This window comes from Mesorhizobium sp. P2_F5, from assembly GCF_056403715.1.
Map to the genome: position 1 here is coordinate 111,812 of NZ_JBFUEY010000010.1, position 52,863 is coordinate 164,674.

Here is a 52,863-nt window from a genome sequence, read left to right on the forward strand (position 1 = left end):
TGCCGTGCTTCAGGACATACATGGCCATCAGGTCGGGGCGAGTTCCGCGTCGGGCACGGTGATGTCGGGGCATTGCCCCTCATTATAGGCATCGCCGGCGATCCGCGTTTCCACGGTTTTCGCTATTGCCTGCAGGTCGACGTCCTTGCCGCCGACCTTTTCGATGGCGCCGACAACAAGGTCTGGCGCGATCCAGTCCGGCTTGTGGCCGAGATTGTGGACCCAGATCAGCTCGGCACCGGGGATGTCCCTGACAAGCCCGACGGAGTGGATCGAGGCATAGACCACCTTGTCGTGGTCGCCCGAGATGACGATCGTCGGCGTCTTGATGTCACGGTAATGCGGCGCGGCCTTGAGTGCGTAGTCGTAGAGGCCGGCGACGTCGACGGCGTTGGCGCGGAAGGCAGCGGGACGCAGCACAAGCGGGATCGAGGCATTGCCGACATAGAAGTCCGGCACCTTGTTGGGGGAAAACACGCAGGCCGTGGCGCTGTTCATCTGCAGCGTGCCGGCAGGATAGGTCAAAGTCTCCGAGAACAGCCAGCCAATGATGGGGGTGGCGGTCAGCTTGTAGTACCAGGCTGTCGCGCCGCCCGGCCAGGGGTGGCTGACCGGCGACAGGAAGACCAGCCCGAGCGTCTTGTCGGGGTGCTCGCGGCCAAAGGCGGCGGTGATCACGCCACCGAAGGAATGGCCGACCATGACCGCCTTGTGAATGCCGAGGCGGTCCATCAGCCTGGCGATGGTGTTGGCCTGCGCCGACGGGCTCTCATTGTTGCCGGGGCCGCGTTCCGACCAGCCGAAGCCCGGCCGGTCCAGGAAGACCATCTCGGCACGGCCTTCGAGCAAAGGCCTGATCGGCAGCATCTGATCCCTGAGGTTGGCGCTGGCGCCATGGATGAAGACGATCGGCGGCAGCTCCGCATTTTGCGGCGCCGGCACGTGGACATAGTGGATGCGGGCACCGTCGATGTCGGCAAATTCGCCGGCCGGCGGGTTGCGCCATTCGATCAGCCATGCGCCGGCGCGGGTGACACCGGCAAGGGCAAAGACGAGCGCGAGGAGGAAGGCACAGGCGGCGTAAATGAGGTTCATGGGGAGAGGTACGGGGGTGGAGGGGGATAAGTTCTAGGCAGTAGGCAGTAGGCAGTAGGCAGTAGGCAGTAGGCAGTAGGCAGTAGGCAGTAGGCAGTAGGCAGTAGGCATGGGTTTCAACCGCCACCCTACAGCCTAAGCCCTATTCCCTACTGCCTAATCAAATTCCTTCGCCGGCAAGCTCTTCCGAGAGCGTCGCGACCTGGTCCTGGGCGCTGCGCATCATCGGATAGATGGCCAGCACCTTCTGCCAGGCTTCGAGCGCCGATTGCTTGTGGCCGGTGGCGGCCATGATCTGGGCCAGGCCGGAAAGCGCGCCGAAATGGCGCGGTTCCAGCTGCAGCGTTTGGTCGATGTCGGACATCGACTTCCCGAAATTCTTCATCATGTAGTGGACGGTGGCGCGCCGGTTCCAGCCTTCGGCATATTTTGGCTGCAGGATCACGACCTGGTCGAGGAAGTCGAGGGCGACGTCGAACTTCTGGTCATCCATCGCCTTTTGCGACCATTGCATCATCAGGTCGATCGAGGCGCTTCCGGACTGGAACCATTCGCCCCAGATGCGCCCGGCGATGCGCTCGGCCGCCTTTTCGTTGCGTTCGCGCTTCAGGTCGGCAAACAGCTGATCGAGCCGGGCTTCCTTGGTCACGGCAACCGGCGGCTTTGCCGGCGGATCGTCCGCCCACGCCGGGGCGGCGCCGAACAGGAAAAGAGTCGCGAAAAATGCAAAAAGAATCCGCATCGCCGGAATCTAACCCCGGACGGCGGATCGTCAAACTGAAATTAGCGTGACAGTGCCTGATCTCAGGCAATTAACATCATATGGACGGAGGCAGCGTGCCTCCGGCCGAAAACTCAGCCCTGGCGCGCCTTGTAGCGCGGAGCGGTCTTGTTGATGATGTAGACGCGGCCCTTGCGGCGAACCAGCTGGTTGTCGCGATGACGCGCCTTCAGCGCCTTGAGCGAATTCTTGATCTTCATGGTCTTGCCCGTCGGTCTGGGCCCTGTTCGGGCCGAATTATTAAGGCGCGCCTGGAAAGCGCGCCTTTGAACTTGCGGTGGCTCATAAACGAGGAGCCTTGCCCGTGTCAACCGCAAGCGTGCTGGATAGAGGCTGAGAACGGCTTTGGCCATCAAATATCCGCCATCTCCGCTCCCCGCCATTGCGCCGCCGAAGGCGGGCTGGAATGGTGCGGCGCCTGCAAGCTGATTTGGAGACGTCCATGCGCCTGTTGTTTCTGTCCGCCTGCCTTGCCGTTCTGGCCGCGGGCTCCACCGCGCAGGCGCAGGAGTGCGACCGCAATGACGACAGCCAGCAGATGATGAATATCTGCGCCGGCGAGGACTATCAGGCGGCCGATGCCAAGCTCAACCAGGCCTACAAGGATCTGGTCGGCCGCAACGACGACAAGGGCAGGAAGCTGCTGCAGGTCGCGCAGCGCGCCTGGATCGCCTTCCGCGACGCCGAATGCGCCTATACGACGACAGACAGCGAAGGTGGCTCCATCCATCCGATGGAGGTTTCGCTATGCCTGACCGAACTGACGGACCAGCGCATCAAACAGCTCACCGCGGGGGCCAACTGCCAGGAAGGCGATGCGAGCTGCGCCAGCCCCGACGAGGACGGGGATCTGAACGACGAGCTGCAATAGAAGAATTTAGCCGCGGCGGCTGATGCGCGTGAAATGGCCCATCTTGCGGCCCGGACGGGCCTCGGCCTTGCCATAGAGATGAAGCATCAGATCGGGCTCGGCGAGCAAGGCAGGCACGCGCAGGACGTCGTCGCCGATCAAATTTTCCATGACGCAGTTGGAATGCCGCCCCGGGTTGCCCAGCGGCAGGCCGGCAATGGCGCGGATATGCTGTTCGAACTGTGAAATGATGCAGGCGGCTTCCGTCCAGTGACCGGAATTGTGCACGCGCGGCGCAATTTCGTTGGCCAGCAGCGTGCCGTCGGCAAGGGCGAAGAACTCGACGCCGATGACGCCGACATAATCGAGGGCCGACAGGATTTTCGCTGCCGCCGCCTGTGCCGCCGCCGCCGTCTCTAGCCTGATCGCAGCCGGCAGGGTCGAGGTATGCAGGATGCCGTCGCGGTGGATATTCTCGGCCGGATCGTAGGCGGCGACCGCGCCGTCCAGCCCGCGTGCGGCGATCACCGAGATCTCGCGCTCGAAGGCGACGAAGGATTCCAGGATCAGCACATTGCCCATGGCCTCGCAGGTGCCGGCAAAGCCGCCCGTCTCCATGTTGCGGAAGACGCGCTGGCCCTTGCCGTCATAACCCATGCGGCGGGTCTTCAAGATGCCGCTGCCCGAGAACTCTCTCAGCGCTGCCGTCAGCTCGTCGTCATTGTCGACGGTGCGGAAATCGGCGGTCTTGATGCCGATGCCATTGAGGAACTGCTTCTCCGCGACCCTGTCCTGCGCCACTTCCAGCGCACGCGGCGGCGGATAGACCGGGACCTTGGCGGCAAGCGCGCTGGCGGCGGCCACCGGCACATTCTCGAATTCGTAGGTGACGACGGCGCTGACTGCTGCCAGTTCGGCAAGGGCGGTTGCATCGTCATAGGCAGCGGTGATCTGACGGTTGGCGACCTGAGCTGCCGGGCAGTCCGCCTGCGGTTCAAGGATCACGGTGCGGTAGCCGAGGCGGGCCGCGGCAATAGCCAGCATGCGGCCGAGCTGGCCGCCGCCGATGATGCCGATGGTCGATCCCGCTGGCAGGCTCACGGCGCGTCCGTCGGCTCGGCGGCGACCTTGGCGGTCTGGGCGGCGCGCCAGGCATCCAGCCGTGCGGCGAGCCGTTCGTCGTTGAGCGCCAGCACTGCGGCGGCGAGAAGGGCTGCATTGGCCGCACCGGCCTTGCCGATGGCCAGCGTGCCGACCGGAATGCCGGCCGGCATCTGGACGATGGAGAGCAGCGAATCCTGGCCGGACAGCGCCTTCGATTCGACCGGCACGCCGAACACCGGCAGCGGTGTCATCGCCGCTGTCATGCCGGGCAGGTGGGCCGCACCGCCGGCGCCGGCGATGATCACCTTGTAGCCGGCAGCCTTGGCGCCCTTGGCGAAGTCATAGAGCCGGTCGGGGGTGCGGTGGGCGGAGATGATCAGCCGCTTGTGCGGGACGCCCAGCGCCTCCAGCGTTTCGGCGGCGTGGCGCATCGTCGCCCAGTCGGACTGGCTGCCCATGATGATGGCGACGTCGGCGCGGTGGTCGGTCAAGCGCATGCTCCCGGCGGCAAAGGCGCGCCTTAGCGGAATTCGGGCCAGGCCGCAAGGATAGGCGGACGCCGGCAAGGCCAGCAGCCGCAAGCAACTCACACTGCAGCCTTGCGGAAGCGGGCGACGAAATCGTCGAGTTCGGGTCGCTCCATGTCGGAGATCGCCCAATAGGAGAAGGCGCCGTCGCTCCAGTGCACCATGGAGAAGCCGCCCGAGGAAACGTCCTTCGGCTCGGTGACACGGCCACCTTGCTGTGGTTCGGCGACCAGCGTGATCAGATGCTCGCGGTGGCGGTAGACCAGTGCGGGCACGGGACGGCCGGAGACCACCTCGACCCGGCCACCGATCAGCGCGAAGCCGTCCGGCGCAAGATCGGGCGCCGGCGGCGACACGCCGATGCGGGCGTCGAGCCATGGTTTTACCGTGTGGCGGTCGGACGAGACGATATCGATCGGACTGGCGGCAAGCAGGCTGCGGCGATGGTCGCCGGCGATCTCGGCAGCAATGCTGTCGGAGGCGCTGTTGAACATCACCCATTGCGTGGCGCCGCTGGCCAGCACTGCGGTCATGACGATCGATGCCGCCATCGCGCGCCAGTCGAACGAGCCGAACCGGCGCGCCCTTGGCGATGGCCTTGCCTGGGACGGCCGCGTATCGGCCGCTCGCCGCTGTCCTGCGCCGGCACCAGCGATCAATCCCGGCAGCGCCGATGGCGCACCCCGCTGCGGCTCCAGGTCCTGCGCCGCCTGTTGTGCCGATGCCGTTCCAATCGCCGCGATGCGGGCCCGAAAGTCATCGCTGACATCGGGACGCGGCAGGCGGCCGACCGCGCCCTGCAAGGCAAGGATGCGGGCATGCTCGGCAGCAAGCGCCGGATCGGCGGCAATTCGCCGCTCCACGGCAAGCGCGGCCGCGGCATCGAGTTCACCATCAACCAGAGCGTGGATCATCAGCCTGATGCCTTCGGGATCGTTGGGCAGTCCGTCGTCATGCACGGTCATGGCGCTCTCCCCAGTTCGGACGCTAGCAGGCCACGCGCCCGCGCCAGCCGTGACATCACCGTACCGATCGGCACACTGAGCATCACCGATATGTCACGGTAGCTGAGGCCGTTAATGTCGCGCAGCACCAGCGTTTCGCGGAACGGCTGCGGCAGCGCGGCGATCGCGGCTTCCAGTGCCGCCGTGTCGGCCTTGGCGATCAGGCTCGCCTCCGGGCCGTTCTCATCGGGCAAGCTAGTGCCGTGTGCAGCGGCCATCTCGTCGAGATCGCCGAGGTCGCCGACGGCCATCATGCCGCGCGGCCGGTTGCGTGACATCCAGGTGTAGGCGGTGTTGCGCACGATGGTCAGCAGCCAGGCGCGCGGGTTGCCGCCAGCATAGCCGGCAATTCCGGCATGCGCCTTGATGCAGGCATCCTGCACGACATCCTCGGCATCGGCGGCATTGCCGGTCAGCCAGCGGGCCAGCGCCAGCGCGTCGCCGAGATGCGGCAGCACCACTTCGTTGAAGCGTTCGGCCACCTCGCTCAAAGCAGCACCATGATCGGACACTCCAGGACGAACAGGCCGGGCGCTCTCAGCCAGCGCCGGTCTCGCCCTGCTTGTGCGGGCGAACCCCGCAGAAACAGGCAAAGCCGCCTGCAGTAGAGAAAGTGAATTCATCTGCGTCACCGGTGTCAAGCGCCATGGAAAGGGGACTGGTGACGCACATGGGATCCAGCGCATGACGACGGCTGACGCCGAGCCATGGTCGCTGTTCCCAATAATGATGCGGCATATCCGTCTCCTCAACGCCAGCGATGGCGTATGCCGAGAAGACCTGTCGCGGCCGTGGTTTATTCCCGCAGCGTGCAAATCCGGCTGTTCACAGTCGCGTGATCAGCCGATTGCGTCAGCTTTGTTCGGCCTCGTCGGCGCTCAATCCGGCCAGCGCAGGGCGCCGGACGAATCCTTTCGTGGCTGTTTCATCGCATCCGCGGGCCGGTCGGCCGCGGTCAGCACGGCGCGCAGGCGCTCGGCGACGATCTCGGCCTCGCCGGGGTGCAGGTTGCATGGGTCGAGGAAGAAATGGCCGCGCTCGACCTCGTGGTTGCGCACGATGATCGGCGGCGAGCCGGCCGCCAATGCCGAGGCGAGGCCGGAGGCAGAGAAGCGGCTCTCGGGCGAGACGAAGATCTGCAGTCGGTCAAGCGGATTGGTGGTGGGGTCGGGAATGATGTGGGCGGCAATGCCTGGTATCCCCTGCAGCGTTTCCTTCCACAGATTAAGCGCCGCTTCCTCGCGCCGGCGGATGCCGGCATGGTCGCGCTTTTCCCAGGCTTCGAGCGCCGCCATGGTGCCGGCGATGCTTTCCTTGCCGACCTTCATGGCGCGGGCGACGCCGCGGTTCTGCAGATAGGCGGCGCGGACAAGATCCTTGCGTCCCGTAACAATGCCGCTGGTCGGCCCCGAGAGGAATTTGTGGCCGCTGTAGACGACAATGTCGGCGCCGCGCGCCAGGAAGCTGCGCAGATCATATTCGGAAGCCGCGTCGACGATCACCGGAACGCCCCTGGCGTGGCAGATCTCGCAGAATTCCTCGAGGGAAAGCATGCCGTACTGCACGGTGTGGTGCGCCACGACGTAGAGGCCTGCCGCCGTGCGTTCGTTGATCGCTTCGCGCACATGGTAGTCCTGGGTGACGCTGACGGTGCCCGCCGGAATGACCTTGGCGCCGGCCACGCGGATCGACTGGTCGATCGGCGCGCCATAATTGACGATGTGGCCAAGCTGGATGACGACTTCGGACTTCAGTCCTTCGGTATCGTCGGGCAGCCGTTCGATCGCCAGCAAATTGGTGCCGGTCATCGCCCCGGCGATCGCCATGGTGATGCCTGAGGCGCAGCAAGCGGTGATGAAGCCGGCCTCGCCGCCGGTAAGGCGGGCGGTGATCACGCTTGCGGCGCGCTGCAAATCGTCCATCTCCACCCATTGCGAGGCGATCTCGGCCATGGCGCTGATCGCCTCGGGAACGATGATCGAGGCGCCGAGCGTCGTCATCGTGCCGGAGACGTTGATGATCGGCCTCAGTCCCAGCCGTTCGCGGATCGTGGTGTTGGAGCCGGTGTCGGAATAGGTTTTCATTTGAGCAGATTCCTTGACTGTCAGGCGGCGATCTCGACGACCGCTTCGATTTCGACGGTGATGTTTCCAGGCAGCGAGCCGACGCCGATCGCCGAGCGGGCATGGCCGCCGATCTTGTCGAAGACGCTGGCGAACAGATCCGAGCAGCCATTGACGACCTTCGGATGGTCGCTGAAGGTCGGCGTCGCGTTGACGAAGCCGAGCAATTTGACAACGCGCACGATGCGGCCGAGATCGCCGGCGGCAGCATGCATGACCGCCAGCAGGTTGAGCCCGGTGAGTTGGGCATGCTCATAGGCCTGCTCGATGGTAACGTCCTCGCCGACCTTGCCAGTGCAAAGCGTGCCGTCGGCGCGCAGCGGCCCCTGGCCCGAGAGAAAGATCAGCCGGCCGCTTTCGGCATGGGTGACGAAATTGGCGATCGGTGTCGGCGGCTCGGGCAGCGTCAGGCCGAGTTCGGCGAGCCGGATGTAAGGCGTCATGGAAGAATTCTCCTTGGGGCGGCTTCAGCCGCCCATGTCAGAAATGCGAGGCGCGGAACCGCGCCAGGAAAGAGCGCAGGCGCTCATTGGTGGTCTCTTGGGCGAGGATCTCCTTCGGCGGGCCGACGGCGCTGACACCGCCATCGGCCATGAAGACGATGCGGCTCGAAGCGTCGCGGGCAAAGGCCATCTCGTGGGTGACCATCACCATGGTCATGCCGTCTTCGGCGAGGCTGCGCACAACGGCCAGCACCTCGCCGACCAGTTCGGGATCGAGCGCGGATGTGATCTCGTCGAGCAGCAGGATCTTCGGTTCCATGGCGACGGCGCGGGCAATGCCGACGCGTTGCTGTTGGCCGCCGGAGAGTTCCGCCGGCAGGCTTTCAGCCTTGTGGGCCAGGCCGACGCGGCCCAGCCAATGCTCGGCGATCTGGCGCGCCTCGGCCTTGCTCTTGCCGCGCACCTTGATGAGGCCGAGCATGATGTTGCCGGCGGCGGTGAGGTGCGGAAACAGGTTGAAGCTCTGGAACACCATGCCGGTTTCGGCGCGCATGCTGGCCAGGTCGCGCTCGCTGCGCCGCTGGCGTGCGCCGGCTTCGCGAAAGCCGACTTCCTTGCCGTCGATGCGGATCGAGCCTCTATCATAGCTTTCGAGGAAGTTGACGCAGCGCAAAAGGGTCGTCTTGCCGCTGCCCGAAGGGCCGATGACGGTGACCACCTCGCCCTTGTCCACCTTGAGGCTGACCGAGCGCAGCACCTCGACCGAACCGAAGGCTTTCGAGACCCCGGCAATGTCGAGAAGGGCTGGAGTGTCGTTCGAGCTTGTGGCCATCGTGCTAGTCCCGGATGAAGGCGAAGCGCTGTTCCAACCGCCGGCTGGCGTAGGAAAGCGCATAGTTGACGGCGAAGTAGATCAAGGCGCCGAGGATATAGAGCGGCATCGCCTCATAGGTGCGGCCGATGACCTGGTTGATCGCCTGCATCAAATCGGTGATGCCGAGCAGCGAGACCAGTGCGCTGCCCTTGACCGCGTCGGTGACGCCGTTGATCCAGGGCGGCAGGAAGCGCCTGAAGGCCTGCGGAAAGATGACGGAGGTGAGCCGCTGGCGAAAGGTCAGGCCGATCGCCATCGCCGCCTCGGACTGGCCTTTGGGAATGGAGCCGACGGCGCCGCGCACATATTCGACGACCTGCGCCGTCTTGAACAAGGTCAGCGCCAGCACGGCTGCCCAGAAGGATTGCAGATGCAGTCCGGCGGCGGGCAGGCCGTAATAGACGAAGAACATCAGCACCAGGATCGGGATGCCGCGGATGGTGTCCGAGAAGATGCGCACCGCCCAGCGCAGCGGCGCCGGGCCATAGACCAGGCCGACGCCGAGCGCGACGCCGGCAATCAGCGACAGCACCACGACCAGCAGCGACACCCACAAGGTGACGGCGAAACCCTGGGCGAGGAACGGCAGGGCGTAGAGGATCTGGCCAAGCATGTCAGCGCGCCGCCCTGAACCGGAGCTCGACCAGCCGCAGCCCGAAGAGCAGCGCGTAGCCGGTCACCAGATACATAGCCGTCGTCACCAGATAGACCTCGACGATGCGGAACGTGTTGAAGTTGATCCACTGGGCGCCATAGGTCAGTTCGGGCACGGAGATGACCGAGGCGATGGATGTGTCCTTGAACAGCGAGATGAAGGTGTTGGAGAGCGCCGGCAAGGTAATGCGCAGCATCGTCGGCAGGCGCACGTGAACCAACCGCTGCCAGGGCGTGAGCCCGATCGCCTTGCCGGCATCAAGCTGCCCGCGCGGCACGGCTTCGAGACCTGAGCGGAACACCTCGACCAGATAGGCGCCGCTATAGACCGACAGCGTCAGCACGAACGAGGTCGGCGCGTCGTAGGCGAGATCGACCACGGTCGGCACGCCGTAGAAGACGAGATAGACCAGCAGGATCAACGGCACGTTGCGGATGAACTCGACATAGGCCGCGATGATGGCGCGCACCACGCGACCGGCCGAGACGTACCAGACCGCCAGCACCAGGCCGATGACGACGCCGATGGCAATCGAAATCACGGCAAGCTCGAGGCTGAGCAGCAGCCCACCCCACAGCTTGTCGAAATGCCGCCAGATCAGATTGAAATTGAGCGTATAGCCCATGCGTCTCCCGCAATGGCCAAGGGGCCGCAAACAAGAAGAGTGGAAGGGCGCCGGGCACCCTTCCACCGGATGAGGTCAGCCGGATGTTATCATATGACCGGGAAACCGGGGTGACGGGCCGGCGGCTCCTGGCCGAAATAGTCCTTGAAGGCGGCGTCGTAGAGCGCCGTTTCATGACCGAACATGGCGATGGAAAAAGTCTGGTTGACGAAGGTCAGCCAGTCGAGGTCGCCTTGCCTGACCGCCGCGCCGTAAAGCATCGAGTACCAGCTCTTGCCGGCATCGAAATATTTGTCGGGGTTGCGCGAGGCGAGCCAGCGCACAGTGGAAAGATCGACAGCGGCGGCATCGGCGCGCTTGGATTCCAGTGCCTGCAGCACGTTGGCCTGGGTGTCGATCTGCAACACCTGCGCCTCCGGCAGCGCGAAATGGACCGAGTTTTCGGCGTCGACGTTCTGCAGGATCGAGATGCGGGTCGCCGAACCGCCGGCGAGCAGCTTGTCGAAGGTCTTGTTTTCCGCTGTCGGCAGCGTCAGCAGGGCGACGCCTTCGACATAGTACGGCCGCGAGAAGTGGACCAGCTGCGAGCGCTGCGCGGTCATAGTCATGAACTGGATGGTGATGTCGACCTTGTTGGTGGTGACATTGGGAATGCGCTGCGCCGGGTCCTGCATGACGAACTCGACCTTGCTCGGATCGTCGAACAGGCCCTTGGCCAGGATGCGGCCCATGGTGATGTCCATGCCCACCAGTTCGCCGGCATCGTTCTCGAAATGCCAGGGCGCGTTTGTGCTGCCGGTGCCGACGATCAGCTTGCCGCGGTCGAGCGCGGTGCGCAGCACGCTGTCGGTTGCGGCCTGCGCGGCGGCCTTCTCTGCGCTGACAGCGGTCATCACACCGGCTGTTGCCAGTCCGGCCATGCCCAGTTTCAGAAAATCTCGCTTGGATGCGTCGTTCACTGCGACCTCCTGTTCGTTTTGAGTTCCCCTTACAGGCACATGTGTCGCATCCGTGATTGTCTCTTACAAAAGACACATGTATCCTATACAAGACAGATACTAACATCAGGAATCAGTTATGCAAGACAGCAATGGGATCACCGATCAGCCAGTTCTTGGCCCAGCCGCGGACAGGACATCGGGTTCGCGCGAGAAGGGTCTCAACCGGGTGCTGGAGATCCTGGAGTTCCTGCATGTCACGCAGCGCGCTATCGGCATTGGCGACCTCGCAAAGGGGGTGAATGCGCCGCGCTCCACCACCTACACGCTGGTGCGCTCGCTGGTCGACGCCGGGCTGCTGGAGATGGAAGGAGACGGCAACAGGGTCTATTTCGGCAAGAAGCTCTACCTCTACGGAATGGACTATGTCAGGGGCAACGACCTGCTCCGCAGAGGCCGGCAGGAGGTCGACAATCTGTCGCGCGAGACCGGCGAGACCTCCGAATTGTGCATGCTGCAAAGCGGCCGCTACACCATCGTCCATTCAAGTCCGGGAACGAGGCCGTTCCGCATCAGCTCGGCCACGGGTTTGCAGATCCCGCTGCCATGGACCGCTTCCGGGCGGCTGCTGCTGGCGGGTTTTGAGCGAGCCGTGATCGAAGGCATGGTGTCCGAGGACGACCTCGTGCTGCCGGATGGCCGCAAGCTGAAGCTGGACGACTTCATCGCTGACATCGCTGTTGCCGAGACGACGGGCTATTGTGTCACGTCAGGGCTTGTCGACGCCTACACCAAATGCCTTGCCGCGCCGGTGCCTTCGGCGTCCGGCAAGGTCGAGGCGACGATGTGCCTGGTGGTCCCAATCGACACCTCAAAGGAAAAGACCGGCGAGCTCATCACCCTGTTGCGTGAACGGGCAAGGAAGCTTTCGATCGCGGGATAGGGCCGCCTCGAGCGCAGCCCGGCAAATGCTGTTCAGGCGATGATGTCTGGAATGATCTTGTCTTCCAGCGCCATCAGCCGGTCCTTGAGGAAAAGCTTCTTCTTCTTCATGCGCTGGATCTGCAAGGGATCACAGCCCATGGCGATCATCGCATTGATGGCCGCGTCGAAATCGGCATGCTCTTGTTTCAGCCGAGAAAATTCGAGGCGGATATCAGCCTGTTCCTGTTCGGACATTATCTACCGTCTGCACGTCTGCGGCGCCCAATGATGGGCCTGATTGGGCGGGACCGGCGGGGTTTTGTAGCCGGCGCGCAGCCCATACCACATTTCACATTGTCGTGGAATGCTACCACGCAGCATTCGACATCGCCGCTGGATGGTGGCAGAGTGTCATGGTGCCGTCACAGATGCGACCTGCGGTGGACGTGCCTTTGACGGCTGCAATCGAGGAAACCATGAAAGGGAGAACCAATCATGTCTCTTGCATCCCATCTTGATGAGTTGCAGCGGAAACACGGTGATATCGAACGCGAAATCGACGATGCGATGAACCATCCATCGGTCGACGACCTCGAAATCGTGAATCTCAAGCGACGCAAGCTGGCACTCAAGGACGAGATTGAAAAACTGAAGGCGAAACCGACGACACACTGACGCCCTTCCTGGACTAGACGCGCCGCTCTTGGCGCGCGACCATCGTTCCGGTGGCAGCCATGCCGCCGGAGGTCGGTAGTTGTTACTGTTTCCGACACTGTTGGCCGGTCGACACCGTCTGTGACGGGTCGCCGCGCTGCCATGATTTGGCGGCTCTGCCCGCCTGTCGCCATTGACAAGCCATCTTTGCTCCTCCACCTCATGCCCGAACCTCAGCGCAATGCGCTGATAACTGTTTGAGCGTATTTGTGCGTCGACGTGGACGCATGTCGCTCGGGTGATCAAGAGGCGGCCGGCCATGACCGGATATTTTTCCTCCCCCTTTCAGCGCCGCACCTCGGTCGGCGTCGATGTCGGCGGCGTGATCGTCGGCGGCGGTGCGCCGGTCGTCGTGCAGTCGATGACCAACACCGACACGGCTGATATCGACCAGACCGTGGCGCAGGTCGCGGCGCTGCACCGCGCCGGCTCCGAGATCGTGCGCATCACCGTCGACCGCGACGAAAGCGCCGCAGCCGTGCCGCGCATTCGCGAGCGGCTGGAACGCCTCGGCATCAATGTGCCGCTGGTCGGCGATTTCCACTATATCGGCCATAAGCTGCTCGCCGATCATCCGGCCTGCGCCGAAGCGCTGGCCAAATACCGCATCAATCCCGGCAATGTCGGCTTCAAGGACAAGAAGGACCGCCAGTTCGCCGCGATCGTCGAAATGGCGATCAGATACGACAAGCCGGTGCGCATCGGCGTCAATTGGGGGTCGCTCGACCAGGAGCTTTTGACCCGGCTGATGGACGAAAACCAGGCGCAAGGCTTTCCGCTGACGGCGCAGGAGGTCACCCGCGAGGCGATCGTGCAGTCGGCCATCCTGTCGGCCGAGATGGCCGAGGAAATCGGCTTGGCCCGCGAAAAGATCATCCTGTCGGCCAAGGTCAGCGGCGTGCAGGATTTGATCGCCGTCTACACCGAGCTTGCGACGCGCTCCAACCATGCGCTGCATCTCGGCCTGACCGAAGCCGGCATGGGCTCCAAGGGCATTGTCGCCTCGTCGGCCGCCATGGGCATTCTGTTGCAGCAAGGCATCGGCGACACCATCCGCATCTCGCTGACGCCGGAGCCGAATGGCGACCGCACCCGCGAGGTGCAGGTGTCGCAGGAATTGCTCCAGACCATGGGCTTCCGGCAGTTCGTGCCGATCGTCGCCGCTTGCCCCGGCTGCGGCCGTACCACGTCCACCGTGTTCCAGGAGCTGGCGCAGAACATCCAGGCCGATTTGCGCAAGAACATGCCGGTGTGGCGCGAGAAATATCCCGGCGTCGAGAACCTCAAGGTCGCGGTGATGGGTTGCATCGTCAACGGCCCGGGCGAATCCAAGCATGCCGATATCGGCATTTCGCTGCCCGGCACCGGCGAGACGCCGACGGCGCCGGTCTTCGTGGACGGCAAGAAGGCGGCGACGCTGCGCGGTCCGTCGATCGCCGCCGATTTCGAGAAGATGGTCGCCGACTATATCGAGCAGCGGTTTGGGCAGCACGGCAAGGCCGCGGCCGAATAGGCCATGCGGGGGCTGCTCAAAGCCGGTGTGATCCTGCTCTGCGGGCTGGGTCTTACCGGACAGGCCCTCGCCGATCCGCCGCAATCGCGCTCGGCGGCAAAACGATTGATTGGCCGCGTCTGCGACCTGATCGAGGCGCATGCCGAACAAAACGGCCTGCCCAAGGACTACTTCGCCCGGCTGATCTGGAAGGAAAGCCGCTTCGATCCCAATGCGGTGAGCCCTGTGGGCGCCGAAGGCATCGCCCAGTTCATGCCGGGCACCGCCAAGATGCGCGGGCTGGCCGATCCCTTCGACATCGACCAGGCGATCCCGGCCTCGGCAAAGTATCTCGGCGAGATGAAGCTCGCCTACGGCAATCTCGGCCTGGCGGCTGCGGCCTACAATGCCGGCGAGAACCGGGTGTCGCGCTGGCTTGATACCGGCGGCTTCCTGCCGATGGAAACCGAGAGCTATGTCTTCGACGTCATGGGCGAGCCGGTCGACAAATTCTCCGACAGCGCCTACGCCGGAACGGTCGAGCCGCTCGATACCAAGACAAGCTTCGCCGTCGCCTGCCGCAAGCTGCCGGTGATCATGTCGCGAACCGTGGCCATGGCCTCGATCAATGTGAAGCCATGGGGCGTGCAGGTGGCCGGCAATTTCCGCCGCGGTGCGGCGATCAATCAATGGCTCAGGGTGCGGAGCCGGTTTCCGGCGCTGCTGTCCGGGCATGATCCGGTTGTCAGCCGGGTGCGCACGCCGATCGGCCGGCGCGGCATTTATGCCGTCAGGATCGGTGTCGACGACCGTGCCGCCGCAAACGTCATCTGCCAGAAGCTGCAAAGCGTCGGCGGCGCCTGTATCGTCGTGCGCAACCGGTAGGCATGCGCGCAACGCTGCTTCTCTTTGGAAGGTTCGCGAGATGACAGCCAGGATTGTCCTGCTCAATGGCGTCGGCGGCGCTGGCAAGAGCTCGATCGCCAGAGCCCTGCAGACGATCACCGCCGCGCCCTTCCTGCATGTCCAGATGGATGCCTTCATCGACATGCTGCCGGCGGCGCTTCAGGACCATGCCGATGGATTTTCCTTCGAGACGGTGCTGGAGAACGGCAGGCCGTCGGTGGTGATCAGAAGCGGGCCCGTCGGCGCGCGAACCATGCGCGGCATGCGCCACGCCATCGCTGCAATGGCCGAACAAGGCAACAATCTCATCGTCGACGACGTGATCTTCGGTGGCGAGATATCGGAATATCTCCAGCTGCTGTCGGGCTTCGATCTGCATCTGGTCGGCGTCATGGCGCCGCTCGACGTCCTTGAGGCAAGGGAAGCCGCGCGCGCCGACAGGCTGCCGGGACTGGCGCGCTGGCAGTATGGGCGCGTGCACGAGGGCATAGATTACGACCTCGAAGTCGAAACCGGCCACCTTTCGCCACTCGAATGTGCCCGTCGCATCCAGCAGGAATTTCAGCTATAGGCCGGCGCTGAAGTGGCTGGGCTTGCCCTGGCTCTGACGAGCGGCAAGGACAGTGCATGTTAGACGGCTACATAATCTGCGGCACGCCGAGAACTGGAAGCACGTTGCTGTGCGGCCTGCTGGCATCGACGAAGGCGGCCGGCGATCCGCACTCGTTCTACCGGCGGCAGGACATGGCGGAGTGGGCCGAAGAGTGGCATTTGCCGCATCCGGAGACGATGAACGCGCATGAGTTCGATGTCGCCTATCTCCAGGCAGCGATCAGGGCCGGTAAGGGCCAGACAGATGTCTTCGGCCTGCGTCTGATGCGGGAAAATCTGGATGAGCTTTCGGCGATCCTCGACGGGATTTTCCCCGCACTGCCATCGGACAAAGCGCGTTTTGAAAAGGCCTTCGGCCGTGTCCTCTACATTCATCTTTCGCGCGAAAACAAACTGGCGCAGGCGGTCTCGCTGATCAAGGCCGAGCAGACCGGGCTTTGGCATATCGCGCCTGACGGAACCGAGATCGAACGGGTCGCACCGCCGCAGGAACCCCGCTACGATTTCGAGCGGATCCAGCGCGAACTCGCCGAACTCGAAGCCTATGACGCGGCTTGGAACACATGGTTTGCGGAGCAGGGGATAATGCCGCTGCGGATTGGCTATGAGCGTCTCTCAAGCGATCCGGCCGCGCCATTGGCGTTGATCTGCGAGGCCTTGTGCGTGCCGCCACCCAAGGCCGAGGACGTGACGCCGGGCGTTGCGAAGCTCTCGGACGAAATAAGCCTGGACTGGATGCGCCGCTATCGTCTGGACGCGGCCGCCTGAGGGCTTTGGCTGACGCAATTCGCAAGGGAAAGCGCTACGCGCTTTTCCCGGGAAAGCCGCGTCACACTTTTCCTGGAATTGCTCTATGCCGTCTTCGCAGCCACCGTCTCGCTGAGCCAGGTGCCGATCTTGCTGCCGAGGCGGTCGGGTGAGACGGGCTTGGGCAGATAGTCGTCCATGCCGGCCTCGATGCATTTGTCGCGGTCACCCTTCAGCGCGTGCGCGGTGACGCCGATGATCGGTGTGTGGTCGCCTGTCGCGGCCTCCGCCGCCCTGATGGCGCGGGTCGCCTCGTAGCCGTTCATCTCCGGCATGGAGACGTCCATCAGGATCAGCTTCGGCCGCAGCGCCCGGTACATCTCGACGGCGGTGCGGCCATTGCCGGCGATGCGGTAGCTGAGGCCGAGCCCATTGAGGATCTGGCCGAAGACCAGCTGGTTCACGTCATTGTCCTCGGCAATGAGGATGTCGATCGGGCCGTTCGGTGTGGTCGTCGATTCGGGCACTGTAGCCGCAGGCATCACCGGGCCGCGAATGACTGTGAAGGCCGGCGGCGCCACGGGCGCTGCCTGCGCAACAACCGGCTCGCGAACGAAGTGGGCCTTGCCGATCTGGGCGCGGGCCTTCTGGATGACCGAGATGACGGTGCCGAGCAGGATGGCCGAGCGCGCAGGCTTGGTCAGATGCGCGGCAATGCCGAAATCGATGACCATCTTGCCGAAATCGACCTGGTCGACCGAGGTCAGCAGCACCATCGGGATGGCGGAGAGACGGCTGTCGGCGGCAATCGCCTTGGCGACATCGGCGCCGTTCATGCCGGGCATCTGGTAGTCGAGGATGATGCAATCGACAGCGGCACCGAGCTGGCTGGCCCGGTCGAGGAAGGCAAGGCCGACCGCCCCGCTTTCGGCCGCCGCGCAGTCGAAGCTCCAGCTTCTGAGCTGTTCCAGCAGGATCTCGCGGTTGACCGGGTTGTCGTCGATAACCAGCACGCGGGCGCCGGTGACATCGACCGGGACGATCTCGTTGCGCGTGTCCTGCTGATGCGCCGGCAGCGGCACGGCGAACCAGAAGACCGAGCCACGGCCGATCTCGCTTTCGACGCCGATCTTGCCGCCCATCAGGTCGACCAGGCGGGCGGCAATGGCAAGGCCAAGGCCGGTGCCTTCATGGCGGCGCGTCGACGAGCCGTCGACCTGGGCGAATTTCTCGAACACGTTCTCCAGCTTCTCGGCCGGAATGCCGATGCCGGTGTCCTCGACGCGGACCTTGAGCTGGACCAGACCGTCGACCACCTCGCCGCCGACATCGATCAGCACATGGCCTTTTTCGGTGAACTTCACCGCATTGCCGAGCAGGTTGGTGACGATCTGGCGAAAGCGCCCGGCATCGCCGACGACATGGGCCGGCAGGCGCGGGTCGACACGCACGATCAGCTCGAGGTTCTTTTCGGCGACGCGCGCCGACACCAGCGTCGCGACGTCCTCGACCGCTTCGGCAAGCCGGAAGGGTGCGGGGTCGAGCGTCAGCTGGCCGGCATTGATCTTGGAGAAATCGAGGATGTCGTTGATGATGGTGAGCAGCGCGTTGCCGGATTTGACGATGACGTCGGTGAAGGTTTTCTGGCGCGCGGTGAGGTCAGTCTTGGCGAGCAGTTCGGCCATGCCCAGCACGCCGTTCATCGGCGTGCGGATCTCATGGCTCATATTGGCCAGGAATTCCGATTTGGCGCGGTCGGCGGCCTCGGCCTTGAACAAGGATGCGGCGGATTCGGCGAAGGCGCGGCGGATCGCCTTTTCCATCGGCCGGAAGATCCACAAGGCGACAATGGCAAGAACCGCAAACAAAAGGCCGCTGGCCCACAAAAGCAGCCGGTCGCTGGAGGCGTCGGCCAGATGGCGTTCGCCGTCCATGGCGGTGCGCACCCGCACCAGCATCGGCTGGACGAACAGATCGTTCTGGTTGCGGATTTCGCGCGAACTCCATTCGTCGGTCTTTTGCGCCGCCGACATCAGATTGAAGTTGCGCACCATGTCACGCGACGACCAGAACAGGTCACCGTTGACGGCAGCCGAGGAGAGTTCGCCCAGCGTTTTGGCCGACAGGCTCGGCTTGATCGCGGCAAGCTGGGCCGAGAGCGTTTCGATCTCACCGGTCAGGCGTTGCGAATGGCCGCGCGCGGCGGCAGCAAGGCCGTCACGGGTTTCGGTGCGCCAGGCGGTGCTGGCGGTTTCGGCAAAACTGGAGGCGTTGCGCAGATCGCGGGTGAAGACGACGAGGTTGCTGCTCAGCGCATCGATGTCGTGACGGAAGGAATTGACGCGATTGAGCGCAAACATCACAGCGGCGGAGGCCAGCGCAAAGATCAGCAATCCGGAGATATAGCGGATCCGGATCGAGCGGATGAAGAAAGAATATTCCGGCATGCGCAACCCCAACACATACGCATCATTTTAACGGTCGGGATTACGCTTGATTTACATTAAAATTTCGTTCGTGGTGGTGGCTGACACATGGGCAGAAGACGGCCGCATGGTGATTGAGAGCTTTTGTCCCGAAGGCGACCGCCGTGAGGCGCCGACGTTTGGCGGCTTTGCGCCTCATGGCAGCCATTCAAACGGTCCAGTCCGTTCACCAAAACCGGACATCGCTGCAAAGGCCGCAGCCGGCTTTGCCAAGAGCGCACGTGAGCGAGGAGGGCAGAGAGCCAACCTAGCTGCATCGCGCTAGAATTCGGCACCTGGACGGAAAGCGGAGCTTCGCTGTACGTGCAAGTAGCGGTACAAGATGGGCGTTGTAGCTGAGTATTCCGCTAGGTTGCGCACGGCATGGAGTAGAAGCAAAGCTGCAGTGCGCCTTCCTCATCTTCGAACAGTTCGTTGACAATCACTCCCTTGCGCGGACCGGCCGCCTGGAAGAAGGCGACCTTGCTTTCCGGCTCAAGCGTGACGATCTCGCGCGAGTCGTAGCCACGGATCGTGGCTTCCCGCACTAAGTGGGCCGCGCTTTCCTCAACAACCTCACAACGGGTGCAGAGACCTGGGACGAGGAACAAGCGCGCGTCGCGTGCTTTGAGTTCAAGACCCTTCCACGCTTGAGCGCGCGTCAACCGAGGTTCGCCTTCCGGGTTTACCGGAATAACGGTTCTCTTTTTCATGCTCGCGCCTCACATCAAATTAGATTGCATTCGATTTCTATATCGATTATAGATTATGAACGCAATCAAAAGGGAGAGCGATGATGCGCGTGAGCCGAATTCAAGCCGCAGAAAACCGCGAGACCGTGATCAATGTGGCAAGCCGTCTTTTTCGGGAGCGAGGCTTTGACGGCATCGGCCTTAAGGACCTGATGAAGGGTGCCGGACTGACCCAAGGCGCCTTTTACAAGCAATTCGAGTCAAAGGACGACTTGGCTGCGCAGGCATCCAGGCGGGCGATGGAGAGCGCCACCCACCGTTGGTCGGACGCAACTGCGGCAAACCCTGAGAATCCGCTCGAGGCAGTGATCGCGTTCTATCTCAGCATGGACCATCGCGGAGAAAGGATGGACGGATGCCCGGTCGTTGCGCTCGGCTCGGATGCTGCCAGACAGGGTGCCGACGTGAAGGCGTCATTCGAAGCCGGGATCAAGGAGTACCTTGAGATGCTAGGCAGTTGGGTTGGCGAGGCCGACGGCGACGAGGCCGGCGGCAAGGCCATGGTCATTCTCTCGACAATGGTCGGCGCGGTGCTGCTCTCGCGGGTCGTCAATGACCTGGGCCTCGCGCAGGCTTTTCTGGATGCGGCGACCGATCAGGTTCGCGAAGCAGTCACCGCTTGAAGGGCGTGGGCAGCGCTGTCGGGCGCACCCAAGTGACAGGAGAATAGATGCGACGGATTGTGGTTACAGGCATGGGGGCGATCACGCCCCTTGCTGCCGACGTTGAAGCGTCCTGGTCGCGTCTCTTGGCCAGCCGCTCGGGCATCCGGAGGCTTCCGGACGATGTGGTGGGCGACCTGCCCGCGAAGGTCGGCGGGGTGGTGCCCTCCATAGAAGAAGAGCCGGATGCTGGTTTCGATCCGGATGCCGTCCTGCCGCCGAAGGATCAGCGCAAGGTAGATCGGTTCATTCTCTTTGCGCTGGCGGCGGCGGAAGAGGCGCTTGTGCAGGCAAAATGGAAGCCGGGCTCGGAAACGGATCGCCTGCGCACGGCCACGATCATCGCTTCAGGGATCGGCGGGTTTCCCGCCATCACCGAGGCGGTGCGCACCGTCGACCTGCGTGGCGTTCGCCGCCTGTCGCCCTTTACGGTGCCATCCTTCCTGGTGAATCTTGCTGCAGGCCACATCTCGATCCGCCATGGCTTCAAAGGCCCACTCGGCGCGCCGGTGACGGCGTGCGCGGCCGGCATCCAGGCGATTGGCGATGCGGCTCGTATTATTCGCGCCAATGAAGCCGATATTGCCGTGTGCGGCGGGACGGAAGCATGCATAAATATCGTCAGCCTCGGTGGGTTTGCCGCGGCACGCTCTCTTTCGACCTCCTTTAATCACCGTCCTGATGAGGCCTCTCGACCGTTCGACAAGTCGCGCGACGGCTTCGTTATGGGCGAAGGAGCCGGCATGCTGGTCATCGAGGAATTGAGCCATGCGCTGGCGCGCGGCGCAAAACCGCTCGCCGAGCTCGTCGGCTACGGGACGACCGCGGATGCTCACCACGTCACTTCTGGTCCTGAGGACGGCGACGGTGCGCGCCGAGCCATGGAGATCGCAATTGCGCAAGCAGGGATTTCGGCGCGCGAGGTTCGTCATCTCAATGCGCATGCGACCTCCACGCCAGTAGGCGACCTAGGTGAGATCGAGGCAATCAAGAGCGTGTTCGGGCGCGATTACGCGATAGCTGTCAGCGCGACGAAATCGGCGACCGGACATCTGCTGGGCGCGGCTGGCGGGCTTGGCGCCATCTTCGCGATCCTGGCGCTCAGGGATCAGGTCGCCCCGCCGACCCTCAATCTGGGCGCGGCCGATCCGGCCGGCGACGGAATCGACTTCGTCGCAAACGAGCCCCGGCCAGTGGAGATGGAGTACGCGATCTCCAATGGATTCGGCTTTGGCGGCGTGAATGCCAGCGCCTTGTTCAGGCGCTGGAACCACCCGGTGGCCTGACGCGAGCGCCAGGGGCAGTCAGGACAGACGCCTTTTGCTCCGACCTTTCATGCTTCTCCGATCCAACGCAAGAAGGAAATGATTTCCATGAACAAGACCAATCCTGGCGTCGCCCTCGTCACAGGGGCATCCTCCGGCATCGGGCGCGCAACCGCCAACACCTTACGGAACGCCGGCTTTCACGTATTCGGAACCAGCCGTCGCACGGCCTCCACACAATCCGACGGCGTTACCATGCTGACTTGCGACGTGACCGACGACGCGTCCGTTGCGACAATGGTCGATGACGTTCTGGCCAAGACCGGACGCATCGACCTGCTTGTCAACAATGCCGGTATGGGTCTGTTTGGCGGCGCGGAGGAGTCCTCAATCGCACAGGCTCAGGCGCTGTTCGAAGTGAATGTCTTCGGCGTTTTCCGCGTGACCAACGCGGTCCTGCCGGCAATGCGACACCAAGGGAAGGGCAGAATCGTTAATTTGAGTTCGGTGCAGGGGTTCATCCCGGCTCCATATTTCGCGCTTTACTCGTCGACCAAACACGCCGTCGAGGGTTATTCCGAATCGCTCGATCACGAATTGCGCCCGTTCGGCATTCGCGTTTCGCTAGTCGAGCCCGCCTATACCCGTACGTCATTCGAGGACAATCTCGCCGCCCCCGATCAGTTGCTTGATATCTATGACTCTGCGCGCGCTGGCATGACTATGACCGTTCGGAAATCGATGGAAAAAGGCGATGCGCCCGAAGTGGTAGCCAAGACCATTTTGGCCGCTGCGATCGATCCCGCTCCGAAGAAACGCTATGCGGCGGGAAAAATGGCGCGCCAGGTCAGTTTCCTGCGCCGTTTCGTCCCCGCGTCCGCATTCGACAAAAGCCTGCGAAAGCAGCTCGGGTTGCCGGTCTGACGTCGCCATCAACAACATCTGACAGTCGCGAAAGGACATTGGAATCATCGGCGCCGGAAAATATTCGCGCGAAAGGTCGAAGCCTAATATTGGCGAACGATGGACGCCCCCATCGTTTCCTGAGCCGGTTCAGCGCGCTCAAAGGTCCCGAGGGTCAGAAAGGCCAGTTCACCCAGACGTCTTCTATCCGGCATCTAAGTGGGCTCGGCAAAGTTCGACTGAGGTCAGTTCACGTCGATGCATGGGGCCGCCTAAATGTTCGCTTCTCACACTCCAAGCTCCCCAAGCCGCAAGGCCGCTTGCGGCCCAAATCCGGTCATTCCTTAACGCAGATTGAGATGGCCCTGCGCTGGCAATCGCTGACAGCTTCTTGAGGCAAAGCGGACACTTCTTGTTGTGCGACCCGCCATGACGATGTCAGGGGTCCTTTGCCGTTGCCGCCACCGACCTCTAGGATGCCTTCTCACCCTCGGGTGTCTGGATCAGCCTCCGCGCCGCATCTGCTCCTGCCGCAAGGATGCGATCCGACAATTCGGTCCCTGCCACCGCTCGGGCCAATTGAAGCGTGCCGATGAGGGTCGCAAAGACACCCATGGCGGCGCCTTCCGGATCCCTGGTCTGCGGAAGCGCTGCAGACAACTGGCGCACCAAAACCAGCAAGCGTTCTGTATAGACTTCGCGCGTTTCGAGCGGCTGACGCGCGAGTTCCGGCAGCAGCGCGGCGTTGGCGCAGCCCGTTCCCGGATTATCCCGGTGCTCAGCCGACAGATACGCCGCTATGCCCATCTCCGGGCCACCGGCGGCCAATACCTCGTGCAGTTGCTGCGACTGGATCTCCATAGCCGCCACCAGGCTTTCGCGCACAAGCTCCGCCTTGGATTGGAAATGTGGATAGAAGGCTCCGTTGGTCAGCCCGGCGTCGCCCATGATGGCTGCCAGTCCGGACGCAGCTATACCGTCACCGCGAAAACGCTGGGCGGCGACCTCCACGATCCGATCGCGTGAGGCGTCCTTTCGGCCCTTCTCGTAACGCATGGCGACGTTTCCTTTCGGCTATTGCATTATGCTTGTAATGTGATATTACGATCGTAATTCAACCAATGGCAAAAAGCTAGCCCTCATGTCTCCGGAGTATCAAATGAGTGCATTTTCGGGAAGAACCGCGATCGTGACCGGAGCCTCCTCGGGCATCGGCCGCGCCAGCGCCGAGGCCTTGGCGCGGGCGGGGTATACCGTCTTCGGGACAAGTCGCAGCAAGGCCGGCAACGGCCCGACGCAGGTGTCCATGCTGACGTGCGACGTGACCGACGGGGCGTCCGTCAGCGCCCTCGTTTCAACCGTGCTGGCCCAGACCGGCCGCATCGACCTGCTGGTCAACAATGCCGGTGTCGGGCTGCTTGGCGGCGCCGAGGAATCCTCGGTCGCACAGGTGCAGGCCCTGTTCGACGTCAATCTGTTCGGCGTCATCCGCATGACCAACGCGGTGTTGCCGTCGATGCGGCGGCGCGGCCAAGGGCGCATCGTCAACATCGGCTCGATTCTGGGATTGGTACCCGCGCCATACTCAGCGCATTACTCGGCGGTCAAGCACGCGCTTGAAGGCTATTCGGAATCGCTCGATCATGAGGTTCGTGCCTTCAACATTCGCGTCTCGGTCATCGAGCCTGCATTCGTGCGCACTGTTTTCGACCAGAACGGCATCGAGCCGGATTCTCTCTTGAAGGAATACGATCAGGCGCGAGCCGGGCTCAAGGCGCTGCTTGCCGATGTGATGCCCAAAGCCGATCGGCCGGAAGTGGTGGCGGATGTGGTCGTCAAGGCGGCGACCGATGCCCGTCCGCGACGGCGCTATACCGCCGGCAAGGCAGCGCGGCAGGTCAGCCTGCTGCGCCGCTTCGCCCCAGCGGAGATGTTCGACAAGACCTTGCGCAAGCAGTTCCGCCTGCCGGTCTGAACAACGGTGAGACCGAGAATTTCACGCACAAACGGCACACCAACAGACACTTTCAGAAAGTCACCGCCATGAAGGCATTCGTTGTCGATAAATATAACAAGAAAGGCATTCTGCGGCTGGCCGAGATGCCCGAGCCGGAGCTGAGGGACAATGATGTCTTGGTCGAGGTCCATGCTGCAGGGGTGAATCTGCTGGATTCGAAGATCAGAACCGGCGAATTCAAACTCATTCTGCCCTATCGCCAGCCCCTCATCCTGGGCCACGACGTGGCTGGGACGGTTATCAGGGTGGGATCAAAAGTCCGCAAATTCAAACCCGGCGACGATGTCTATGCGCGGCCGCGCGATGGCCGGATCGGGACATTCGCCGAATTCATCGCAATCGATGAGGCCGACGTGGCCCTGAAGCCCAAAAACCTCAGCATGGAAGAGGCGGCCTCAATCCCCCTGGTCGGTCTGACCGCCTGGCAGGCGCTCATTGAAAGGGCAGACTTGAAGAAGGGACAGAAGGTCTTCATCCAGGCCGGCTCCGGTGGCGTGGGGACGTTCGCCATCCAACTGGCAAAGCACCTCGGCGCGACCGTTGCGACAACGGTAAGCGCGGCGAGTGCCGATCTGGTCAGGGGCTTGGGCGCCGATGTCGTCGTCGACTACAGGAAAGAAGACTTCGAGAAAGTTCTGTCGGGCTACGACGTCGTCTTGAACAGCCAGGACGCCAAAACGCTTGAAAAATCCCTGAGTGTTCTGAAACCGGGCGGGAAGCTCATTTCCATCTCCGGTCCGCCGGATCCCGAATTTGCCAGGGAAAAGGGACTGAATTTGATGCTGAGGCTGGTGCTGCGCTTGCTGAGCCGCGCTATTCGGGCCAAAGCCAAGCGCCGTGGCGTGAAGTTTTCGTTCCTTTTCATGTGGGCGCAGGGCGATCAGCTGAGCAAAATCACCTCCCTCATCGAATCCGGAGCGATCCGCCCGGTTGTCGATCTGGTCTTTCCATTCGAAGCGACCAATGAGGCCTTGGCTTACGTCGAAACAGGACGTGCCAAGGGCAAGGTCGTCGTCAAGGTCAGATAGCGAGCCCACGCAAGCCCCCATCCGCCAATAGCCAAAACCTCAGCTGTTGCGCGCCGCCACGAAACTGGCGGCTGCTTTCAGCAGGGCTGCCTCTTCGCCGTAAGGCTCAAGCAATTCATGCGCCTGCTTGACCAGCCCATGGAGCTGTCTGCGCGCCCAATTCGTGCCGTGCAGCGCCACCAGCGTCGCCTTGCCGGCGGCGGCGTCCTTGCCGGTCGCCTTGCCCATCTGGCTGGCATCGGCGGTCAGGTCGAGCAGATCGTCGGCAAGCTGGAAGGCAAGCCCGACAGCCGAGCCGAACTCGGCCAGCCTGTCGCGATCCTGTGGTGCGGCGCCGGCAATGATCGCGCCGGCTTCGCAGGCAAAGCGGATCAGCGCGCCGGTTTTCATCGCCTGCAGCCGGATGATGCCGGCCTCGTCGGGCCTGTTGCGTTCGGCTTCGAGGTCGAGCGTCTGGCCGCCGACCATGCCGCCTGCGCCGGCCGCGCGCGCAAGCGCCAGCACCAGGGCCGCCCTGCGCTCCGCCGGCAAGGCCGTCGCCTCATCGGCGATTATGTCGAAGGCAAGCGTCAAAAGCGCGTCGCCGGCAAGGATCGCGGTGGCCTCGTCGAAAGCCTTGTGCACGGTCGGCTGGCCGCGGCGCAGATCGTCGTCGTCCATGGACGGCAGATCGTCATGGATCAGCGAGTAGCAATGCACGCATTCGAGCGCGGCCGCCACGCGGAGTGCCGCTTCGCCATCAGCACCAAAAAGGGCTGCACTTTCCATGACCAGGAACGGGCGCAGCCGCTTGCCGCCGTTCAGCACGCCATGGCGCATGGCAGCCATCAGGCGCTCCGGCCGGGCGATCTCGCCGGCAAGCGTACGGCCGTCGAGCAACAGCCTGAGTTCGGTCTCTATCGCCGCCGCCCGCACCAAAAGTGCGGCTTCAAAGGCCAATTGCTCGTCTTTCGTCATGGCCGGGAGCGGTAGCCGACACTCAGACGTTGCGCAAGAAGCCTCGCGCCATTATGCCGGATGCGGGAGAGTGGCGCGGGTGGGGCGGCTTGACGGAACCGATCGTCGATCATGAAACCGAAGGGCTGGACATGGCGCGACCGAGGCGTGTGAACCGCGCCGGTCTGAAGCGCCTGGCTCGGCGCTGCCTGGTCGTCGCCGCCGTGCTGGCCGCGATACCTATTGTGCTGACCTTCCTTTACCTGCCGTCCTTCGTGCATCCGATATCGACCTTGATGGTCAAGGACCTGGCGACATTTTCCGGCTACGACCGGCGCTGGGTTTCGATCGACGATGTGTCGCCAGTGCTGGCCAATTCGGTGATCATGTCGGAGGATGGGCAGTTCTGCTTCCATCGCGGCGTCGATCTCGGCGAATTGCGCGGCGTCGTCGACGATGCGCTGGCCGGCGAGGCGACGCGCGGCGCCTCGACCATCACCATGCAGACGGTGAAGAACCTTTTCCTGTGGTCACGGCCGCTGGGCTCGGTGCGCAAGGTGGTCGAACTGCCGCTGGCCGTCTATTTCGACGCGGTGATGTCGAAACGGCGGATCATGGAGATCTACCTCAACATCGCCGAGTGGGGCCCGGGCATCTACGGCATCGAGGCGGCGGCCCAGCATCATTTCGGCGTTTCGGCCAAACGCCTGTCGCGGCGGCAGGCGGCACTGCTCGCCGTCTCGCTGCCCAACCCGATCGCCCGCAATCCGGCCAAGCCGGGTCCCGGCTTGAGGCGGCTGGCGTCGCTGATCGAGCGCCGCGCCGGTCGGTCGGGCGCTTATGTCGGCTGTCTTGATTAGGACGAACCGCTGCCGGCTCAAAAAAATTCGCCGCAGTGCTGGCCAAAACGGCGCAGGGCGTGTATAGGCACCCGACTTTCTCAGATTATGGCCCTGACGCGGCCCTTTCACGAGGGCTATCGGGGCATTTTGACCATGTAGTGGAGCATATCCATGGCCGTTCCGAAACGAAAAACCTCTCCGTCCAAGCGCGGCATGCGCCGCTCGGCCGACGCTCTCAAGGCCCCGACCTATGTCGAGGACAAGAATTCCGGCGAAATGCGCCGCCCGCACCACATCGACCTGAAGACCGGCATGTATCGCGGCCGCCAGGTTTTGACGCCCAAGGAAAGCTGAGACCAGCTTTTTCGAAGGGTTTGAATACCAAAAAGACCGGCCATTGGCCGGTCTTTTTGCGTTTGGCGGTCGCCGCGCCGCCAGCTATGCCAAAGACCGGGGCGTCCGTGGCGATACAAGATGCGACGGCAGTGCTGTATTGGGTCCGCATGCCTTGTCGCGGCGCTTCCGCGCGGCGACCGGCCGGCTTCAGAGGACAAGCATGACCAAGCTCACCACAGCACCGCGCGATGTCTTCCAGACCTTCATGAATTTCCCGCTGGTCGAGGATCTCGATGGGCTGAAGGCCGATGTCGCCATCATCGGCATGCCTTACGGCAGTCCCTACACGATCGATGAGCTGATCAACGACCAGACCAACGCGCCGACCGCGGTGCGGCGCGCCTCGCAGCGCATCAGCCTCGGGCTCGATCGTTATGACTTCGACATTGGCGGGACCCTGTTCGACGGACAGGACGTCAAGGTGGTCGATGTCGGCGATGTCCCCGGCGATGCCGCCGGCGGCCACTACGGGCGGGCCGAAGCGGCGATCCGCAAGATCCGCGCCGCCGGCGCCTTGCCGATCACCATTGGCGGTGATCATGGCATTCCGATCCCGATCTTTCGTGCGTTTGACGGCGAAGGGCCGATCACTCTGGTGCAGATCGATGCCCATCTCGACTGGCGCGACAACGTCAACGGCGTCAGGGAAGGCTACTCCAGCCCCATCCGCCGGGCGTCGGAGATGGCGCATATCGCCAGGATTTTCCAGCTCGGCATCCGTGGCCAGGGCAGCGCCCGGCTTGAGGAGGTCGAGGCGGCCCGCGCCTACGGCTCCAACATCATCACCGCCGATGAATGGCAGGATATCGGCACGGCGGCGCTGCTCGGGCGCATCCCGGATGGTGGCCGCTATTACCTGACCATCGACGCCGACGGTCTCGATCCCGCTGTCATGCCGGCGGTCGAAGGGCCGGCGCCTGGCGGCATCAGCTATCGGCAGACGATCGAGCTGATCAAGGGGCTGTTTGCCAAGGGGCGCGTCGTGGGCATGGATATCGTCGAGATCGCGCCGGCGCGCGATGTCAACGAGATCACATCGATGACCGCCGGCCTTCTCATTCTCAATGCCATCGGCGCCGCCGTACGGACAGGCCAGTTCAAGCGCTGAATCCCGGCGTGTCGGCGGTCAGCCGGGGTATTGCGGCTGACMGGGTTGTTTCGCACGGTCTTTTTCCGTGTTTGCGGGCGCATGCGAAAAATCTTGACGGCGTGCCTGCGGAGCACTCTACAGAAGGTGCCCCCATTGTTTTGTGCAATTCCTGTGGGAAACCGCTCCCCGGAATTGCTTGAGGAGACGCCTGATGTTCGGTGCCATCCCGCTGCTGATCGTGCCCTTCGTGGCCTACAATCTCGGACTCCTCGGAATATTCGGCAGCGGCGACGATCCGTGGGCGACCGAAATCTTTTCTTTCCGCATGATGTCTGGCGGGGTGTTTTCGATGACGCTCGGCGACCTGATGGTGGTGATCGGGCTGATCTTCCTGTTCCTCGAAATGGTGAAGTCGGTGCGCACCACGAACGCCTCGATCATGGACCATCTGTTGTCGACACTGGTCTTCGTGGCGTTCCTGGTCGAGTTCCTGCTGGTGAAGGGCGCGGCGCACTCCGTCTTCTTCACGCTGATGGTGATCGCGCTGTTCGACGTGCTGGCCGGTTTCTCGGTCTCGATGCGCTCGGCCAGCCGGGATATCAACTTAAACTAGAGCTCTCAGCCCGGATCGGCGGTGAAGCCCGCCGCTTCGATGCCGGCGATGGCTGCGGCCTCGTCATTGTCCGACGTGTCGCCCGAAATGCCGACGGCGCCGATGACGACGCCCGACTTTTCGCGGATCAGCACGCCGCCGACCACCGGCAGGACGCGTCCGCCCGAGACGTCGGAAATGCCGGCGACGAGATGCGGCCGCTCCTTGGCGAAAGCCTCGATACGGCGCGAGCCCATGCCGATGGCGAGCGCGCCATAGGCCTTGCCGGCCGACATTTGCGGGCGCAGGAACGAGGCGCCGTCCTGGCGCTGGAAGGCAACGAGGTGAGCTCCGGCATCGAGCACGGAGACGCCGAGCGGCTTGAGCTTCAGCTCGGCGCCCTTGGCGAAAGCGGCGTCGATGATTTGCTTGGCCTTTTCGAGGGTCAAAGCGGTCATGGCTGTCTCCTGTTCAAAACGCGTCAATCATCGGCCTGACACGGGAGATGCGAAATCCCGGTTGCGGTTGAAATTACTTCGCGTGGGAAAGCGGAATGGCGGCGGCTCGGAGCGTGCCGTTGACCGACACAGGATAGCGCTGCCGGCTTCCAGATCGGGCGTCGATGAAGAGACCGCCGAGCGCTATTTCTTCTTGGCTCGCGCAGCTTTCTTGACTGGGGCGGCAGGTGCGTTGGCGAGGTCTTCCGCTTCCTTGGCAAGGCGCAAGGCCCGGAGCTTGTTGGTCTTGGCCTGGCGGGCGTCGGCCTCGGCGACATACTCCGCCATCGCCTTTTGCCGCACCGTGGCTGCCTCTTCCTGCTTCTTGAAACGCATATCCGCCCGGGCGCGGGCAGTATCCTTAGAGTTCTCAACCAAGAGCGTTATCCAATCCCATAAATTATGTTTTTCGCCCCTTTGATAGCAGAGCCGGCCTGCAAATGGGGAAATAAGTTGGTTACCAGCCCGCAGTCTATGCGGCGCTCGACGCCTTTCGAGCCACCACCGCCTCATATCCGGCCTGCAATGTGGCGCGAACGGAAGGCCGCCCCGCCGCTGCGACTGGCGTCCCCAGATGGTCGTGGCGCAACTCGTCCATGAACTGCTCCCACATTGGCGGGCCGCCCTTCTCCAGCAGTTCGGCGCGGATCGACAGCTCCTCGCTGACCGGCAGCCAGACGCGGCCCCAGGCACCGAGATGCGCCATGATCGGCACCAGCGTGATTGCCATTTCGGTCAGGCTGTAGATCGCCTTCTGCTTGTGCGAGGGGTCGTCGGCCTTGGTCAGCATGCCGAGTTCCATCAGCCGCTTCAGCCGGTCGGCCAGGATGTTGGAAGCGATGCCCTCGATCGAGCCGTTGAGCAGCTCGCGAAAGTGGCGTTTGCCGCCAAAAATCATGTCGCGCAGGATGATCAGGCTCCAGCGGTCGCCGAACACTTCCAACGACAGATTGATAGGGCATCCCGAGCGGTGTTCGGTTTTCATCCAACTCTCCCCAAAAAAACCAGTTGCATTATCGTACCAGTTTTATTATCGTGCAACCGATTGCAAAACGCAATCAGTTTGAATGTAGGCGAGGAGATTTTCATGACAAAGACCGCAGCACCCGAAATCGTCTCCCAGACGTTCGGCGATTCCCGGGATCCAGCGATGTTGCTGATCATGGGCGCCATGGCCTCGATGCTGTGGTGGCCGGAGGCGCTGTGCAAAAAACTCGCCGGCGAAGGTCGTTTCGTGATCCGCTATGACAACCGTGACACCGGCCTGTCGACCAAATATGCGCCAGGCGAACCGCCCTACACATTCGACGACATGGCGGACAATGCGGCCGGCGTGCTCGACAGCCATGGCATTGCGAAGGCGCATGTGGTCGGGATGTCGATGGGTGGAATGATCGCGCAACGACTGGCGGTGAAACATCCCTCGGGTGTCATCTCGCTGACGGTGATCAGCAGTTCGCCGGTGGGGATCGACACATTGCATCTGCCGGGGACGACCGAGGCCTATATGAAGCACTCGGCCGACGGCGCCAAGGTCGACTGGTCGAACCGAGACCAGGTGGTCGGCTTTGTCGTCAAGGACGCGCACGCCATCGCAAGCACTGCCCATCCGTTCGATGGGAAGGCGATGCGGGCGTTCATTGAACAGGACTATGACCGATCCGGCGGCTTTTTGAGCGCGACCAACCATTTCATGCTGAAAGGTGGCGAGGATCTGAAAGGGCGCCTGCGCGAGATCAAGGTTCCGCTGCTCGTCATCCACGGGACATCGGATCCGATCTTTCCGGTCGAGCATGGCGCAGCCCTTGCCGGTGTTGTCGCCAGCGGACGGCTTGTCCGCATCGAAGGCGGTGGCCACGAACTGCATCCCGACGATTGGGGCACGATTGTCGCCGCCCTCGTCGCGCATACCAAACCCTGAACAGGCGGTGGAGTTGGAACCTTGACACACCCCACTTGCGACAATAGTTAAGTAAATGCTTCAGCGTTTGGTGCTGACTGGCATCGCTCCAGCACCGACGCACCACGAACAGACGAGCAAAAAATGTCCCTGATGTTCCATTTTCATCCGCTGGCCTCGTTCTGCTGGAAACCGCTGATTGCGTTTTACGAGAACGACACGCCCTTCACGCCGGTCATCGTCGATCTCGGCGACGAGCAGTCGCGGGCAGCGTTCCTCAAGGTGTCGCCGACCGGCAAGATGCCGGCGCTGCGAGACGATGCGCGCAACCGCACGGTGCTGGAATCGACTATCGTCATCGAATATCTGGCCGCGCATTATCCGGGGCCGGTCGAGCTCATCCCGGTCGAGGCTGACCTCGCTCTCCAGGTCCGCCAGGCCGACCGTTTCTACGATTTCTATGTGCAGGCGCCGATGCAGAAGATCGTCGGCGACAGGTTGCGGCCGCAGGACAAGACCGATCCGTTCGGGGTCGAGGAGGCGCGCGCGCAACTGCGCAACGCCTATGCGATCGTCGAGGAGGAGATGCGTTCGAAAATCTGGGCGGCCGGCCATACCTTCACCATGGCCGATTGTGCGGCCTCGCCGGCGCTGTTCTACGCCAACAAGGTCGAGCCGTTCGGCGACAGCTATCCCGCCGTGAAACGCTACCACGACCGCCTGCTCAAGCGGCCATCCTTCGCCCGGGTGATCGAGGAGGCGCAGCCCTACTTCAAGTTCTTTCCCTACAACAACGGCTAGCCGCGATGCTGCACGACCCCGCCCAGCTCGATCTGATGTTCCAGGCGCTCGCCGATCCGGCCCGGCGAAGCATGGTCGAACGGCTGTCGCGCGGGCCGGCCTCGGTCAGCCAACTGGCCGAACCGCTGGCGATGTCGCTGTCGGCCGTCGTCCAGCATCTCAGCGTACTCGAGGCAAGCGGGCTGGTGCGTTCGGAGAAACTCGGCCGCGTGCGTACCTGCCAGATCGAACCGCAGGCGCTGCGCAACGCAGAACGCTGGATCAACGAACGGCGGCTGACATGGGAACGCCGGCTTGACCGGCTCGGCGACTTTCTCGCCGAGACCAAAGACTCAGAAAACTGAAGGAGGCCATTCTGACCGAACGATCCGTCGTCCACTCCACCTTCGTGCTTGAGCGCGTCTATCCGGCCGCGCCGGCGAAAGTCTATTTCGCGCTGAGCGACGCGGCCGCCAAGCGGCGCTGGTTCGCCGATCCGGACAGCCCACGACCCAGCCGCTACGAGATGGACTTCCGTATCGGCGGCAAGGAGATCAATGTCGGCGGGCCCAAAGATGGGCCGCTCTATACTTTCGCCGCCACCTATCTGGACATCGTGCCCAATGAGCGCATCGTCTACAGCTACGACATGCTGGCCGGCGATGTCAGAATCTCGGTTTCGCTGGCGACAATGGAGCTTCGCCCGGAAGGCACGGGCACGCGCCTGGTGCTGACGGAGCAGGGCGCGTTCCTCGATGGGCACGACACATCCTCATCGCGCGAGCATGGAACCGGGTTTCTGCTGGATGCGCTGGGCAAGGCACTGGCGGCGGGCACCTAAAACCATAGGAAACGCGAATTGGGATTTTCGCCTATGCTTCCCAGAACTGATCAAGCCAAATATTGAGCTTGAGAAAGCCGGCACTGCTGACCGTATAGACCCGCCTGGTGCCTTCGGCCTTGGCCTGAACCAGACCGGCGTCCAGCAACACCTTCAAATGCTGGGACACGGCCGGGCGTGAGACTGGCAGGCCCGAAGCCAGTTCGTTGACGGTTTTCGGGCCGCGCCGGAGCTCTTCCAGGAGATAGCGCCGGTTGGGATCGGCAATCGCCATGAAGGCGTCAGAAAAGATCATGCCTATACTTGTGGGGCAAAGCTTTTCAAATCTCAACCGTCGGCTTCCGCTTTTCTGAGCCGCAATGCTTCAGGGGTGACCGAGCGATCGGCCGGCTGGGTCTTGAAGGCATCGCGGTCTTCGATCGGCACCGGCGCGCGGCGGCTGATGCGCAGCAGCGTGTAGGCGGCGAGGCATAGATGCGCCAGCGCGGTGGCCAGGAACAGGCCTTCGGGGCGGAACCAGCCCATCAGGGCGGCAGCCAGCAAGGGCCCGATCATGGTGCCGAAGCCGTACAGAAGCAGCAGGCCGCCCGAGACTTTGACGAAGTCCTCGTCGCTGGCATGGTCGTTGGCATGCGCCACGGCGATCGAATAGAGCGTGTAGGCAAAGGCGCCGTAGGCGGCGGTGAGCACAATGACGAGAACCGACGAGTGCGGTTCGAACAGGAAGATCAGGATGGCGAAAAGTGCGGCGCCGAAGGCAGCGCCCGCCAGCACGAAACGGCGGTCGGTCTTGTCGGAGAGGCGTCCGGCCGGAAGCTGCATGGCTGCACCCGCGACAACCACAAGGCTCATCATCAGCGCGATTTCGGCCGTGGAAATGCCGATGCGGGCTCCGTAGACCGCACCCAGCGTGCCCCAGGCGCCATTGGCGATGCCGATCAGCAGGCAGGCGATCGCCGACACCGGCGAGTTGGCATAGAGCCCTTTGACGTCGAGCTTGACGTCCTGCAACGGCTTGGGAGATGAAGCCGACGAGACGGCGGTCGGGATCAGCGACAGGCAGAACAATATGCCGGTGATCATGAACAGGGAGGCCGATCTGACGTCGCCGCCGGCAACGATCATCTGGCCGCCCATGATCGAGGCATAGGTGACCATCATGTAGAGGCCGAAGACGGTGCCGCGGTTCTCATTGGTGGCCTTCTCGTTCAGCCAGCTTTCGATGACCATGAAGGCGCCGGCCATGGTGAAGCCGGTGAAGGCGCGCAGCAGGATCCAGACATATTCGTCGATGATCAGGCCGGTGAGCAGGGCGACGATGGCGCCCGACGCGGCAAAGGCGCCGAACGCCCTGACATGGCCGGCGCGGCGCACGAGGCGCGGTGCGAAGAAGCAGCCGGTGACGAAGCCACCGGCCCAGGCGGTGCCCATTAGGCCGAGCGATGCGGTGGAAAACCCTTCGAGCTGGCCACGCAGCGGCAACAGCAGGCCGTGCAGTCCCGAAGCCGCGAGCAGGAAAGCGGTGCCGCGAAGCAGCGAGAGAATCGGTCTGTAGCTTGCAAACATTGTTTGATCCGGCTGAAGGGGCTTGTCAGTTTTTGAAGACGGGAGCAGCTCTGAAGACAGGTGTATTCGGGCTTTTCGGCGGCGGATGCTCCGACGCCGAAACTAGTGCGAAAACTAGCCGCGGCGAAACAAGGCTTCGGCCGCCGATTTGGTGCTGCCCTTGGTCTGCAGTTCGGCTTCCAGCCGGGCAATCTCGTCACGCAATATGCCGATCCGCTCGGTCAGGTCACCGACCGAAAGCAGCGACAGATCCTGTCCGATCTCATGCGGCCTGGACTTCTTTTTGGGTTCGTCGTCGAAGATCGCCATCGTCGCTCCTCCCTGATCAGCATTGGCCTGATCAGTATTGGCCTGATTTGAGCATTTGCCTGATCCGGCAATCAGCATACATAGGGCAGGGGTGCTGATGCAAACAGCCGGCGACAGACCGGCAGGACCGGGACGGAAAATTTGATGGCGAGCGGACTTAAAATTCCGGCCAAAATGACGGCCATTGCAATTTCGCAGCCGGGCGGGCCGCGGGTGCTGAAACCGGAAACGCGCGACGTGCCGGTGCCCGGCCCCGGCGAAATCCTGATCCGGGTGCGTGCCGCCGGCGTCAACCGGCCCGACGTGCAGCAGCGCAAGGGCGCCTATCCGCCGCCGCCCGGGGCGTCGGACCTGCCTGGCCTTGAGGCATCGGGCGAAGTGGCTGCCCTTGGCGACGAGATTTCGCGCTGGCGCATCGGCGACCGGGTCTGCGCGCTGACGCCCGGCGGCGGTTATGCCGAATATGTCAAGGTTCATGCCGGCAGTGTGCTGCCGCTGCCTGCCGGCTTCACCCATACCGAAGCAGCCGCGGTGCCGGAAAACTATTTTACCGTATGGCACAATGTGTTCGAGCGCGGCGGCCTGAAGAAGGGCGAGACGCTGCTCGTCCATGGCGGTTCGTCCGGCATTGGCACCACGGCGATTCAGCTGGCGTCGGCCTTCGGCGCCTATGTCATCACCACCGCCGGCTCCAAGGAAAAGTGCGACGCCTGCCTGAAGCTCGGCGCCGACCGGGCGATCAACTACCGCGAGGAGGATTTCGTCGCCGCGGTCAAGGACGCCACCGGCAGCAAGGGCGCCGACGTCATCCTCGACATGGTCGGCGGCGACTATGTCCAGCGCAACTACGAAGCGGCGGCGGTCGAGGGCCGCATCGTCCAGATCGCCGTCCAGGCCGGCGCGGTGGCGAGCGCCGATTTTTCCAGGATCATGGTCAAGCGGCTGACCCATACCGGCTCGACGCTGCGGCCACGCACGGTCGAGTTCAAGGCAGCGATCGCCGCGGCGCTGGAAGCGCAGGTGTGGCCGCTGCTCGGCACCCGCAAGGTGTCACCGGTGATGGACATGATCTTCCCGCTCGCCGATGCCTGGCGGGCGCATGAGCGGATGGAAGAGGGCGAGCATATTGGCAAGATCGTTCTCGACGTCGGTTAGGACGGACGTACCGGTATTCAGGTGAGGCCGGCCCGCAAACGGCGGTGCCTGCGCTTCCGGCCTTCGCCGGCCGAAGCCTGCATGAGTGGTTGCCGCAATTAAGGCTACGGCTGGCGTAGGCCGTACTTTAGTACGCTCCGCTCCGGTTCTCGGCATCAGCCATTCTCGACTCGGCCTGACCTGAATCTCGGCACATCCTCCACGCTCGGCCTGTTGGCAAGATGAACAGAACCTTAATTGTGCAATGCAGCATTTGCATTGCGGCTATGCAAAGACGTCTGTTCAATTCGTGGGCAGTGCTGCCTATCTAAGCGTCATCGAAACGAATTGATCCAACAATTGGAGGACTACCATGAACCCGATCCGCGCTTTCCGTAACTGGCGTATGTACAACGAAACCGTGCGCGAGCTGAACAAGCTCAACGCCCGTCAGCTCCACGACCTCGGCATCAGCCGCGGCGACATCGAGCGGATTGCCCGCAAGGCCATCTAACTCGAAGCATGGCCGGCCGTAAGGCCAGGCCATGTGCTGGAAGCAAGAGCCGCAGCAGACGTTTCCCGTCGCCGGTTCCGAGCCCGCTGGACCCTGTCTGGCGGGTTTTGTCGTTTTGGGGCCCTTTTTACGCCTCGGCATCAACGATTGCCGAGGCCGAGGCCTTTTCTGGCCTCGACGCAGTCCGGCGCCCAGCGGCTGCGCCCTGCGCCAAAAACATTGCGAAACGGCAACGGAGCGGTTATACAGGCCGCGAATTTCCCATTTTGGTGGCTCTAAACCACCGCCCGCGCGGGAACGCGGGCGAACGAGAAGGATTTTTTGAAATGGCCAATACGCTGCTGATGCCCAAGGCGACCGCCGTCTGGCTGGTCGACAACACCGCGCTCTCGTTCGAGCAGATCGCGCAGTTCTGCGGGTTGCATCCGCTCGAGGTCAAGGCGATCGCCGACGGCGAATCGGCGCAAGGCATCAAGGGCATGGACCCGATCATGACGGGACAGCTGACCCGTGACGAGATCGCGCGCGCCGAGAAGGACCCGAACCAGCGCCTGAAACTGTCCGATCCCAAGGTTCGGGTGCCGGAATCCAAGCGCAAGGGCCCGCGTTACACCCCGCTGTCCAAGCGCCAGGACCGGCCCAATGCCATCCTGTGGCTGGTGCGCAACCACCCGGAATTGAAGGACGCGCAGATTTCGCGCCTGGTCGGCACGACCAAGTCGACGATCGAACAGATCCGCGAGCGCAAGCACTGGAATTCGGCCAATCTGCAGCCGATGGATCCGGTGACGCTGGGTCTCGCCTCGCAGATCGACCTCGACATGGAAGTCAACCGTGCCTCGCGCGGCCGCGAACAGGCGCAGCCTGTCGGTGACACGCTGCTGCCGGCGGCCCTGACCGAGCGCCTGGTGCCGACGCCGGAGAAGCCGAAGGACGAGGATGCCGAGCTCGACGCCAACGCCGTGTTCGCCAAGCTCTCGGCGCTCAAGTCCAAGAACGAAGACGCGGACGAGGAATAAGGTCTGTGACAATCCAATAAAAAAGCCCGCTCGAAGCGGGCTTTTTTATTTCTAGTCTAGCTCCGCGCCGCCCGGTCCGGCGTCATGCCGTAATCCTCCGAGCGCTCGACCGCGCGGTAGAAATCGGCGAGCTGCTTGCCGCGTTCCGGCTTGAAGATGCGGCCGGCGATGACCACCGAGGCGATGCGGTCGATGCGGAAGGCGCGGAAATCGTCGCGCATCTCGCACCAGGCGACCAGCGTCCACACCTTGCCCCAGAACCACAGGCCGAGCGGCCGGATGTCACGCGCCGTGCCGCGGCCGGCTTCGTCGCAATAGTCGATGGTCAGCACCTGGCGCTTCTCGACGGCGCGCTCGATCAAGTCGATCGCTTCGCGCGCGGCGTCGCTCACCACCCACATCGGCGTGTGGATCTCGGTGCGGGCGATGCGGTCTTTCTCGGCGTCGGGTAGCACGGCGCCGATCTTGACCAGCGCCTCGTCGGCGGCGCGCGCCATGGCGGCACCGCCAAAGGCGCGCACCATGCGGGCGCCGGCGACCAACGCTACGATCTCGTCACGCGTGAACATCAGCGGCGGAAGGTCGAAACCCTCCCTCATCATGTAGCCAACGCCCGCCTCGCCGTCGATCGGCACCCCGGTCGACTGCAAATCGGCGATATCGCGGTAGATGGTTCGCTCGGAAACCTCGAGCCAGGTACCGAGCTTCTGTGCGGTGACCAATCTGCCACCACGCAGATGCTGTACGATCTGGAAGAGCCTGTCGGCACGGCGCATCGTTTGGTCCCTCTGCGTGTTTCTTATGCATGCCGTTGCCCAAAACCGGTTTCGACTTTCGGGCGGCAGGCATGTCCTGTTTGATGCCTGTCGTTATCCCAAAAACCGCTGCGCACTTTTGGGCGACACGCATTATGGCTTCAGTCCTTCGCGCTTGCGCTGCGCGGCGACGAATTCCGCGCCGAAGGACAGTTTCTTCGTCGTCGGCGTGTTGGTGTCGAGTACACGCCAGAAGGGTGCTACGTCGCTCAGCGTCATGCCGCGCTCGAGATCCTCATTGGCGGCTTCGGCGACGGTGCGCAGATGATAGCCGATGGTGACCGGACATGTCACTTGCGCCCGTGCTCGATGGCGAGCGCGGTGCGCAAGGCGCGGACATCCATCTCGACCCCATTGGGAATCGTGCGGATGAAATCATCGACCTGGCGGGCCGTCGGCACCAGCATCGGCTGGCCCTCGACGACATCGCCCATTGTGCGCGGCGTCGGCTTCACGCCATTGATACCCGGCGCGTTCAGCCTGTCGTTCCAGCTTTTCACCATTCATGTCTCCTGACACATCTATGGCATGATGCTCCTGACAGCATTCTGTCAGGAGCCTTCAGCATTGTCCGTGGCGAGCGCCGAATAATTCTGCACCCGCCCACAGGCATCGCCGCCTGCGCGTCATGTCTTTGATCTGGGTGTGGCGATGGCTGTATCCAAGCATTGCCATGAAAAAATCGCCTCAGACCTCGCGGATGCGGCTGCAACCCTGATACATATCGGGCCAGCCAATGTCCTTGCGGATGTCCGCCGGCAACGAGTTCATGAAGCGCTGGGTACGGACTTCATTGCGCATCGTGCGGATCTTGCCGACATAGTGCTGTACGCTGTTCAAAATACCAAAGCTGTTCATGACCATCTCCTCTTCTCTGATGGAGACACTATCGCACACCCCTCCTGACAGCAGTCTGTCAGGAGCATGTCAGGTCGTTGAAGAAAGCTGCGAGGTGCCTTGCTGGCGGCTCGGAAACGAGCCTTTTGTCAGGAACGGCCGGATTGGCAGAGACCATGCAGACAGCGCTTTGACAGCCGCCCACAATGCTGGTCAAAGGCGGCATGTCGAAGCTTCTCGCCCTTGTCATCATCGGCATGATGGCCATTCAGCTGATCAAGCCGCTCGGTTGGCCTGGCTTGAGGCGGCGCGGCGACTTCTGGAAGCTGGCGCTGCTGGCCATGGCCGCCATCTCGCTGGCCGGCGTGCTCGGGCACTGGACATAGAGCGTTTCACCGTTTCACGGAAACGGCGAACCGCTCTATCTCTTTGTTTTTTGCAATTTCCGGACGGAAAACCGCTCACACTTTTCCTGAAATTGCTTTGGCACGGCACCTGTCGTGCCCTTGCCGGAGCAGGCAGGCCTGTGTCAGGTCGGATCGACCGTTCCCATGGCGATCATGCGGATTGCGGTGAGGCTGGGGACGAAGAAGTAATCGCCACCGCGCGTCGTCACGAATTCAGGCAGGTTCGCCGCGATGAAGGGTGTGGCATTGGCCGGCCCGGCCGGAATGACGTGCTTGCTGGATTCGGCCCGGTTGCCGGTCAGCGGGCAGGTGTCGTTGCCGGCCTCGAAATCCAGGCCATAGCTCATCCATTGCTGCTGGATAAATTCGAACTGTCGGAAAATGCTCGAACAGATCGCCATCATGATGACGCCCTGTTCGCCGTCGGGATCGGCATAGGGCAGCCCGCGCCGCAGGATGCGGCGGCGGTTGGTGAGCGTGCTTGCCCCATGCGTGTCGCTCAGCAGCGGGTCGAGCATATCGCGCGGATTGGCGCGGCGAATATGGGCGCCGAACGGGCATTTGGCGCCATCGGGATCATCGCCGTAGCGGAAGCCGGTGCGCAGCCGGGCAAAGGCGGCGAGCCGTTCCTGGTGCTTGACGTCGTCGCGCGGCTTGCACAGCGCGGGGTCGATGCAATCCGCCCAGTCGGCCATCAAGCGCTGGTGGTCGGCCCAGCTCGGCGCGGCCAGCAGCGGAATGCCGGACCGCCAGCGGCCGACCAGCTTGGCCGAGACGGTCTCATAGGCCTCCAGGTCGTCGGCGATGCCGGTAACCTGCTTCCACAGGGCCGCCTGCCGCCGCATCTCGGCCTCGAATCCCGGTACGTCCTGGCGCAGCTTGCGCCAGACCATGAAGGTGCCGTTGCGGGCAAAACCGGATGGCTCGGTGGCGACCGGAAATTCCTGGCCCTCGTCGACCTGGCCGAGGATGAACTCGCCGGTCTCAAGCGCTTTCCAGCTGGTCTTGGGATCGTAGGAGCCTTCGGCGATCTTGCCGGCGCCGATAACGGCGCGCGCCTCTGCGTCGGCCTGGAACTGGCCGCGAAACACCGGATCGCTGATGCCGTCGGTGAAGCCGAAGGGCTCCTTCGGCTGCGGGACCATTGTCCCGTCGGGGCCTGGATCCATCAGCGCGGCGGAATCCTGCCAGAGCCCGGAGCCGTCGGCGCCATGCCCGGCGAGCAGCGCAACGCCGCCGTTGGACTTGTCGGCAAGCTCCTGCAGCCATGTCGTCCACAGGGTAAGCTCAGGCAGCGGCGTGCCGTTCGGATTGGCGCCGACATTAAGCGACACCCAGACATGGGCCGGGCGAATGGTCCCGTCGAGATGCGAGCGCCACACGGGGTCCCAGTGTTTTGGCGCGCTGCCTTCGACGTCGCCGAGGATGTCGGCGCGGCAGCCCATGCCGTCAATGAACTCGTCGGGCAACAGTCGCAGCGTGCGGGTCGGCAGATCGAGTGCGCGCAGGCCTAGATAGGTGAAGCCGATGTTGAGCGTGATCGGCGGCTTGCGCAGCAGCGTGGGTCCGGCGCCGCCAGCCTCCGACTTTCCCCATGGCTCGGCGGTGGTGATCCGCGGCCGAACGCCTTGCACGAACAGCCGGCCAGCAGCAGCATCGGCGATGGTGAAAAACAGATGCCGGCTGTGCGGAAAGCCAAAACGGCCATAGGGACGATGGATGTTGCCCTGGAGGTCGGGAAGGTCGAGTTCGATCATCGCGCCCACTCCGCCGCCGGCGCCCGGATTTCACCGGCCTGCTGTGTAGGTTCCGCCGGATCGTCCGGCTTTATGGCGCTGACAAAGGCACCGAAGCGGGCGTGAAGTGCTGTGTCGTCAAGGCCCTGCGCCTCGATGGCGAAACGGGTGAAATGCTGCTGCACGAACAGCGATTTCAGCACCGAGGGCAGGTCGGCGCCGGGTGCGGTCGGGAAGGGGGTCATGCCCTGGTGGAAGACCTTGCGATACAGGCTCCAAGCCATAAGCAATGTCAGGATGACCAGCAGCGAAACCACGGCGACGCCCCATGTGGCTGCTGTCGCGATCCATTGCGCAAAAGCATTGTGAACGCCGAAGACAGCGAAGACGCCGTGCAGAAGCAGGACCGCAAGCCAGATTACGATCGCGCCGCCGGTAGCGATGCCAACCGGCTTGAGCGCGCCGATCTCCAGCTTCTTGTCTTTGACGTCGAGTCCGTCGGGCCAGTAGTCGTTGAACGGCATCGTCGTCTCGATCTGGCAGCGCTTGATATAGGCGTGAAACCCGTCCGCGGAATCGATGCCGTCGAAGCCGACGCAATGGCCGAAGATGATCACCAGATCGCGTTTCATCGTCGCCCACAATTGATCAGTGTAGGCGCGTAGAGCATCGCCTTCGGCCTGTGCGTCGATATCGGCCGCAAACAGCAGAAAAGGCGTACCCAGTTGATCTACGGGCTGCGGTGCCAGCGGATTGACACTGCGCACGGCGCTGACCAGCGCATCGGTCGACATGCGCCCGTTGAAGGCTGGTCCATGGATGATGACGAACCGGGCGAGGTGGTTCAAAGTGTTGAGCGAGAAGGGTGAGGGCCGTGCATCCGGCGGCGATTCCGCCGTCTGCTTGCCGGTGGCCAGCAACGCCAGCTTCTGCGCCAGCAGTTGCCGGTGCGAGCGCGAACGGCCGATCTCGTCGGGGTCGATCATGATGTCGACCCGGATCGGGGCGAGGACCGTCAGGAAATAGTGGCCGCCGTCAAGGTTTGGCATCGGCCGCCCCACGCTTCTTTTCGAGCATGTCGATGAATTCGTTCCGCGCCTTGTCGGCCTTGCGCGTCGCCACCGAGGCGATCGGGGCAAAGCCCGGCGATGCCAGCGAGTTGGCCACCTTCACAAGCGCCTCCTTGTAGGCCAGTGCGAAGGCCTTCGGGTCGCTGCTGGCGTGGATTCTGGCGAGCTTCAGCACCTCGTTTCGGACACGCAGCGCCCCCTTGATGTCGCGCTGCGCTGCACCCGGCGTGGCGTTGTAGTAATAGTTGGTATGGATCTGGTTGGCGCCGATATAGTCCTTGAAGCTCGAGATCGGGATCGAGTGCGGATATTTGGTGCTGGCATACCAGAACATGTCCAGGCCGCTCGGAATTCCATCGGCAAAGGCGTCGATATACTGGTCCCAGGTGCCGTTGAAATTGGACAGGAACAGCATGTAGTCGTTCTGGATGGCCTGCTTGCCCTGGCCGAGATCAGGCCATTGGCCGCGCCGGATGATCACCCAGCGCGCGAAATGAATGAGCTTCAGCCCAAGTAAACCCGACAGCTGCGCGGGCCCGGCGCGCGCCACCAAGAAAATCAAGTGCTGGATCCAGGTCCACCGAGGCCGCATCGGCGTCAGCACGTTCATTGCATATGCTTTGCCGGCAATGTTCGACATGCCACCCTAAACCCCTTGCCCAATGGCAGAATGACCCAGCAGCCCTGAATCCGCAAGGCGGTGTTGCAGAAGTAACGCCGGTATGGCGCATTCATGTTGTTTTGACTTGAAATATTCTTCCCCCTAATCCATTGGAGGGATGCCGAAATCAACAGTATTTCGAAAACAATCGATCCAGTTCTCCGAAACCCGGTTAGCCTGAGCCGGCGCCCACGCTGGTCAATCGGCGAGGACCTGCCCGACCAGATGTTTGGCCCAAGCACGGTAGCCGGCTTCCGAGGCGTGAAAACCGTCGGAGGCAAAACCCTCTTGAGGGTTGGTGATCGGCAGCCGCGGTGCCGGTACGGCGCCGCGCTCGAAACACAAGCGCTCGCCCATGCGGTTCATGGCGGTGGCGCGGATCTCGAGAATCTTGCCGAGCACCGGCGGCATGGCCGGCGCGCGGGTGAATTCCAGCACCGGCGACCAGACGACACGCGCCTCCGGCCATTTGGCGCGCAGGGCGTAGAGCAGGCCGCCGAACTCCTTCTTGAAGCGCGGCACCGAGTGGAAATTCTTGGTGTCGTTGGTGCCGATGGCCAGAACAATGTGCGTCCACGGATCGGCCGACAGATTGGGCAGCACATGGTCGCGGATCTGGCCGGACGTTGCCGAGTTGAAGCCGGCGGCGCGCCAGCGTACGGCGTTGCCGGTGCGTTGCGCGATCATGACGGCAAGCTGCGCGGCAAGCCCGTCCTCGGAATTGCCGATGCCGACCGAGGCGGCCGAGGAATCGCCCAGCACCAGCAGCGAGATCGCCGGCGCCTTGCCGGATATCTCGTGCATGACCGGCCCTTGCGCCGGCAGCATGCGGGTGGTGCGGCGGCGCACGCCAAGCCCCTGCCAGACGTAGACAGGGTAAGCGAGCCAGGTGAGAAGGGTCGGGAAGCGCATGGCAAACCGTTTAAAGATCAGCGGCAGCCTTAGCGCATGTTCGGGCGCAGGTGAACGCGCTTCTAGAGCAGTTCACCGTTTCACGGAAACGGCGAACCGCTCTAGCTCCTTGGTTTTTCGCAATTCCCAAGGGAAAACGCTACGCGTTTTTCCCGGGAAAACCGTTCCCACTTTTCCTGGAATTGCTCTAGTCGCAGCAGCTCGGTTTGTCCGCGTGCCTGTCCTGATATTCGTCATGCAGCCGCACCCAGTCCATCAGGCTTTGATAAGCGCCGTTTTCGCCGCGGCCCTTCGGCGTCATGTCGAGATACTCATAAGTACCGATCTGCGCCTCGCCGCCGCGGGCGCGCGACGTGAAGGTGAGGAAGATGTCGCCATTCTCGTCCTTGTAGAAGACGCTGGTGCCGGGAAGGTCCTTCGAGGTCCGCGGACGGGTCTCGAAATTGTAGGTGGTGTCACCGGCCGCGATCTGCTTGTCGGTGAAGGAAACCTGCATGTCGAAGTTGAAATCGGACGCATAGGACGACACCCAGTCGAATTTCCAGCCCATGCGCTGCTTGTAGGGCAACAGCTCCGCCAGCGGCGCGCGCGCAACCACGACCAGAGACACGTCGTGGTGCCTGAGATGCTGGTTGGCGCCGTCGATATGGTCAGCAAGGAACGAGCAACCTTCGCAGCGATGATCCAACCCTGGCGTCATCATGAAGTGGTAGACGATGAGTTGGCTGTGGTTGGCGAACAGCTCCGCCAGGTTCTTCGGACCTTGCTCGGTCTCGAAGACGTAATCCTTGCGGATCTTCAACCAGGGCAGGTCTCGCCGCTCGGCAGCGATGCGCTCGCGAAACCGCGTCAGCTCCTTCTCGCGCGCCAGATGCGCCTTGTGCGCCTGGAACCAGTCTTCGCGCGAAACCACCTTGTTGCGATGCATGAACCTCTCCCTGTCTGCACCCCCAAGGACGTTCGGGATGGGCAGGAACCGACATCGCTGCAGGTTTCGGCCGAAAGGGAAATAAGGATGCTGACGTCCGATCCCAAGACCGGGCTCGCCACAAACAAAAAAACCCGGGCGCATCGGCCCGGGTTTGTATGACAACGGGAGGACGGCGCTCAGGCAGCCTGTTCGAGGCTTTCCTTCCATTTTCCCAGCGCCGCCAGGTGGTTCATGTGGGCGCGATGGGTGAAGGCGGCCTGGCCGGCGGCGACGTTCGATGCCTTGCCGCTCCATGCCTTCTGCGGGGCGGCCTGCAGCGCGCGGCCGTAGGAGAAGGTCAGCTTCCAAGGATGCGGGCCGATGGCGTTGATGGCGTTAAGGTTGGCGGTCGCTTCCTCGTCCGACTGTCCCCCCGAGAGGAAGGCGATGCCGGGCACCGCAACCGGCACCACTTCCCGGAACAGCTTGATCGTCTTCTCGGCGATCTCCTCGGGGCTGTTCGTCTTGCCGGATTTCTTGCCTGATATGACCATGTTCGGCTTCAGGATGGTGCCTTCGAGCACGACGCGGGCCGCATGAAGTTCGTCATAGAGCTTGATCAGCGTCGCCTTCGAGACCGCGTAGCAGGTGTCGATGTCGTGGGCGCCGTCCATCAGCACTTCCGGTTCGACGATCGGCACGATGCCCGCTTCCTGGCAAAGTGCGGCATAGCGGGCGAGCGCATGGGTGTTTGAGGCGATCGAATTGGCCGAAGGCACGCCCTTGCTGGTATCGATGTCGATCACCGCGCGCCATTTGGCGAAGCGAGCGCCGAGCTTGTAGTAGTCGGCGAGACGCTCGCGCAGGCCGTCCAGGCCTTCGGTGATGGTGTCGCCGGGAAAGCCGGCCAAAGGCTTTGCGCCGGCATCGACCTTGATGCCGGGAATGGCGCCCGCCGCCTTGATGATGTCGACCAGCGGCGTGCCGTCGGCGGCCTTCTGGCGGATGGTCTCGTCATAGAGAATGACGCCGGAAATGTACTTCGTCATCGCGTCCTTGGCGCGAAACATCATCTCGCGGTAGTCGCGGCGGCTGTCGGCGGTTGATTCGACGCCAATGACGTCGAAGCGCTTCTTGATGGTGCCGGAGCTTTCATCGGCTGCCAGCAGGCCCTTGCCGCCGCCCACGATCGCGGCGGCGATATCTTCGAGACGTTCGCTCATTGTTGCTTCTCCTGAAGGGGTCTGTTCCGCGCTTAACGGAAGTCTACCGCCAAAGGAATGGCATCGGAAAGCTCGAATCGATTGAAAGTTCCCGGCGCGTCGTTTGGCGCGGCCGTTCCGCTCAGGCCTGCTTTTTCAGCACGTCGACGCCGGGCAGCGGCTTGCCTTCCATCCATTCCAAGAACGCGCCGCCGGCGGTCGAGACATAGGTGAAATCGTCGGCGACGCCGGCATGGTTGAGCGCGGCCACCGTATCGCCGCCACCGGCGACCGAGACAAGCTTGCCGGCCGTGGTGCGGGCTGCCGCGTGCTTTGCCGCCGCCACCGTCGCATGGTCGAAAGGCTCGATCTCGAAGGCGCCGAGCGGGCCGTTCCAGACCAATGTCGCAGCGCGGTCGATCCATTCGCCGATCGCCTTCACGGTCTTTTCGCCGACATCGAGGATCATGCCGTCGGCTGGTACATCAGAGATGGCGACGGTCTCGCAGGCGGCGCCCGCCTTGAATTCCTTGGCGACGACGCCGTCGACCGGCAGGATGATGGCGCAGCCGGCTTCGGCCGCCTCGATCATGATCTGCTTGGCGGTCGGGGCAAGGTCGTGCTCGCACAGCGACTTGCCGACAGCGGTGCCGCGCGCGGCGAGGAAGGTGTTGGCCATGCCGCCGCCGATCACCAGCGCGTCGACCTTCTTCACCAGGTTCATCAACAGGTCGATCTTGGTCGACACCTTGGCGCCGCCGACAATGGCAACGACGGGACGGACCGGGTTGCCCAGACCCTTCTCCAGCGCTTCAAGCTCGGCCTGCATGGTGCGGCCGGCATAGGAGGGCAGCAGACGCGCCAGCCCTTCGGTTGAAGAATGGGCGCGATGGGCAGCGGAAAAGGCGTCGTTGACGAAGATGTCGCCATTGGCGGCAAGCCTTTCGGTGAAGGCCGGATCGTTCTTCTCCTCGGTCTTGTAGAACCGGGTGTTTTCGAGCAGCAGCACGTCGCCCTTGTTCATGGCGGCGACTGCGCTTCCCGCAGTGTCGCCGACGCAGTCGCTGGCGAAGCCGACGGGGCGGCCGAGCACCTCAGCGGTCGCCTTGGCGATCGGCTCCAGCGAGAATTCGGCCGAGGGGCCGTCCTTGGGCCGGCCGAAATGGGCGAGCAGGATGACCTTGGCGCCCTTGCCGGACAGTTCGGCGATGGTCGGCGCGATGCGCTCGATGCGGGTGGCGTCGGTGACCTTGCCGTCGGCGACGGGCACGTTGAGGTCGACACGCACCAGCACGCGCTTGCCGCTGATATTGCCGATATCGTCGAGTGTCTTGAAGGCGGCCATGCTGGTTCCTTTCCGTGGAAAATCGCCGGGACCATACCTCGCATCGATGACGATGCAAGGCTTAGGCCGGGGTGCGAGCTAAATTTTAAGGTCAGGGCGAAGGGCAGCGCGGACAGATCGCCGTCAGTCTTCGGTCGTTGCCTTTTCCGCCGTCGGCTCCGGGGCGGGCTTCTCGTCGGCTGGGACCTCTGCGACCTGCGTTTCCGTCGGCTTGCGCCAGTTGCGGATGAAGGCGGAGACACGGTCGCCGATCTCGCCGGCGCTGAGGAACACCGGCACCCGCGCCACCGGCGCAGTCGGCTCGAAGGACAGGCCGACGCCCGTGATTTTCCCCTTGTCGTCGACGTCGCGGACGATCAGCTCGATCGGGCCGATCAGCACACGGTCGGCATATTCGGCATGGCCGCCGAGCCTTGCCGCCACCAGCGCGCCGACGGTGAGCTTTTGCTCGGCTTCGGTGAGGCCCGGAGCGTAGGCGGCCTCCAGTTCTCCGGCCGAGCGAGCCGGATCGACGGCGAAAGCGCCGAAGAAATCGGCATCCTCCGGGTCGACCACGGCGCGGCTGGCAAACAGCTTGTCGAGCAGGCGCGGATAGCGGTCGGGCACGAAAATGTAGACCTGGTCGCCGGCGGCGAGCCGACCCATATCCTGGAAGCGCATCGAGCGGCCGTCGCGCAGCACCAGCGAGGGCCTGGCCCAGCGCGGGATGCGCTCGCCGCGCGCCACCGGGCTGCCGGGCGCGACGCGATAGGCGAGCAGTTCGTGGTGAGCGGAGCCCGGCAGTTCGAGCTCGACCTTGTCGAGCGGTCCGAGCCGAGCCGGCACGATCAGGCCGAGCCGGCGTGCCAGCGGCCCGACCGTCCAACCCTGCACCACCAGCGACACCAGTACGATGATGAAGGCGGTGTTGAAGATGACGCGACCATTCTCAAGGCCGCCGAGCAGCGGGGTGATCGCTAGCAGGATCGACACGGCGCCGCGCAGGCCAACCCAGGACACGAAAGCGACCTCGGGGCGCGGCAGGCGGAACGGGATCAGGCAAAGCCAGACGGCGACCGGGCGCGCGACGAACATCAGGAACAGGCCAAGCAGCACCGCCGGCACCAGGATCGCCGGGAATTGCGAGGGTGTCGCGAACAGGCCGAGGATCAGGAACATGATGATCTGCGCCAGCCACGACATGCCGTCCTGGAAGCGCTTGAGGATGGTGACCGCGCGGATGTCGGAATTGCCGGCAATCAGCCCGGCGAGATAGACCGCCAGAAAGCCCGAGCCGCCGATGGCGCCGGCGGCGGCAAACACCATCAGCGACAAGGTCAGCACGAAGATCGGCAGCAGGCCGTGGTCGAGATTGAGCCGGTCGACGAGGCGCACGATGCCGAGCCCGCCAAGCACGCCGACAATGGCGCCGAGGCCCATATTGAGCAGGAAGCCGAGGATCAGGTCGGTGACCAGCACATGGGTCGCGGGATTGGCGTGGGCGGCGATGACCTCGACCAGCGTGATGGTCAGGAAGATGGCGATCGGGTCGTTGGTGCCGGATTCAACCTCGAGCGTCGCGCGCACGCGTTCGCGCAGATTGATCTCGCCAGCGCGCAGCAGGAAGAACACCGCGGCCGCGTCGGTCGAGGCGACGGCAGCCCCCAGCAGGAAGGATTCCAGCCAGCTGAGGTCGAGCAGATAATAGGCGGCGGCGCCGAACAGGCCGGTGGTCAAAAGCACGCCAAAGGTCGCCAGCGACAGCGCCGGCCCGGCCGCCTGGCGCAGCGCGTTGAGCGGTGTGCCGAAACCGGAATCGAACAGGATGACGGCCAGCGCCAGTGAGCCGGCAAAATAAGCCACGCGCGCATTGTCGAATTCGATGCCGAGACCGTCGGTGCCGGTGGCAAGGCCGATGCAGAGGAAGAGCAGCAGCAGGGGAGCGCCGAAGCGGAAGGCGATCAGGCTCGAAAACGCGGCGGCGACGACTAGCGCTGTGCCGACCAGCGTGACGAGATAGATCGCATGCTCCATCCGTGACTTGCCCCTCGAATTCCTCTTCCTCCCGATTTACGGGAGAGTGGGGCGAAGGCATGGCCAGTGCAAGGCGGGAGGGTGGTTTTTTGCCCTATGCCGCTGATTTTCGTGCATTTTGGCCGGTCGGGCTGGCTTGGCACGCGCTCCGACGAAAAACGCCCGGACAAAGCCGGGCGTTTGAAGCTGCGAGACGATGTTTGTGATCAGGCGATGGTCTTGCCGAAGGCGACCGAGGTGTCGGCCATACGGTTGGAGAAGCCCCACTCATTGTCGTACCAGGACAGCACCGAAACGAAGTTGCCGTCCATGACCTTGGTCTGGTCGAGCGCCATGATCGAGGAGCGCGGATCGTGGTTGAAGTCGATCGAGACATTCGGGTGATGAGTGACGCCGAGAATGCCCTTGAGCTTGCCGTTGGAGGCAGCGATCACCGCTTCGTTGATCTCCTGCACAGTGGTCGCGCGCTTGGCGATGAACTTGAAGTCGACAACCGAGACGTTGGGCGTCGGCACGCGGATCGAAATGCCGTCGAGCTTGCCCTTGAGGTCGGGCAACACGAGGCCGATGGCCTTGGCGGCACCGGTCGAGGTCGGGATCTGCGACAGCGCGGCGGCGCGAGCGCGGTAGAGATCCTTGTGCATGGTGTCCAGTGTCGGCTGGTCGCCGGTGTAGGAGTGGATCGTCGTCATCATGCCCTTTTCGATGCCGACGGCGTCGTGGAGCACGGAAGCCAGCGGCGCCAGGCAATTGGTGGTGCAGGACGCGTTCGAGATGACGATGTGGTCCTTGTTCAGCTTGTCGTGGTTGATGCCGTAGACGACGGTGAGGTCAGCACCTTCGGCCGGGGCCGAAACGACGACGCGCTTGGCACCGGCGGTCAAATGCGCGGCGGCCTTATCGCGGGCGGTGAAGATGCCGGTGCATTCGAGCGCGATGTCGACGCCCAGTTCCTTCCACGGCAGCTGTGCCGGGTCCTTGATAGCGGTGACCTTGAAGGTCTCCTTGCCGACGGTGATCTGATCGCCGGAAACGGACACTTCATGCGGGAAGCGGCCATGCACGCTGTCATAGCGCAGCAGGTGCGCGTTGGTCTCGACCGGGCCGAGATCGTTGACGGCGACGACGTCGATGTCCTTGCGGCCGGATTCATGGATGGCGCGCAGGATGTTGCGGCCGATGCGGCCAAATCCGTTGATGGCAACTCTGACGGTCATTTTACTCTCCCTGGGAGCTCGAAGGCGGCAGATGGGTCCGCAGCTTCATAGCTGCGGAAGCGGAAAGAATCCAGCCGCAGCGACGTGGATTTAAATCGATTAGGTTGGGCCAGTCCCGCGAAGCCGCCGCAGCGGTTCGCGGGAATGACACCGAGCTTACTTGCTGTGCAGGCGGGCTTCCGCTGCCTTGGCAGCGGCTTCGGCGGTGATGCCGAAATGCGGGTAGAGCTGTTCGATGGTGCCGGAAGCGCCGAAGCCGTGCATGCCGATGAAGATGCCGTCGGAGCCGATCAGGTGATCCCAGCCCTGGCGGATGCCGGCTTCGATCGCCATCTTGATCGGCGCGTTGCCGATGGTCTTCTTGCGGTAGGCTTCGCTCTGCTGGTCGAACAGTTCGAAGCAAGGCACCGAGACGACGCGGGTCGGGTGGCCGTGCTTTTCCAACAGGTCGCGGGCGCCGAGCGCGATCTCGATCTCGGAGCCGGTGGCGAAGATGGTCACCGCGGCGTCACCGCTGGCCGCGGCCAGTTCATAGGCGCCTTGGCTGCTGAGGTTCTTGGCCGAGAATTCGGTGCGCACCGTCGGCAGGTTCTGGCGGGTTAGCGCCAGCGTCGACGGCGTCTTTTCCGATTCAATGGCGATCTGCCAGCATTCGGCGGTTTCCACCGCGTCGGCCGGACGGAAGACATTGTGGTTCGGGATGGCGCGGAGCGCCGCCAGATGCTCGACCGGCTGGTGGGTCGGGCCGTCTTCGCCGAGGCCGATGGAATCATGGGTCATGACAAAGATCGAGCGGATGCCCATCAGCGAGGCCAGCCGCATCGACGGACGGGCATAATCGGAGAAGCACATGAAGGTGCCGCCATAGGCGATGAGGCCGCCATGCAGCGTCAGGCCGTTTAGCGCGGCGGCCATGCCATGCTCGCGGATGCCGTAGTGGACATAGCGCTGGCCGTAATCGTCCGGCGTGATGTTCTTGGTCTGGCTCGTCTTGGTGTTGTTGGAGCCGGTGAGGTCGGCGGAGCCGCCGATGGTTTCCGGCACCGCGCCGTTGATAACTTCAAGCGCCATTTCCGACGATTTGCGGGTGGCGACCTTCGGCTTGTCGGCCGACAGCTTCTTCTTGTAATCGGCAATGACGGCGTCGAAGTTGGACGGCAGCTTGCCGGCGAGGCGACGCTCGAACTCGGCCTTCAGCTTGGCGTCGGCCTTGGCCAGACGCCCTTCCCAGTCGGTGCGCGGCTTGTCGCCGGCCTTGCCTGCGGTGCGCCAGGCGTCGAGGATGTCGGCCGGAATTTCGAAGGGCGGCGAGTCCCAGTTGAAGAACTTGCGCGCGCCGGCGATCTCGTCGGCGCCGAGTGGCGAGCCGTGCGCCTTGTTGGTGCCGGCCTTGGTCGGTGCGCCGAAGCCGATGGTCGTCTTGCAGGCGATCATCGTTGGCTTGTCGGAATGGCGGGCCGCCTCGATGGCATAGGCGATCGCTTCCGGATCGGTGCCGTCAATGTGGCTGGCGTTCCAGCCCGAGGCCTGGAAGCGGGCGACCTGGTCGGTGTTGTCGGCGAGCGAAACCGGACCGTCGATCGAGATGTTGTTGTTGTCCCAGAAGACGATCAGCTTGTTCAGCTTGAGATGGCCGGCCAGCGCGATGGCTTCCTGCGACACGCCTTCCATCAGGCAGCCGTCGCCGGCCAGCACATAGGTGTAGTGGTTGACAAGGTCGTTGCCGAAGGCGGCGTTCATGATGCGCTCGCCGAGCGCGAAGCCGACCGAATTGGCGAGGCCCTGGCCGAGCGGGCCGGTCGTGGTCTCGATGCCG

64 protein-coding genes and 1 pseudogene (2 of these 65 only partly in view) are annotated in these 52,863 nt (G+C 63.3%); 25 read left to right on the forward strand and 40 right to left on the reverse strand.

Annotated features, from left to right (window positions below; genetic code table 11):
- The 4 genes from AC1DYO_RS16650 to ykgO form a co-directional block, all read right to left on the reverse strand.
- A protein-coding gene (locus AC1DYO_RS16650) for a hypothetical protein (RefSeq protein ID WP_477265094.1) crosses the window boundary here: on the reverse strand, positions 1 to 22 show its 5' end (the start). It extends 470 nt beyond the left edge of the window; 22 of the gene's 492 nt are visible here — the first part of the coding sequence; its start codon is at positions 20 to 22; its stop codon lies beyond the left edge, outside the window.
- Positions 23 to 27: 5 nt separating this feature from the next.
- A complete protein-coding gene (locus AC1DYO_RS16655) occupies positions 28 to 1,095 on the reverse strand; it encodes an alpha/beta fold hydrolase (RefSeq protein ID WP_477264982.1) in 1,068 nt (355 codons plus the stop codon).
- 160 nt (positions 1,096 to 1,255) lie between these two features.
- Positions 1,256 to 1,837: a tetratricopeptide repeat protein gene (locus AC1DYO_RS16660; RefSeq protein WP_477264984.1), complete on the reverse strand. Its 582-nt coding sequence runs from the start codon at positions 1,835 to 1,837 to the stop codon at positions 1,256 to 1,258.
- 113 nt (positions 1,838 to 1,950) lie between these two features.
- Positions 1,951 to 2,076, reverse strand: a complete 126-nt coding sequence (gene ykgO, locus AC1DYO_RS16665; RefSeq protein WP_006327841.1) for a type B 50S ribosomal protein L36 — start codon at positions 2,074 to 2,076, stop codon at positions 1,951 to 1,953.
- A gap of 242 nt (positions 2,077 to 2,318) precedes the next feature.
- Here ykgO and AC1DYO_RS16670 point away from each other — a divergent pair, with 242 nt between their 5' ends.
- Positions 2,319 to 2,747, forward strand: a complete 429-nt coding sequence (locus AC1DYO_RS16670; protein WP_477265096.1) for a lysozyme inhibitor LprI family protein — start codon at positions 2,319 to 2,321, stop codon at positions 2,745 to 2,747.
- Positions 2,748 to 2,753: 6 nt separating this feature from the next.
- On the opposite strand, the gene AC1DYO_RS16675 is transcribed toward AC1DYO_RS16670, so the two are convergent.
- The 11 genes from AC1DYO_RS16675 to AC1DYO_RS16725 form a co-directional block, all read right to left on the reverse strand.
- A complete protein-coding gene (locus tag AC1DYO_RS16675) occupies positions 2,754 to 3,827 on the reverse strand; it encodes a 5-(carboxyamino)imidazole ribonucleotide synthase (RefSeq protein WP_477264986.1) in 1,074 nt (357 codons plus the stop codon).
- Positions 3,824 to 4,321 (reverse strand): 5-(carboxyamino)imidazole ribonucleotide mutase, encoded by a 498-nt coding sequence (gene purE / locus AC1DYO_RS16680; RefSeq protein WP_477264988.1) that lies wholly within the window; start codon positions 4,319 to 4,321, stop codon positions 3,824 to 3,826. Before purE ends, AC1DYO_RS16675 begins: the two co-directional genes overlap by 4 nt.
- 95 nt (positions 4,322 to 4,416) lie before the next feature.
- Complete coding sequence (locus tag AC1DYO_RS16685) at positions 4,417 to 5,322, reverse strand: anti-sigma factor family protein (RefSeq protein ID WP_477264990.1); 906 nt, start codon at positions 5,320 to 5,322, stop codon at positions 4,417 to 4,419.
- On the reverse strand, positions 5,319 to 5,954 hold the full coding sequence (locus AC1DYO_RS16690) for a sigma-70 family RNA polymerase sigma factor (protein WP_477265098.1): 636 nt from the start codon (positions 5,952 to 5,954) through the stop codon (positions 5,319 to 5,321). Before AC1DYO_RS16690 ends, AC1DYO_RS16685 begins: the two co-directional genes overlap by 4 nt.
- A complete protein-coding gene (locus tag AC1DYO_RS16695) occupies positions 5,899 to 6,099 on the reverse strand; it encodes a cupredoxin domain-containing protein (RefSeq protein ID WP_477265104.1) in 201 nt (66 codons plus the stop codon). Before AC1DYO_RS16695 ends, AC1DYO_RS16690 begins: the two co-directional genes overlap by 56 nt.
- Positions 6,100 to 6,239: 140 nt before the next feature.
- Positions 6,240 to 7,445, reverse strand: coding sequence for an aminotransferase class V-fold PLP-dependent enzyme (locus tag AC1DYO_RS16700; RefSeq protein WP_477264992.1), 1,206 nt, complete (start codon positions 7,443 to 7,445; stop codon positions 6,240 to 6,242).
- Between the two features lie 20 nt (positions 7,446 to 7,465).
- Positions 7,466 to 7,927, reverse strand: a complete 462-nt coding sequence (locus AC1DYO_RS16705; protein ID WP_477264994.1) for a RidA family protein — start codon at positions 7,925 to 7,927, stop codon at positions 7,466 to 7,468.
- 37 nt (positions 7,928 to 7,964) lie between these two features.
- Positions 7,965 to 8,759, reverse strand: a complete 795-nt coding sequence (locus tag AC1DYO_RS16710; protein WP_477264996.1) for an amino acid ABC transporter ATP-binding protein — start codon at positions 8,757 to 8,759, stop codon at positions 7,965 to 7,967.
- A gap of 4 nt (positions 8,760 to 8,763) precedes the next feature.
- Positions 8,764 to 9,414 (reverse strand): amino acid ABC transporter permease, encoded by a 651-nt coding sequence (locus tag AC1DYO_RS16715; RefSeq protein ID WP_477264998.1) that lies wholly within the window; start codon positions 9,412 to 9,414, stop codon positions 8,764 to 8,766.
- Position 9,415: 1 nt separating this feature from the next.
- The gene (locus AC1DYO_RS16720) at positions 9,416 to 10,081 is read right to left on the reverse strand and encodes an amino acid ABC transporter permease (protein ID WP_477265000.1); all 666 of its coding nucleotides are present in this window, start codon (positions 10,079 to 10,081) and stop codon (positions 9,416 to 9,418) included.
- An 89-nt stretch (positions 10,082 to 10,170) separates the two neighbouring features.
- Positions 10,171 to 11,040, reverse strand: coding sequence for a transporter substrate-binding domain-containing protein (locus AC1DYO_RS16725; RefSeq protein WP_477265002.1), 870 nt, complete (start codon positions 11,038 to 11,040; stop codon positions 10,171 to 10,173).
- A 118-nt stretch (positions 11,041 to 11,158) separates the two neighbouring features.
- Here AC1DYO_RS16725 and AC1DYO_RS16730 point away from each other — a divergent pair, with 118 nt between their 5' ends.
- Complete coding sequence (locus AC1DYO_RS16730) at positions 11,159 to 11,962, forward strand: IclR family transcriptional regulator (protein ID WP_477265004.1); 804 nt, start codon at positions 11,159 to 11,161, stop codon at positions 11,960 to 11,962.
- A gap of 32 nt (positions 11,963 to 11,994) precedes the next feature.
- Here AC1DYO_RS16730 and AC1DYO_RS16735 read toward each other — a convergent pair whose 3' ends face one another.
- The gene (locus AC1DYO_RS16735) at positions 11,995 to 12,198 is read right to left on the reverse strand and encodes a YdcH family protein (RefSeq protein ID WP_112559568.1); all 204 of its coding nucleotides are present in this window, start codon (positions 12,196 to 12,198) and stop codon (positions 11,995 to 11,997) included.
- 240 nt (positions 12,199 to 12,438) lie between these two features.
- Here AC1DYO_RS16735 and AC1DYO_RS16740 point away from each other — a divergent pair, with 240 nt between their 5' ends.
- From AC1DYO_RS16740 to AC1DYO_RS16760, 5 genes are all read left to right on the forward strand, one after another.
- Positions 12,439 to 12,618: a YdcH family protein gene (locus AC1DYO_RS16740; protein ID WP_095487303.1), complete on the forward strand. Its 180-nt coding sequence runs from the start codon at positions 12,439 to 12,441 to the stop codon at positions 12,616 to 12,618.
- A gap of 298 nt (positions 12,619 to 12,916) precedes the next feature.
- The gene (gene ispG / locus AC1DYO_RS16745; protein WP_477265006.1) at positions 12,917 to 14,170 is read left to right on the forward strand and encodes a flavodoxin-dependent (E)-4-hydroxy-3-methylbut-2-enyl-diphosphate synthase; all 1,254 of its coding nucleotides are present in this window, start codon (positions 12,917 to 12,919) and stop codon (positions 14,168 to 14,170) included.
- Positions 14,171 to 14,173: 3 nt separating this feature from the next.
- Entirely contained in the window at positions 14,174 to 15,034 is an 861-nt protein-coding gene (locus tag AC1DYO_RS16750) for a transglycosylase SLT domain-containing protein (RefSeq protein ID WP_477265008.1), read from the forward strand.
- A 40-nt stretch (positions 15,035 to 15,074) separates the two neighbouring features.
- Positions 15,075 to 15,626: a chloramphenicol phosphotransferase CPT family protein gene (locus tag AC1DYO_RS16755; RefSeq protein WP_477265010.1), complete on the forward strand. Its 552-nt coding sequence runs from the start codon at positions 15,075 to 15,077 to the stop codon at positions 15,624 to 15,626.
- Between the two features lie 56 nt (positions 15,627 to 15,682).
- Positions 15,683 to 16,435: a Stf0 family sulfotransferase gene (locus AC1DYO_RS16760; protein WP_477265012.1), complete on the forward strand. Its 753-nt coding sequence runs from the start codon at positions 15,683 to 15,685 to the stop codon at positions 16,433 to 16,435.
- Between the two features lie 83 nt (positions 16,436 to 16,518).
- Here AC1DYO_RS16760 and AC1DYO_RS16765 read toward each other — a convergent pair whose 3' ends face one another.
- Positions 16,519 to 18,861 (reverse strand): response regulator, encoded by a 2,343-nt coding sequence (locus tag AC1DYO_RS16765; protein ID WP_477265014.1) that lies wholly within the window; start codon positions 18,859 to 18,861, stop codon positions 16,519 to 16,521.
- 46 nt (positions 18,862 to 18,907) lie between these two features.
- Here AC1DYO_RS16765 and AC1DYO_RS16770 point away from each other — a divergent pair, with 46 nt between their 5' ends.
- Positions 18,908 to 19,165, forward strand: coding sequence for a hypothetical protein (locus AC1DYO_RS16770; RefSeq protein WP_477265016.1), 258 nt, complete (start codon positions 18,908 to 18,910; stop codon positions 19,163 to 19,165).
- Between the two features lie 103 nt (positions 19,166 to 19,268).
- On the opposite strand, the pseudogene AC1DYO_RS16775 reads toward AC1DYO_RS16770, so the two are convergent.
- Positions 19,269 to 19,592: pseudogene (locus AC1DYO_RS16775) on the reverse strand (AtaL-like protein); the annotation flags it as partial.
- 83 nt (positions 19,593 to 19,675) lie between these two features.
- On the opposite strand from AC1DYO_RS16775, the gene AC1DYO_RS16780 reads away from it, so the two are divergent.
- From AC1DYO_RS16780 to AC1DYO_RS16790, 3 genes are all read left to right on the forward strand, one after another.
- Entirely contained in the window at positions 19,676 to 20,254 is a 579-nt protein-coding gene (locus AC1DYO_RS16780; RefSeq protein ID WP_477265100.1) for a TetR/AcrR family transcriptional regulator, read from the forward strand.
- 47 nt (positions 20,255 to 20,301) lie between these two features.
- A complete protein-coding gene (gene fabF, locus AC1DYO_RS16785; protein WP_477265018.1) occupies positions 20,302 to 21,579 on the forward strand; it encodes a beta-ketoacyl-ACP synthase II in 1,278 nt (425 codons plus the stop codon).
- 87 nt (positions 21,580 to 21,666) lie between these two features.
- Complete coding sequence (locus AC1DYO_RS16790) at positions 21,667 to 22,482, forward strand: oxidoreductase (RefSeq protein ID WP_477265020.1); 816 nt, start codon at positions 21,667 to 21,669, stop codon at positions 22,480 to 22,482.
- A gap of 450 nt (positions 22,483 to 22,932) precedes the next feature.
- Here AC1DYO_RS16790 and AC1DYO_RS16795 read toward each other — a convergent pair whose 3' ends face one another.
- Positions 22,933 to 23,517: a TetR/AcrR family transcriptional regulator gene (locus tag AC1DYO_RS16795; protein ID WP_477265022.1), complete on the reverse strand. Its 585-nt coding sequence runs from the start codon at positions 23,515 to 23,517 to the stop codon at positions 22,933 to 22,935.
- Between the two features lie 103 nt (positions 23,518 to 23,620).
- Between AC1DYO_RS16795 and AC1DYO_RS16800 the strand changes: the two genes are divergently transcribed.
- Together AC1DYO_RS16800 and AC1DYO_RS16805 are read left to right on the forward strand one after the other, a co-directional pair.
- Complete coding sequence (locus tag AC1DYO_RS16800; RefSeq protein WP_477265024.1) at positions 23,621 to 24,436, forward strand: oxidoreductase; 816 nt, start codon at positions 23,621 to 23,623, stop codon at positions 24,434 to 24,436.
- 68 nt (positions 24,437 to 24,504) lie between these two features.
- Entirely contained in the window at positions 24,505 to 25,506 is a 1,002-nt protein-coding gene (locus AC1DYO_RS16805; protein ID WP_477265026.1) for an NADP-dependent oxidoreductase, read from the forward strand.
- A 39-nt stretch (positions 25,507 to 25,545) separates the two neighbouring features.
- Here the strand turns inward: AC1DYO_RS16805 and AC1DYO_RS16810 are convergent, their stop codons facing one another.
- Positions 25,546 to 26,463, reverse strand: a complete 918-nt coding sequence (locus AC1DYO_RS16810; RefSeq protein ID WP_477265027.1) for a polyprenyl synthetase family protein — start codon at positions 26,461 to 26,463, stop codon at positions 25,546 to 25,548.
- 131 nt (positions 26,464 to 26,594) lie between these two features.
- Between AC1DYO_RS16810 and AC1DYO_RS16815 the strand changes: the two genes are divergently transcribed.
- From AC1DYO_RS16815 to AC1DYO_RS16830, 4 genes are all read left to right on the forward strand, one after another.
- On the forward strand, positions 26,595 to 27,302 hold the full coding sequence (locus AC1DYO_RS16815; RefSeq protein WP_477265102.1) for a biosynthetic peptidoglycan transglycosylase: 708 nt from the start codon (positions 26,595 to 26,597) through the stop codon (positions 27,300 to 27,302).
- 153 nt (positions 27,303 to 27,455) lie between these two features.
- Positions 27,456 to 27,638 carry a 50S ribosomal protein L32 gene (gene rpmF, locus AC1DYO_RS16820; RefSeq protein ID WP_008834724.1) on the forward strand — a complete coding sequence of 61 codons (183 nt, stop codon included), beginning with the start codon at positions 27,456 to 27,458 and terminating at the stop codon, positions 27,636 to 27,638.
- A gap of 202 nt (positions 27,639 to 27,840) precedes the next feature.
- Complete coding sequence (locus AC1DYO_RS16825) at positions 27,841 to 28,788, forward strand: agmatinase (protein WP_477265029.1); 948 nt, start codon at positions 27,841 to 27,843, stop codon at positions 28,786 to 28,788.
- Between the two features lie 193 nt (positions 28,789 to 28,981).
- Positions 28,982 to 29,383, forward strand: coding sequence for a hypothetical protein (locus AC1DYO_RS16830; RefSeq protein ID WP_142869343.1), 402 nt, complete (start codon positions 28,982 to 28,984; stop codon positions 29,381 to 29,383).
- A gap of 5 nt (positions 29,384 to 29,388) precedes the next feature.
- Here the strand turns inward: AC1DYO_RS16830 and AC1DYO_RS16835 are convergent, their stop codons facing one another.
- The 3 genes from AC1DYO_RS16835 to AC1DYO_RS16845 form a co-directional block, all read right to left on the reverse strand.
- Entirely contained in the window at positions 29,389 to 29,820 is a 432-nt protein-coding gene (locus AC1DYO_RS16835) for a GlcG/HbpS family heme-binding protein (RefSeq protein WP_477265031.1), read from the reverse strand.
- Between the two features lie 183 nt (positions 29,821 to 30,003).
- The gene (locus AC1DYO_RS16840) at positions 30,004 to 30,237 is read right to left on the reverse strand and encodes a hypothetical protein (protein ID WP_023670152.1); all 234 of its coding nucleotides are present in this window, start codon (positions 30,235 to 30,237) and stop codon (positions 30,004 to 30,006) included.
- A 94-nt stretch (positions 30,238 to 30,331) separates the two neighbouring features.
- The gene (locus AC1DYO_RS16845; RefSeq protein WP_477265033.1) at positions 30,332 to 30,844 is read right to left on the reverse strand and encodes a winged helix-turn-helix transcriptional regulator; all 513 of its coding nucleotides are present in this window, start codon (positions 30,842 to 30,844) and stop codon (positions 30,332 to 30,334) included.
- Positions 30,845 to 30,946: 102 nt separating this feature from the next.
- Here AC1DYO_RS16845 and AC1DYO_RS16850 point away from each other — a divergent pair, with 102 nt between their 5' ends.
- From AC1DYO_RS16850 to AC1DYO_RS16865, 4 genes are all read left to right on the forward strand, one after another.
- On the forward strand, positions 30,947 to 31,780 hold the full coding sequence (locus tag AC1DYO_RS16850) for an alpha/beta fold hydrolase (protein WP_477265035.1): 834 nt from the start codon (positions 30,947 to 30,949) through the stop codon (positions 31,778 to 31,780).
- A gap of 123 nt (positions 31,781 to 31,903) precedes the next feature.
- Entirely contained in the window at positions 31,904 to 32,560 is a 657-nt protein-coding gene (locus AC1DYO_RS16855; protein ID WP_477265037.1) for a glutathione S-transferase family protein, read from the forward strand.
- A gap of 5 nt (positions 32,561 to 32,565) precedes the next feature.
- Positions 32,566 to 32,904, forward strand: coding sequence for an ArsR/SmtB family transcription factor (locus AC1DYO_RS16860; protein ID WP_477265039.1), 339 nt, complete (start codon positions 32,566 to 32,568; stop codon positions 32,902 to 32,904).
- Positions 32,905 to 32,948: 44 nt separating this feature from the next.
- Entirely contained in the window at positions 32,949 to 33,380 is a 432-nt protein-coding gene (locus AC1DYO_RS16865; RefSeq protein WP_477265041.1) for an SRPBCC family protein, read from the forward strand.
- Positions 33,381 to 33,411: 31 nt separating this feature from the next.
- On the opposite strand, the gene AC1DYO_RS16870 is transcribed toward AC1DYO_RS16865, so the two are convergent.
- The 3 genes from AC1DYO_RS16870 to AC1DYO_RS16880 form a co-directional block, all read right to left on the reverse strand.
- On the reverse strand, positions 33,412 to 33,675 hold the full coding sequence (locus tag AC1DYO_RS16870; RefSeq protein WP_023706277.1) for an ArsR/SmtB family transcription factor: 264 nt from the start codon (positions 33,673 to 33,675) through the stop codon (positions 33,412 to 33,414).
- Between the two features lie 32 nt (positions 33,676 to 33,707).
- On the reverse strand, positions 33,708 to 34,946 hold the full coding sequence (locus AC1DYO_RS16875) for an MFS transporter (protein WP_477265043.1): 1,239 nt from the start codon (positions 34,944 to 34,946) through the stop codon (positions 33,708 to 33,710).
- A 114-nt stretch (positions 34,947 to 35,060) separates the two neighbouring features.
- On the reverse strand, positions 35,061 to 35,255 hold the full coding sequence (locus tag AC1DYO_RS16880; protein ID WP_112559543.1) for a DUF1192 domain-containing protein: 195 nt from the start codon (positions 35,253 to 35,255) through the stop codon (positions 35,061 to 35,063).
- A 144-nt stretch (positions 35,256 to 35,399) separates the two neighbouring features.
- On the opposite strand from AC1DYO_RS16880, the gene AC1DYO_RS16885 reads away from it, so the two are divergent.
- From AC1DYO_RS16885 to AC1DYO_RS16895, 3 genes are all read left to right on the forward strand, one after another.
- The gene (locus tag AC1DYO_RS16885; protein WP_477265045.1) at positions 35,400 to 36,410 is read left to right on the forward strand and encodes an NAD(P)H-quinone oxidoreductase; all 1,011 of its coding nucleotides are present in this window, start codon (positions 35,400 to 35,402) and stop codon (positions 36,408 to 36,410) included.
- A gap of 352 nt (positions 36,411 to 36,762) precedes the next feature.
- Positions 36,763 to 36,903, forward strand: a complete 141-nt coding sequence (locus tag AC1DYO_RS16890; RefSeq protein WP_477265047.1) for a DUF1127 domain-containing protein — start codon at positions 36,763 to 36,765, stop codon at positions 36,901 to 36,903.
- 326 nt (positions 36,904 to 37,229) lie between these two features.
- Positions 37,230 to 37,922 carry a DUF1013 domain-containing protein gene (locus AC1DYO_RS16895; protein ID WP_477265049.1) on the forward strand — a complete coding sequence of 231 codons (693 nt, stop codon included), beginning with the start codon at positions 37,230 to 37,232 and terminating at the stop codon, positions 37,920 to 37,922.
- A gap of 56 nt (positions 37,923 to 37,978) precedes the next feature.
- Here AC1DYO_RS16895 and AC1DYO_RS16900 read toward each other — a convergent pair whose 3' ends face one another.
- The 4 genes from AC1DYO_RS16900 to AC1DYO_RS16915 all read right to left on the reverse strand — a co-directional run bounded on the left by AC1DYO_RS16900 (position 37,979) and on the right by AC1DYO_RS16915 (position 39,595).
- Positions 37,979 to 38,698, reverse strand: a complete 720-nt coding sequence (locus tag AC1DYO_RS16900) for a helix-turn-helix transcriptional regulator (protein ID WP_477265051.1) — start codon at positions 38,696 to 38,698, stop codon at positions 37,979 to 37,981.
- Positions 38,699 to 38,830: 132 nt separating this feature from the next.
- On the reverse strand, positions 38,831 to 39,031 hold the full coding sequence (locus tag AC1DYO_RS16905) for a hypothetical protein (RefSeq protein ID WP_477265053.1): 201 nt from the start codon (positions 39,029 to 39,031) through the stop codon (positions 38,831 to 38,833).
- Positions 39,028 to 39,240, reverse strand: a complete 213-nt coding sequence (locus AC1DYO_RS16910; protein WP_477265055.1) for a hypothetical protein — start codon at positions 39,238 to 39,240, stop codon at positions 39,028 to 39,030. The genes AC1DYO_RS16905 and AC1DYO_RS16910 overlap by 4 nt, the downstream gene beginning before the upstream one ends.
- Positions 39,241 to 39,424: 184 nt before the next feature.
- The gene (locus AC1DYO_RS16915; protein WP_477265057.1) at positions 39,425 to 39,595 is read right to left on the reverse strand and encodes a hypothetical protein; all 171 of its coding nucleotides are present in this window, start codon (positions 39,593 to 39,595) and stop codon (positions 39,425 to 39,427) included.
- A gap of 203 nt (positions 39,596 to 39,798) precedes the next feature.
- On the opposite strand from AC1DYO_RS16915, the gene AC1DYO_RS16920 reads away from it, so the two are divergent.
- Positions 39,799 to 39,960 carry a hypothetical protein gene (locus tag AC1DYO_RS16920; RefSeq protein ID WP_477265059.1) on the forward strand — a complete coding sequence of 54 codons (162 nt, stop codon included), beginning with the start codon at positions 39,799 to 39,801 and terminating at the stop codon, positions 39,958 to 39,960.
- 143 nt (positions 39,961 to 40,103) lie between these two features.
- Here AC1DYO_RS16920 and AC1DYO_RS16925 read toward each other — a convergent pair whose 3' ends face one another.
- The 10 genes from AC1DYO_RS16925 to tkt all read right to left on the reverse strand — a co-directional run.
- On the reverse strand, positions 40,104 to 41,738 hold the full coding sequence (locus AC1DYO_RS16925) for a Dyp-type peroxidase (RefSeq protein WP_477265061.1): 1,635 nt from the start codon (positions 41,736 to 41,738) through the stop codon (positions 40,104 to 40,106).
- Positions 41,735 to 42,766, reverse strand: coding sequence for a hypothetical protein (locus AC1DYO_RS16930; protein ID WP_477265063.1), 1,032 nt, complete (start codon positions 42,764 to 42,766; stop codon positions 41,735 to 41,737). The genes AC1DYO_RS16925 and AC1DYO_RS16930 overlap by 4 nt, the downstream gene beginning before the upstream one ends.
- Positions 42,753 to 43,427: a hypothetical protein gene (locus AC1DYO_RS16935; RefSeq protein WP_477265065.1), complete on the reverse strand. Its 675-nt coding sequence runs from the start codon at positions 43,425 to 43,427 to the stop codon at positions 42,753 to 42,755. Before AC1DYO_RS16935 ends, AC1DYO_RS16930 begins: the two co-directional genes overlap by 14 nt.
- 219 nt (positions 43,428 to 43,646) lie before the next feature.
- Complete coding sequence (locus AC1DYO_RS16940) at positions 43,647 to 44,360, reverse strand: SGNH/GDSL hydrolase family protein (RefSeq protein WP_477265067.1); 714 nt, start codon at positions 44,358 to 44,360, stop codon at positions 43,647 to 43,649.
- Between the two features lie 187 nt (positions 44,361 to 44,547).
- Positions 44,548 to 45,288 (reverse strand): DUF899 domain-containing protein, encoded by a 741-nt coding sequence (locus AC1DYO_RS16945; protein WP_477265069.1) that lies wholly within the window; start codon positions 45,286 to 45,288, stop codon positions 44,548 to 44,550.
- A gap of 179 nt (positions 45,289 to 45,467) precedes the next feature.
- A complete protein-coding gene (locus tag AC1DYO_RS16950; RefSeq protein WP_477265071.1) occupies positions 45,468 to 46,493 on the reverse strand; it encodes a class I fructose-bisphosphate aldolase in 1,026 nt (341 codons plus the stop codon).
- Positions 46,494 to 46,614: 121 nt separating this feature from the next.
- Complete coding sequence (locus AC1DYO_RS16955; RefSeq protein WP_477265073.1) at positions 46,615 to 47,817, reverse strand: phosphoglycerate kinase; 1,203 nt, start codon at positions 47,815 to 47,817, stop codon at positions 46,615 to 46,617.
- 123 nt (positions 47,818 to 47,940) lie between these two features.
- The gene (locus tag AC1DYO_RS16960; RefSeq protein ID WP_477265075.1) at positions 47,941 to 49,830 is read right to left on the reverse strand and encodes a potassium/proton antiporter; all 1,890 of its coding nucleotides are present in this window, start codon (positions 49,828 to 49,830) and stop codon (positions 47,941 to 47,943) included.
- A 206-nt stretch (positions 49,831 to 50,036) separates the two neighbouring features.
- Positions 50,037 to 51,047, reverse strand: a complete 1,011-nt coding sequence (gene gap, locus AC1DYO_RS16965) for a type I glyceraldehyde-3-phosphate dehydrogenase (RefSeq protein ID WP_477265077.1) — start codon at positions 51,045 to 51,047, stop codon at positions 50,037 to 50,039.
- Between the two features lie 156 nt (positions 51,048 to 51,203).
- Positions 51,204 to 52,863: the 3' portion of a transketolase gene (tkt, locus tag AC1DYO_RS16970; RefSeq protein ID WP_477265079.1), read on the reverse strand. The gene runs 332 nt beyond the window's last position; the window shows 1,660 of its 1,992 coding nt (coding positions 333-1,992); the start codon falls outside the window, past its right edge — the gene reads right to left on this strand; its stop codon occupies positions 51,204 to 51,206.

Excerpts from the sequence above, each read along its gene's own strand:
- AC1DYO_RS16655 (WP_477264982.1), bottom strand. The coding sequence starts at position 1,095 with ATGAACCTCATTTACGCCGCCTGTGCCTTCCTCCTCGCGCTCGTCTTT.
- AC1DYO_RS16660 (WP_477264984.1), bottom strand. The coding sequence starts at position 1,837 with ATGCGGATTCTTTTTGCATTTTTCGCGACTCTTTTCCTGTTCGGCGCC.
- ykgO (WP_006327841.1), bottom strand. The coding sequence starts at position 2,076 with ATGAAGATCAAGAATTCGCTCAAGGCGCTGAAGGCGCGTCATCGCGAC.
- AC1DYO_RS16670 (WP_477265096.1), top strand. The coding sequence starts at position 2,319 with ATGCGCCTGTTGTTTCTGTCCGCCTGCCTTGCCGTTCTGGCCGCGGGC.
- AC1DYO_RS16685 (WP_477264990.1), bottom strand. The coding sequence starts at position 5,322 with ATGACCGTGCATGACGACGGACTGCCCAACGATCCCGAAGGCATCAGG.
- AC1DYO_RS16695 (WP_477265104.1), bottom strand. The coding sequence starts at position 6,099 with ATGCCGCATCATTATTGGGAACAGCGACCATGGCTCGGCGTCAGCCGT.
- AC1DYO_RS16700 (WP_477264992.1), bottom strand. The coding sequence starts at position 7,445 with ATGAAAACCTATTCCGACACCGGCTCCAACACCACGATCCGCGAACGG.
- AC1DYO_RS16705 (WP_477264994.1), bottom strand. The coding sequence starts at position 7,927 with ATGACGCCTTACATCCGGCTCGCCGAACTCGGCCTGACGCTGCCCGAG.
- AC1DYO_RS16710 (WP_477264996.1), bottom strand. The coding sequence starts at position 8,759 with ATGGCCACAAGCTCGAACGACACTCCAGCCCTTCTCGACATTGCCGGG.
- AC1DYO_RS16715 (WP_477264998.1), bottom strand. The coding sequence starts at position 9,414 with ATGCTTGGCCAGATCCTCTACGCCCTGCCGTTCCTCGCCCAGGGTTTC.
- AC1DYO_RS16720 (WP_477265000.1), bottom strand. The coding sequence starts at position 10,081 with ATGGGCTATACGCTCAATTTCAATCTGATCTGGCGGCATTTCGACAAG.
- AC1DYO_RS16730 (WP_477265004.1), top strand. The coding sequence starts at position 11,159 with ATGCAAGACAGCAATGGGATCACCGATCAGCCAGTTCTTGGCCCAGCC.
- AC1DYO_RS16735 (WP_112559568.1), bottom strand. The coding sequence starts at position 12,198 with ATGTCCGAACAGGAACAGGCTGATATCCGCCTCGAATTTTCTCGGCTG.
- AC1DYO_RS16740 (WP_095487303.1), top strand. The coding sequence starts at position 12,439 with ATGTCTCTTGCATCCCATCTTGATGAGTTGCAGCGGAAACACGGTGAT.
- ispG (WP_477265006.1), top strand. The coding sequence starts at position 12,917 with ATGACCGGATATTTTTCCTCCCCCTTTCAGCGCCGCACCTCGGTCGGC.
- AC1DYO_RS16750 (WP_477265008.1), top strand. The coding sequence starts at position 14,174 with ATGCGGGGGCTGCTCAAAGCCGGTGTGATCCTGCTCTGCGGGCTGGGT.
- AC1DYO_RS16755 (WP_477265010.1), top strand. The coding sequence starts at position 15,075 with ATGACAGCCAGGATTGTCCTGCTCAATGGCGTCGGCGGCGCTGGCAAG.
- AC1DYO_RS16760 (WP_477265012.1), top strand. The coding sequence starts at position 15,683 with ATGTTAGACGGCTACATAATCTGCGGCACGCCGAGAACTGGAAGCACG.
- AC1DYO_RS16765 (WP_477265014.1), bottom strand. The coding sequence starts at position 18,861 with ATGCCGGAATATTCTTTCTTCATCCGCTCGATCCGGATCCGCTATATC.
- AC1DYO_RS16780 (WP_477265100.1), top strand. The coding sequence starts at position 19,676 with ATGCGCGTGAGCCGAATTCAAGCCGCAGAAAACCGCGAGACCGTGATC.
- fabF (WP_477265018.1), top strand. The coding sequence starts at position 20,302 with ATGCGACGGATTGTGGTTACAGGCATGGGGGCGATCACGCCCCTTGCT.
- AC1DYO_RS16790 (WP_477265020.1), top strand. The coding sequence starts at position 21,667 with ATGAACAAGACCAATCCTGGCGTCGCCCTCGTCACAGGGGCATCCTCC.
- AC1DYO_RS16795 (WP_477265022.1), bottom strand. The coding sequence starts at position 23,517 with ATGCGTTACGAGAAGGGCCGAAAGGACGCCTCACGCGATCGGATCGTG.
- AC1DYO_RS16800 (WP_477265024.1), top strand. The coding sequence starts at position 23,621 with ATGAGTGCATTTTCGGGAAGAACCGCGATCGTGACCGGAGCCTCCTCG.
- AC1DYO_RS16805 (WP_477265026.1), top strand. The coding sequence starts at position 24,505 with ATGAAGGCATTCGTTGTCGATAAATATAACAAGAAAGGCATTCTGCGG.
- AC1DYO_RS16810 (WP_477265027.1), bottom strand. The coding sequence starts at position 26,463 with ATGACGAAAGACGAGCAATTGGCCTTTGAAGCCGCACTTTTGGTGCGG.
- AC1DYO_RS16815 (WP_477265102.1), top strand. The coding sequence starts at position 26,595 with ATGGCGCGACCGAGGCGTGTGAACCGCGCCGGTCTGAAGCGCCTGGCT.
- rpmF (WP_008834724.1), top strand. The coding sequence starts at position 27,456 with ATGGCCGTTCCGAAACGAAAAACCTCTCCGTCCAAGCGCGGCATGCGC.
- AC1DYO_RS16825 (WP_477265029.1), top strand. The coding sequence starts at position 27,841 with ATGACCAAGCTCACCACAGCACCGCGCGATGTCTTCCAGACCTTCATG.
- AC1DYO_RS16830 (WP_142869343.1), top strand. The coding sequence starts at position 28,982 with ATGTTCGGTGCCATCCCGCTGCTGATCGTGCCCTTCGTGGCCTACAAT.
- AC1DYO_RS16835 (WP_477265031.1), bottom strand. The coding sequence starts at position 29,820 with ATGACCGCTTTGACCCTCGAAAAGGCCAAGCAAATCATCGACGCCGCT.
- AC1DYO_RS16845 (WP_477265033.1), bottom strand. The coding sequence starts at position 30,844 with ATGAAAACCGAACACCGCTCGGGATGCCCTATCAATCTGTCGTTGGAA.
- AC1DYO_RS16850 (WP_477265035.1), top strand. The coding sequence starts at position 30,947 with ATGACAAAGACCGCAGCACCCGAAATCGTCTCCCAGACGTTCGGCGAT.
- AC1DYO_RS16855 (WP_477265037.1), top strand. The coding sequence starts at position 31,904 with ATGTCCCTGATGTTCCATTTTCATCCGCTGGCCTCGTTCTGCTGGAAA.
- AC1DYO_RS16860 (WP_477265039.1), top strand. The coding sequence starts at position 32,566 with ATGCTGCACGACCCCGCCCAGCTCGATCTGATGTTCCAGGCGCTCGCC.
- AC1DYO_RS16870 (WP_023706277.1), bottom strand. The coding sequence starts at position 33,675 with ATGATCTTTTCTGACGCCTTCATGGCGATTGCCGATCCCAACCGGCGC.
- AC1DYO_RS16875 (WP_477265043.1), bottom strand. The coding sequence starts at position 34,946 with ATGTTTGCAAGCTACAGACCGATTCTCTCGCTGCTTCGCGGCACCGCT.
- AC1DYO_RS16880 (WP_112559543.1), bottom strand. The coding sequence starts at position 35,255 with ATGGCGATCTTCGACGACGAACCCAAAAAGAAGTCCAGGCCGCATGAG.
- AC1DYO_RS16885 (WP_477265045.1), top strand. The coding sequence starts at position 35,400 with ATGGCGAGCGGACTTAAAATTCCGGCCAAAATGACGGCCATTGCAATT.
- AC1DYO_RS16890 (WP_477265047.1), top strand. The coding sequence starts at position 36,763 with ATGAACCCGATCCGCGCTTTCCGTAACTGGCGTATGTACAACGAAACC.
- AC1DYO_RS16895 (WP_477265049.1), top strand. The coding sequence starts at position 37,230 with ATGGCCAATACGCTGCTGATGCCCAAGGCGACCGCCGTCTGGCTGGTC.
- AC1DYO_RS16900 (WP_477265051.1), bottom strand. The coding sequence starts at position 38,698 with ATGCGCCGTGCCGACAGGCTCTTCCAGATCGTACAGCATCTGCGTGGT.
- AC1DYO_RS16910 (WP_477265055.1), bottom strand. The coding sequence starts at position 39,240 with ATGGTGAAAAGCTGGAACGACAGGCTGAACGCGCCGGGTATCAATGGC.
- AC1DYO_RS16915 (WP_477265057.1), bottom strand. The coding sequence starts at position 39,595 with ATGAACAGCTTTGGTATTTTGAACAGCGTACAGCACTATGTCGGCAAG.
- AC1DYO_RS16920 (WP_477265059.1), top strand. The coding sequence starts at position 39,799 with ATGTCGAAGCTTCTCGCCCTTGTCATCATCGGCATGATGGCCATTCAG.
- AC1DYO_RS16925 (WP_477265061.1), bottom strand. The coding sequence starts at position 41,738 with ATGATCGAACTCGACCTTCCCGACCTCCAGGGCAACATCCATCGTCCC.
- AC1DYO_RS16930 (WP_477265063.1), bottom strand. The coding sequence starts at position 42,766 with ATGCCAAACCTTGACGGCGGCCACTATTTCCTGACGGTCCTCGCCCCG.
- AC1DYO_RS16935 (WP_477265065.1), bottom strand. The coding sequence starts at position 43,427 with ATGTCGAACATTGCCGGCAAAGCATATGCAATGAACGTGCTGACGCCG.
- AC1DYO_RS16940 (WP_477265067.1), bottom strand. The coding sequence starts at position 44,360 with ATGCGCTTCCCGACCCTTCTCACCTGGCTCGCTTACCCTGTCTACGTC.
- AC1DYO_RS16945 (WP_477265069.1), bottom strand. The coding sequence starts at position 45,288 with ATGCATCGCAACAAGGTGGTTTCGCGCGAAGACTGGTTCCAGGCGCAC.
- AC1DYO_RS16950 (WP_477265071.1), bottom strand. The coding sequence starts at position 46,493 with ATGAGCGAACGTCTCGAAGATATCGCCGCCGCGATCGTGGGCGGCGGC.
- AC1DYO_RS16955 (WP_477265073.1), bottom strand. The coding sequence starts at position 47,817 with ATGGCCGCCTTCAAGACACTCGACGATATCGGCAATATCAGCGGCAAG.
- AC1DYO_RS16960 (WP_477265075.1), bottom strand. The coding sequence starts at position 49,830 with ATGGAGCATGCGATCTATCTCGTCACGCTGGTCGGCACAGCGCTAGTC.
- gap (WP_477265077.1), bottom strand. The coding sequence starts at position 51,047 with ATGACCGTCAGAGTTGCCATCAACGGATTTGGCCGCATCGGCCGCAAC.